Source organism: Achromobacter deleyi (genome assembly GCF_902859705.1).
Lineage (GTDB): Bacteria > Pseudomonadota > Gammaproteobacteria > Burkholderiales > Burkholderiaceae_B > Achromobacter > Achromobacter deleyi.
Genome location: NZ_CADIJO010000001.1, coordinates 459,290 through 516,960, shown reverse-complemented (window position 1 = coordinate 516,960; position 57,671 = coordinate 459,290). Strand labels below are relative to the sequence as shown.

General features: G+C 66.4%; 48 protein-coding genes and 1 other RNA gene (1 of these 49 cut by a window edge). 23 read left to right on the top strand and 26 right to left on the bottom strand.

From position 1 onward, the window contains the following. From rpsA to gyrA, 8 genes are all read right to left on the bottom strand, one after another. Positions 1 to 233, bottom strand: partial view of a 30S ribosomal protein S1 gene (gene rpsA / locus HV798_RS02220; RefSeq protein WP_025140166.1) — the beginning only. The gene continues 1,480 nt to the left of window position 1, outside the view; only the first 233 of its 1,713 coding nucleotides appear in the window; it begins with the start codon at positions 231 to 233; the stop codon falls past the left edge of the window. Between the two features lie 185 nt (positions 234 to 418). Next, the gene (cmk, locus tag HV798_RS02215) at positions 419 to 1,108 is read right to left on the bottom strand and encodes a (d)CMP kinase (protein ID WP_175195368.1); all 690 of its coding nucleotides are present in this window, start codon (positions 1,106 to 1,108) and stop codon (positions 419 to 421) included. A 30-nt stretch (positions 1,109 to 1,138) separates the two neighbouring features. Then, the gene (gene aroA / locus HV798_RS02210) at positions 1,139 to 2,461 is read right to left on the bottom strand and encodes a 3-phosphoshikimate 1-carboxyvinyltransferase (RefSeq protein WP_175195370.1); all 1,323 of its coding nucleotides are present in this window, start codon (positions 2,459 to 2,461) and stop codon (positions 1,139 to 1,141) included. Positions 2,462 to 2,466: 5 nt separating this feature from the next. Continuing rightward, a complete protein-coding gene (locus HV798_RS02205) occupies positions 2,467 to 3,369 on the bottom strand; it encodes a prephenate dehydrogenase (protein WP_175195372.1) in 903 nt (300 codons plus the stop codon). Continuing rightward, positions 3,366 to 4,487, bottom strand: a complete 1,122-nt coding sequence (hisC, locus tag HV798_RS02200) for a histidinol-phosphate transaminase (protein WP_175195374.1) — start codon at positions 4,485 to 4,487, stop codon at positions 3,366 to 3,368. Before hisC ends, HV798_RS02205 begins: the two co-directional genes overlap by 4 nt. 7 nt (positions 4,488 to 4,494) lie before the next feature. Further along, complete coding sequence (pheA, locus tag HV798_RS02195; protein ID WP_175195376.1) at positions 4,495 to 5,580, bottom strand: prephenate dehydratase; 1,086 nt, start codon at positions 5,578 to 5,580, stop codon at positions 4,495 to 4,497. Continuing rightward, positions 5,573 to 6,703 carry a 3-phosphoserine/phosphohydroxythreonine transaminase gene (serC, locus tag HV798_RS02190; RefSeq protein WP_175195378.1) on the bottom strand — a complete coding sequence of 377 codons (1,131 nt, stop codon included), beginning with the start codon at positions 6,701 to 6,703 and terminating at the stop codon, positions 5,573 to 5,575. Before serC ends, pheA begins: the two co-directional genes overlap by 8 nt. Continuing rightward, positions 6,703 to 9,366 (bottom strand): DNA gyrase subunit A, encoded by a 2,664-nt coding sequence (gene gyrA / locus HV798_RS02185; protein ID WP_175195379.1) that lies wholly within the window; start codon positions 9,364 to 9,366, stop codon positions 6,703 to 6,705. Before gyrA ends, serC begins: the two co-directional genes overlap by 1 nt. A gap of 413 nt (positions 9,367 to 9,779) precedes the next feature. Between gyrA and ompA the strand changes: the two genes are divergently transcribed. The 5 genes from ompA (at position 9,780) to ssrA (ending at position 13,918) form a co-directional block, all read left to right on the top strand. Beyond that, positions 9,780 to 10,373, top strand: coding sequence for an outer membrane protein OmpA (ompA, locus tag HV798_RS02180; protein ID WP_025140158.1), 594 nt, complete (start codon positions 9,780 to 9,782; stop codon positions 10,371 to 10,373). 154 nt (positions 10,374 to 10,527) lie between these two features. Continuing rightward, positions 10,528 to 11,256, top strand: coding sequence for a bifunctional 2-polyprenyl-6-hydroxyphenol methylase/3-demethylubiquinol 3-O-methyltransferase UbiG (gene ubiG, locus HV798_RS02175; protein ID WP_025140157.1), 729 nt, complete (start codon positions 10,528 to 10,530; stop codon positions 11,254 to 11,256). Further along, positions 11,253 to 11,927: an HAD-IA family hydrolase gene (locus HV798_RS02170; protein ID WP_175195382.1), complete on the top strand. Its 675-nt coding sequence runs from the start codon at positions 11,253 to 11,255 to the stop codon at positions 11,925 to 11,927. The genes ubiG and HV798_RS02170 overlap by 4 nt, the downstream gene beginning before the upstream one ends. A 331-nt stretch (positions 11,928 to 12,258) precedes the next feature. Continuing rightward, the gene (locus HV798_RS02165; RefSeq protein WP_175195384.1) at positions 12,259 to 13,437 is read left to right on the top strand and encodes an MFS transporter; all 1,179 of its coding nucleotides are present in this window, start codon (positions 12,259 to 12,261) and stop codon (positions 13,435 to 13,437) included. Positions 13,438 to 13,527: 90 nt separating this feature from the next. Then, positions 13,528 to 13,918: a transfer-messenger RNA gene (gene ssrA, locus HV798_RS02160) on the top strand. 60 nt (positions 13,919 to 13,978) lie between these two features. On the opposite strand, the gene HV798_RS02155 is transcribed toward ssrA, so the two are convergent. Next, positions 13,979 to 14,872 carry a cation diffusion facilitator family transporter gene (locus HV798_RS02155; protein WP_175195386.1) on the bottom strand — a complete coding sequence of 298 codons (894 nt, stop codon included), beginning with the start codon at positions 14,870 to 14,872 and terminating at the stop codon, positions 13,979 to 13,981. Between the two features lie 446 nt (positions 14,873 to 15,318). Here HV798_RS02155 and wecB point away from each other — a divergent pair, with 446 nt between their 5' ends. Genes wecB through HV798_RS02100 form a run of 11 tightly spaced genes read left to right on the top strand, consistent with a single transcriptional unit; the run spans position 15,319 to position 30,510 of the window. Beyond that, positions 15,319 to 16,479 carry a non-hydrolyzing UDP-N-acetylglucosamine 2-epimerase gene (wecB, locus tag HV798_RS02150; RefSeq protein ID WP_175195387.1) on the top strand — a complete coding sequence of 387 codons (1,161 nt, stop codon included), beginning with the start codon at positions 15,319 to 15,321 and terminating at the stop codon, positions 16,477 to 16,479. Positions 16,480 to 16,514: 35 nt separating this feature from the next. Further along, positions 16,515 to 18,728, top strand: a complete 2,214-nt coding sequence (locus HV798_RS02145; RefSeq protein ID WP_175195397.1) for a cellulose biosynthesis cyclic di-GMP-binding regulatory protein BcsB — start codon at positions 16,515 to 16,517, stop codon at positions 18,726 to 18,728. 18 nt (positions 18,729 to 18,746) lie between these two features. After that, the gene (locus tag HV798_RS02140) at positions 18,747 to 20,459 is read left to right on the top strand and encodes a glycosyl transferase family protein (protein ID WP_175195399.1); all 1,713 of its coding nucleotides are present in this window, start codon (positions 18,747 to 18,749) and stop codon (positions 20,457 to 20,459) included. Then, positions 20,456 to 23,197, top strand: a complete 2,742-nt coding sequence (locus HV798_RS02135) for an NfrA family protein (RefSeq protein WP_175216325.1) — start codon at positions 20,456 to 20,458, stop codon at positions 23,195 to 23,197. Before HV798_RS02140 ends, HV798_RS02135 begins: the two co-directional genes overlap by 4 nt. Positions 23,198 to 23,229: 32 nt before the next feature. After that, entirely contained in the window at positions 23,230 to 24,231 is a 1,002-nt protein-coding gene (locus HV798_RS02130) for an alginate O-acetyltransferase AlgX-related protein (protein ID WP_175195910.1), read from the top strand. Between the two features lie 4 nt (positions 24,232 to 24,235). Then, entirely contained in the window at positions 24,236 to 25,339 is a 1,104-nt protein-coding gene (locus tag HV798_RS02125) for an alginate O-acetyltransferase AlgX-related protein (protein WP_175195908.1), read from the top strand. A gap of 6 nt (positions 25,340 to 25,345) precedes the next feature. Beyond that, positions 25,346 to 26,926 (top strand): MBOAT family O-acyltransferase, encoded by a 1,581-nt coding sequence (locus HV798_RS02120; protein WP_175195906.1) that lies wholly within the window; start codon positions 25,346 to 25,348, stop codon positions 26,924 to 26,926. Between the two features lie 25 nt (positions 26,927 to 26,951). Next, positions 26,952 to 27,191 (top strand): acyl carrier protein, encoded by a 240-nt coding sequence (locus tag HV798_RS02115; protein ID WP_025140146.1) that lies wholly within the window; start codon positions 26,952 to 26,954, stop codon positions 27,189 to 27,191. 20 nt (positions 27,192 to 27,211) lie between these two features. Next, positions 27,212 to 28,687, top strand: coding sequence for an AMP-binding protein (locus tag HV798_RS02110; RefSeq protein WP_175195904.1), 1,476 nt, complete (start codon positions 27,212 to 27,214; stop codon positions 28,685 to 28,687). Next, complete coding sequence (locus HV798_RS02105; RefSeq protein WP_175195902.1) at positions 28,684 to 29,370, top strand: alginate O-acetyltransferase AlgF; 687 nt, start codon at positions 28,684 to 28,686, stop codon at positions 29,368 to 29,370. Before HV798_RS02110 ends, HV798_RS02105 begins: the two co-directional genes overlap by 4 nt. Positions 29,371 to 29,379: 9 nt before the next feature. After that, positions 29,380 to 30,510: an acyl-CoA dehydrogenase family protein gene (locus HV798_RS02100; protein WP_025140143.1), complete on the top strand. Its 1,131-nt coding sequence runs from the start codon at positions 29,380 to 29,382 to the stop codon at positions 30,508 to 30,510. Positions 30,511 to 30,529: 19 nt separating this feature from the next. Here HV798_RS02100 and HV798_RS02095 read toward each other — a convergent pair whose 3' ends face one another. From HV798_RS02095 to HV798_RS02080, 4 genes are all read right to left on the bottom strand, one after another. Then, positions 30,530 to 31,492 (bottom strand): DUF4434 domain-containing protein, encoded by a 963-nt coding sequence (locus tag HV798_RS02095; RefSeq protein WP_246288543.1) that lies wholly within the window; start codon positions 31,490 to 31,492, stop codon positions 30,530 to 30,532. Between the two features lie 46 nt (positions 31,493 to 31,538). Continuing rightward, entirely contained in the window at positions 31,539 to 31,952 is a 414-nt protein-coding gene (locus tag HV798_RS02090; protein WP_175195900.1) for a YidB family protein, read from the bottom strand. 111 nt (positions 31,953 to 32,063) lie between these two features. Next, on the bottom strand, positions 32,064 to 33,263 hold the full coding sequence (locus tag HV798_RS02085; RefSeq protein WP_175195898.1) for a lytic murein transglycosylase: 1,200 nt from the start codon (positions 33,261 to 33,263) through the stop codon (positions 32,064 to 32,066). Positions 33,264 to 33,318: 55 nt separating this feature from the next. Further along, positions 33,319 to 34,155 (bottom strand): ferritin-like domain-containing protein, encoded by an 837-nt coding sequence (locus HV798_RS02080; RefSeq protein WP_175195896.1) that lies wholly within the window; start codon positions 34,153 to 34,155, stop codon positions 33,319 to 33,321. 87 nt (positions 34,156 to 34,242) lie between these two features. Here HV798_RS02080 and HV798_RS02075 point away from each other — a divergent pair, with 87 nt between their 5' ends. Continuing rightward, on the top strand, positions 34,243 to 35,388 hold the full coding sequence (locus tag HV798_RS02075; RefSeq protein WP_175195894.1) for a GNAT family N-acetyltransferase: 1,146 nt from the start codon (positions 34,243 to 34,245) through the stop codon (positions 35,386 to 35,388). 19 nt (positions 35,389 to 35,407) lie between these two features. Here the strand turns inward: HV798_RS02075 and HV798_RS02070 are convergent, their stop codons facing one another. After that, on the bottom strand, positions 35,408 to 35,878 hold the full coding sequence (locus tag HV798_RS02070) for a cyanophycin metabolism-associated DUF1854 family protein (RefSeq protein WP_175195892.1): 471 nt from the start codon (positions 35,876 to 35,878) through the stop codon (positions 35,408 to 35,410). 21 nt (positions 35,879 to 35,899) lie between these two features. After that, positions 35,900 to 38,185, bottom strand: coding sequence for a cyanophycin metabolism-associated ABC transporter (locus tag HV798_RS02065; RefSeq protein WP_175195890.1), 2,286 nt, complete (start codon positions 38,183 to 38,185; stop codon positions 35,900 to 35,902). 259 nt (positions 38,186 to 38,444) lie between these two features. On the opposite strand from HV798_RS02065, the gene cphA (HV798_RS02060) reads away from it, so the two are divergent. The 5 genes from cphA (HV798_RS02060) to HV798_RS02040 all read left to right on the top strand — a co-directional run bounded on the left by cphA (HV798_RS02060) (position 38,445) and on the right by HV798_RS02040 (position 45,127). After that, positions 38,445 to 41,060 (top strand): cyanophycin synthetase, encoded by a 2,616-nt coding sequence (gene cphA / locus HV798_RS02060; RefSeq protein WP_175195888.1) that lies wholly within the window; start codon positions 38,445 to 38,447, stop codon positions 41,058 to 41,060. A gap of 62 nt (positions 41,061 to 41,122) precedes the next feature. Beyond that, on the top strand, positions 41,123 to 43,693 hold the full coding sequence (gene cphA, locus HV798_RS02055) for a cyanophycin synthetase (RefSeq protein ID WP_175195886.1): 2,571 nt from the start codon (positions 41,123 to 41,125) through the stop codon (positions 43,691 to 43,693). 623 nt (positions 43,694 to 44,316) lie between these two features. Next, positions 44,317 to 44,517, top strand: a complete 201-nt coding sequence (locus HV798_RS02050) for a CsbD family protein (protein ID WP_025140133.1) — start codon at positions 44,317 to 44,319, stop codon at positions 44,515 to 44,517. A 27-nt stretch (positions 44,518 to 44,544) separates the two neighbouring features. Beyond that, entirely contained in the window at positions 44,545 to 44,709 is a 165-nt protein-coding gene (locus HV798_RS02045) for a DUF1328 domain-containing protein (RefSeq protein WP_006389411.1), read from the top strand. Between the two features lie 79 nt (positions 44,710 to 44,788). After that, entirely contained in the window at positions 44,789 to 45,127 is a 339-nt protein-coding gene (locus HV798_RS02040) for a BON domain-containing protein (RefSeq protein ID WP_024068163.1), read from the top strand. 78 nt (positions 45,128 to 45,205) lie between these two features. On the opposite strand, the gene HV798_RS02035 is transcribed toward HV798_RS02040, so the two are convergent. The 10 genes from HV798_RS02035 to HV798_RS01990 form a co-directional block, all read right to left on the bottom strand. Beyond that, complete coding sequence (locus tag HV798_RS02035; protein WP_175195883.1) at positions 45,206 to 46,078, bottom strand: PhzF family phenazine biosynthesis protein; 873 nt, start codon at positions 46,076 to 46,078, stop codon at positions 45,206 to 45,208. Positions 46,079 to 46,139: 61 nt separating this feature from the next. Continuing rightward, entirely contained in the window at positions 46,140 to 47,537 is a 1,398-nt protein-coding gene (locus HV798_RS02030; protein WP_175195882.1) for a 4Fe-4S binding protein, read from the bottom strand. A 41-nt stretch (positions 47,538 to 47,578) separates the two neighbouring features. Continuing rightward, complete coding sequence (locus tag HV798_RS02025; protein ID WP_175195880.1) at positions 47,579 to 48,427, bottom strand: FTR1 family iron permease; 849 nt, start codon at positions 48,425 to 48,427, stop codon at positions 47,579 to 47,581. A 14-nt stretch (positions 48,428 to 48,441) separates the two neighbouring features. Further along, a complete protein-coding gene (locus HV798_RS02020; RefSeq protein ID WP_042885617.1) occupies positions 48,442 to 48,801 on the bottom strand; it encodes a cupredoxin domain-containing protein in 360 nt (119 codons plus the stop codon). Next, positions 48,798 to 49,334 carry an iron transporter gene (locus HV798_RS02015; protein WP_025140128.1) on the bottom strand — a complete coding sequence of 179 codons (537 nt, stop codon included), beginning with the start codon at positions 49,332 to 49,334 and terminating at the stop codon, positions 48,798 to 48,800. Before HV798_RS02015 ends, HV798_RS02020 begins: the two co-directional genes overlap by 4 nt. Positions 49,335 to 49,558: 224 nt before the next feature. Continuing rightward, positions 49,559 to 50,125: a polyhydroxyalkanoate synthesis repressor PhaR gene (phaR, locus tag HV798_RS02010; RefSeq protein ID WP_025140127.1), complete on the bottom strand. Its 567-nt coding sequence runs from the start codon at positions 50,123 to 50,125 to the stop codon at positions 49,559 to 49,561. A 119-nt stretch (positions 50,126 to 50,244) separates the two neighbouring features. Next, positions 50,245 to 50,982: an acetoacetyl-CoA reductase gene (gene phbB, locus HV798_RS02005; protein ID WP_175195878.1), complete on the bottom strand. Its 738-nt coding sequence runs from the start codon at positions 50,980 to 50,982 to the stop codon at positions 50,245 to 50,247. A 76-nt stretch (positions 50,983 to 51,058) separates the two neighbouring features. Beyond that, positions 51,059 to 52,696, bottom strand: a complete 1,638-nt coding sequence (locus HV798_RS02000; protein WP_175195876.1) for a PHA/PHB synthase family protein — start codon at positions 52,694 to 52,696, stop codon at positions 51,059 to 51,061. Positions 52,697 to 52,819: 123 nt separating this feature from the next. Continuing rightward, positions 52,820 to 53,584 (bottom strand): peptidoglycan editing factor PgeF, encoded by a 765-nt coding sequence (gene pgeF, locus HV798_RS01995; protein ID WP_175195874.1) that lies wholly within the window; start codon positions 53,582 to 53,584, stop codon positions 52,820 to 52,822. Next, on the bottom strand, positions 53,572 to 54,579 hold the full coding sequence (locus HV798_RS01990; protein ID WP_175195872.1) for an RluA family pseudouridine synthase: 1,008 nt from the start codon (positions 54,577 to 54,579) through the stop codon (positions 53,572 to 53,574). The genes pgeF and HV798_RS01990 overlap by 13 nt, the downstream gene beginning before the upstream one ends. A 107-nt stretch (positions 54,580 to 54,686) precedes the next feature. Here HV798_RS01990 and HV798_RS01985 point away from each other — a divergent pair, with 107 nt between their 5' ends. Further along, entirely contained in the window at positions 54,687 to 55,475 is a 789-nt protein-coding gene (locus tag HV798_RS01985) for an outer membrane protein assembly factor BamD (protein ID WP_025140122.1), read from the top strand. Positions 55,476 to 55,524: 49 nt separating this feature from the next. Here the strand turns inward: HV798_RS01985 and yoaA are convergent, their stop codons facing one another. Continuing rightward, the gene (gene yoaA, locus HV798_RS01980) at positions 55,525 to 57,609 is read right to left on the bottom strand and encodes a DNA repair helicase YoaA (RefSeq protein ID WP_175195870.1); all 2,085 of its coding nucleotides are present in this window, start codon (positions 57,607 to 57,609) and stop codon (positions 55,525 to 55,527) included. Between the last annotated feature and the right edge of the window lie 62 nt (positions 57,610 to 57,671).

Here is a 57,671-nt window from a genome sequence, read left to right as displayed (position 1 = left end):
GAGACGAAATCGCCGGGTTGCACTTCGAGCTCGCCCTGGTCATTCAGGAACTCTTCCAGGGGGATCAGCGCTTCGGACTTCAGGCCGGCGTTGACGACGACGAAATTGTGGTCGACGCGCACGACTTCGGCGCTGATGACCTCGCCGGACTTCATGTCCTGGCTCTTGAGGCTTTGTGCGAAAAGGTCGGCGAAGCTTTCGCCGCCGGCGGCGGTAGTGGAAACGGAAGACATGGGGTTGAAATCCATTGGGCCGAAATGGCCGTTAAGAACACACCGCAGCGGATTGCCCGCCACAGTGGAGTCAAAATACCTGCCTGCCGGTTTGCCCTTGCGGGGTGTCCCGTGGGGGTGTCGCCTGGCTAGCGCAGGGCCTATAACAAAAACAAAAAACGACGTGCTTGCTCTACGAGTTTGCGCTACGGATTTGCTGCGGACTGCCAGAAATCCAGGATCGCCTGCACGGTTTGCGCAATCGTCAGGTTCGACGAATCCAGTACCTGTGCATCGGCCGCGGGGGCCAATGGCGCCGTGGCGCGCTGGGTATCTCTTGCGTCCCGCTCGCGCATGTCTCGTAGGAGGTCATCAAGATTAGCAGAAATTCCCTTTTCGATCAACTGCTTACGCCGCCTCTCGGCCCGAGCGACCACATCGGCCACCAGGAACACTTTCAGGGACGCATCCGGGAACACCACCGTACCCATGTCGCGGCCATCGGCAACCAGGCCGGGAGGCAGGCGAAAGGCCCGCTGGCGTTCGAGCAGCGCCTGCCGCACGCCGGGAAACGCCGCCACGCGGGAAGCAAAATTGCCGACCGCTTCGCGCCGGATCTCGTGGCCGACGTCGGCCCCCTCGAGATAGACGTGCGGGCCGTCGAAACGCACATCCAGCGTTTCGGCCACCCGCGCCACGGCGGGCTCGTCGGCGGCATCCACGCCACGGTTGATGGCGGCCAGGGCGGTCAGCCGGTACAGCGCCCCGCTATCGAGCACCGCCCAGCCCAGCGCCTTGGCGACGCGGTGGGCGACGGTGCCCTTGCCCGACGCGGTGGGGCCATCGATGGTGATGACGGGAGCGAGAGAAGTCACGCTTGAATCTGTCAGAGTCATGGAAAAGGAAAGGGCCGCGGCCCGTGAACGCTACGCCGACACCAGGCCCGCGTAGACATCAAAGTAACCCGGGAACGTCTTGCTGACACACCCCGGATCGAGGATGCGCACCACCGCCGGACCGAACGCGGCCAGCGAAAAGCACATCGCCATGCGGTGATCGTCCCAGGTGCCGATATGCGCATCGCGCCAGGCGCCTTCGGCGGGCGGGGTGACGCGCAGCCAATCCGGCCCCGATTCCACTTGCGCGCCCAGCTTTTCCAGCTCGGTCTGCATGGCGTGGATGCGGTCGGTTTCCTTGACGCGCCAGCTGCCGATATTGCGCAGGCGGCAAGGACCGTCGGCGTACAGGGCCAGCGCGGCCGCGGTCATGGCGGCATCGGGAATCAGGTTGAAGTCGGTATCGAAGGCCTTCAGGCGGCCGCCTTCGGCCACGCGCACGCCGGTGACCTCGATCCAGTTGTCGCCATAGGTGACGCTGGCGCCCATGGCGGCCAGCGTATCGGCGAATTTGACGTCGCCCTGGATGCTGTCGGCGCCCACACCGGTTACCCGCAGCGGGCCGCCGCCAATCGCGCCCAAGGCCAGGAAATACGAGGCCGTGGACGCATCGCCCTCGACCGCGATGCGGCCGGGGCTGCGGTAGCTGGCGCCGGCCTCGATGGTGAAGCGGCTCCAGCCGTCGCGGCGCACGGTGACGCCAAAGCGCGCCATCAGGTTCAGGGTGATCTCGATGTACGGCTTGGAGATCAGCTCACCGACCACCTCGATGACGACCGGCTGGCCGCTCTGCCCCGCCTGCAGGGGCGCGGCCAGCAGCAAGGCAGTCAGGAACTGGCTCGACACCGATCCCTGCACCTGGGTGATGGCGGGCGCGGTGATCTGGCCACGGCCGATGTGCAAAGGCGGATACCCCGGCTGGCCCAGATAGTCGATGCGGGCGCCCAGGGCGGCCAGTGCGTCGACCAGGTCGCCGATGGGACGTTCGTGCATGCGCGGCACGCCCGACAGGCGGTAGTCGCCGCCCATCAAGGCCAGCGCGGCCGTCAGCGGCCGGATGGCGGTGCCGGCGTTGCCCATGAACAGGTCGGCGGCGCCCACCGGAAAGCGGCGCACGCCCTGCACGGTGACCTGGCCATTTTCCAGGTCGGACACCGCCACGCCCAGCTGGCGCAGCGCAGCCAGCATCACGCGCGTATCGTCGGAATCGAGCAGCCCCGTGATCGTGGTGGCGCCGTCGGCAATGGCCGCCAGCAGCAGCACCCGGTTGGAAATGCTCTTGGAACCCGGCAAGGCCATCACGCCCTGCGCGCGACGCACGCGCGGCAGATCCAGGAAAGGCAAAGCGCCCATGTCAGCTACTCCTTGCGCCAATGGCGACGCGCCTGCGCCGCGGTATCGAGCAGCGCCAGCAAGGCCGCGCCATCACCGCCGTCGATCGCGCGCTCGGCGCGATCCAGCACGGCGCGCACGGCCGCGATCTCGGTCAGCATGGCGCCGCGGTTGGACAGAAAAATATCGCGCCACATCTCGGGCGAACCGGCGGCGATGCGGGTGAAATCGCGAAAGCCGCTGCCGGCCAGCGCCAGGCGGGTCGCGGCGTCATCGGCGGTAGCGACCTGCTCCATGTAGACGGCCGACAGCAGATGCGGCAAATGGCTGACCGAGGCCAGCACACGGTCGTGCGCCTCGGCATCCATGTCGATGACGCGGGCGCCGCAGGCCTGCCAGGCGGCGCGCACGAGTGCGACAGCCGCGGCGCTGTTTTCAGGCTGCGGGGTCAGGATGACGCAACGGCCACGATACAGCGCCGCGTCGGCGGCTTCCGGGCCGGTGCGTTCGGCGCCCGCTATCGGGTGGCCCGGCACGAACTGGCCGATGCGCTCGCCCAGCGCCGCACGCGCGGCGTCGACGACTTCGGCCTTGGTGCTGCCGCCATCGGTCAGCACCACGTGGTCCGGCAAATGCGGCAGCATGCGCGCTAGCACATCGCGCAGGCCACCCACGGGAGTAGCCAGGAAAACCAGATCGGCGCGTTCCGCGGCGTCTTCGGCGCTGACGGCTTCGTCGATCAGGCCCAGCTCGACGGCGCGTGCCAGGGATTGCGCATTGCGCCCTACCCCCAGCACCCGGCCCACCTGCCCCGCCTGGCGCAACGCCGCGGCGAACGATCCGCCGATCAGGCCCACGCCCACCACCGCCAGCACAGGAATCAGGGGGCCAGCGGCCCCCTGATCTGGCGTAGAGGAAGCGCCGTTCATTCGGACAGGATGGCGGTCAGCGCGTCGATGAAGCGGGCGTTCTCTTGCGGCAGGCCGATAGACACGCGCAGCCATTCAGGCAGGCCGTCGCCGGCCACCGGACGCACGATGACGCCGCGCTTGAGCAGCGCCAGGTTGATGCGCGGGGCATCGCCCACGTGCACCAGGACAAAGTTGCCATAGCTGGGCACGTAGCGCAGCTTGAGCTGGTCGAACGCCGCGCACAGCTGCGCCTTGCCGGCCTTGTTCGAAGCGTAGGCCTCTTCCAGGTAGGCGGCATCGCCCAGTGCGGCCACCGCGGCGGCCTGCGCCAGGGTGTTGACGTTGAACGGCTGGCGCACGCGGTTGAGCAGGTCGGTCAGGGCCGGCTGCGCCACCGCGAAGCCCACCCGCAGGCCCGCCAGGCCGTAGGCCTTGGAGAACGTGCGCGACACGATCAGGTTGGGATAGCGGCGCACCAGCGCGGTGCTGTCGAAACGGTGTTCAGGATCGAGGTATTCGTTGTAGGCCTCGTCCAGCACCACCGTGACGCGATCGCCATGCGCGGCATGCACGCGTTCCAGGAAATCAGCCACCTTGTCGCCCGGCACGAAGGTGCCGGTGGGGTTGTTCGGGTTGGCGATGAACAACAGGCGCGTGTCGTCGGCAATGGCCTCGAACATGGCGTCCAGGTCATGGCCGTAGTCTTGCGCCGGCACCACGATGTGGCGCGCGCCGCGGGCCTGCGTGGCCAGGCGGTAGACCGCGAACGAATACTGCGCGTACACCGCCGAGGCGCCCGGCTCCAGCAGCGCCAGCGCCGCGATTTCCAGGATGTCGTTGGAGCCGTTGCCCAGCGTGATCCAGTTCATCGGCACGTCGTAGCGCGCGGCCAGCGCGGCCTTCAGGTCAAAGCCGTTGGGATCCGGGTAACGCGCCAGCGATTCGGCGGCAGCCAGCATGGCCGCGCGCGCCGACTGGGGCATGCCCAGCGGGTTTTCGTTGGACGCCAGCTTGACGATGCCGGCCGGATCCAGCCCGAACTCGCGGGCCAGTTCTTCGATGGGCTTGCCCGCCTGGTAGGGCGCGATGGCGCTGACGTGGGCAGGAGCGGCGAGGGGCTTGGTGGTGTTGGTCATGGCAGACTCACGGCGCCGGGTAGGAACCCAGCACTTTCAGGTAGGCAACCTGCGCCCGCAGGGTATCCAGGGCGAGCGCGACATTCGGATCATTGCGATGTCCCAGGACATCGACGTAGAAATAGTATTCCCACTCGCCGGTGCGCGCCGGCCGCGACTCGAAGCGCGTCATGGAAACGCCATTGGCAGCCAAGGGCGCCAGCATTTCATAGACCGCGCCCGCGCGGTTGGGGACAGCCAGGATCAGGCTGGTCTTGTCCTTGCCGCTGACCAGGGGCTCGATGTTGCCGATGGCCAGGAAACGCGTGCGGTTGTGCGGGTCGTCCTGGATGCCGGCGCTGACGACCTGCAGGTTCCAGGCCGGCGCGGCGACTTCGCCGGCAATCGCGGCGATGGTCGGGTCGGACGCGGACAGGCGCGCGGCTTCGGAATTGCTGGCCGCGGCCACGCGATCCAGGTCGGGATAGTTGCGCGTCAGCCAGCCCTGGCACTGCGCCAGCGCCTGCGGGTGCGCGGAAATCGTCTTGATGCCGTCCATGTTGCCCGACTGCGACATCAGGCAGTGGCGGATCACCAGCGAGCGTTCGCCCAGGATCCGCAGCGGCGTATTGAGCAGCAGGTCCAGGCTGCGGTTGACCGCACCCTCGGTGGAATTCTCGACCGGCACCATGCCGACGTCGGCCTGCCCGGCCTCGACCGCGCGAAAGACCTCGTCGAACGACACGCACGGCAGTTTCTGCACGGCATGGCCGAAATGCTCAAGCGCCGCCTGCTCGGAAAACGAGCCCTGCGGCCCCAGGTAGGCAACCGTCATGCCGCGCTCGAGGCCGCGACAGGCCGAGATGATTTCCGTCCAGACGGACGCCACGCCCGCGGCCGGAAACGGGCCGGGATTCAGTTGCTGCAGGCGCCGGATGACTTCGGCTTCGCGCTCGGGGCGCAGCACCGGGCCATCGGCATGCGCCGCGTGCTTGGCTTCGCCGACTTCCTGCGCGGCGCGGGCGCGCTGCGACAGCAGGTCCAGAATTTGTGCATCGAGCGCATCGATGCGGTCACGCAAGGGGCGCAGCTTGCGCTGCAGATCGTCATCCATAGCGGCGCTCGAATTCCTTCAGGTACTCAACCAGCGCGGCCACGCCGGCCAGCGGCACCGCGTTGTAGATCGACGCACGCATGCCGCCCACGCTCTTGTGGCCCTTGAGCTGGGTCAGGCCGGCCGCGTCGGCGCCTTGCAGGAAGGCGTCGTTGAGCGACTCGTCGCGCAGCACGAACGGCACGTTCATGCGCGAACGCACGGGCGCGTGGATGGGATTGCGGTAGAACTGGGTGCTGTCCAGGTAGCCGTACAGCAGGTCGGCCTTGGCGCGATTGGCGGCTTCCATGCCGGCCACGCCGCCATTGGCCTTGACCCACTTGAACACCAATCCGGCGATATAGATGGCGAAGGTGGGCGGCGTGTTGTAGCGCGAGTGGTCCGCGGCCACGTTGGCGTAGTCGAACGCCGACGGGCAGATCGGCAGCGCGTGGCCGATCAGGTCGCGGCGGGCGATGACCATGGTGACGCCGGCCGGGCCCGCGTTCTTCTGGGCGCCCGCGTACATCATGCCGCAGCGGCTGACATCCATGGGACGCGACAGGAAATGCGACGAGGCATCGACGACCAGCGGCACGTCGGGCGCGCCCAGGGCGGCCGTATCGGGCCAGTCCATGAACTCGACGCCACCGATGGTTTCGTTGCTGCACAGGTGCAGGTAGGCCGATTCGGGGCGCACCTTCCAGGTATCGACCGGGGGCACCCAGGTGAACGGCGCCTGTTCGCGACCGTCCAGCTGGGTCGCCTGGGCGCTGGTGGCGGCGACGTGCGTGTCGCCATAGCGCCCGGCTTCCTTGTAGGAACGCGACGACCAATGGCCCGTCACGACGAAGTCGGCTGCCGGCGCGCCGCGCCGGCCCATGAGGTTCATGGGGACGATGGCGTTCTCGCCGGACCCCCCGCCCTGCATGAACATCACGGCGTAGTCGGGCGACAGGCCGAGCAGTTCACGCAGGTCGTTCTCGGCTTCATCGCAGATCTGCACGAAGTGCTTGCCGCGATGGCTCATTTCCATCACGGACATGCCGCTGCCGTGCCAGTCCAGCATTTCCGCAGCGGCTTGCTGCAGTACCACCTCGGGCAAGGCCGAGGGGCCAGCCGAGAAGTTCCAGGGGCGGGCCATTATTGCTCCGTAGGTTCCGTCGTATCTGCTGCGCCGGCGTCGTCGCCTTCGCCACCCGCTTCCAGGCCGTCTTCCAGGTCTTCGCCGTCGTCGTCCGCATCGCTTTCGACGACACGGCGCACGCCGGACAGCGAGCTGCCGTCGTCGACGTTGATGAGCGTGACGCCCTGCGTGGCACGGCCCATTTCGCGGATTTCCGCGACGCGGGTACGCACCAGCACGCCGCCGGTGGTGATCAGCATGATTTCATCCGAAGGCATGACCAGCACGGCGCCAACGACCTTGCCGTTGCGCGAGCTGGTCTGGATGGCGATCATGCCCTTGGTGCCACGGCCATGGCGCGTGTATTCGCCGATCGGGGTGCGCTTGCCGTAACCATTTTCGGTGGCGGTCAGCACGGTCTGGGTTTCGTCGCCCGCGACCAGCAGCGCAATCACGTTCTGCGTGTCTTCGAGCATCATGCCGCGCACGCCGCGGGCATTGCGGCCCATCGGACGCACGTCGTTTTCGTCGAAGCGCACGGCCTTGCCGGCGTCCGAGAACAGCATGACGTCGTGCTTGCCGTCGGTGAGGTCGGCGCCGATCAGGTAGTCGCCGTCGTCGAGGTCGACCGCGATGATGCCGGCCTTGCGCGGGTTGGAGAAGTCGGACAGCGGGGTCTTCTTGACCGTGCCGCGCGAGGTCGCCATGAAGACGTAGTGATCTTCGCTGAATTCCTTGACCGGCAGCACCACCGTGATCTTCTCGCCGTCAGCCAGCGGGAACATGTTGACGATGGGCTTGCCGCGCGAGTTGCGCGTGCCCTGCGGCACTTCCCACACCTTCAGCCAGTAAACGCGGCCGCGGTTCGAGAAGCAGAGCAGGAAGTCATGCGTGTTGGCGATGAACAACTGGTCGATCCAGTCGTTTTCCTTCATCGCGGTGGCCTGCTTGCCGCGGCCGCCGCGCTTTTGCGAACGGTATTCGGACAGCGGCTGGCTCTTGATGTAGCCGCCGTGCGACAGGGTCACGACCATGTCGGTGGGCGTGATCAGGTCTTCGGTGTCCAGCTCGGTCGCGTTCAGCTCGATGTCCGAGCGGCGCGAGTCCTTGGCGCCGGTCGAGAACTCGGCCTTGATGGCCTGCAGCTCTTCGCCGATGATCGTCGTGATGCGCTCGGGACGGGCCAGGATATCCAGCAGGTCGGCGATGGTGGACATGACGTCCTTGTATTCGCCGACGATCTTGTCCTGTTCCAGGCCGGTCAGGCGCTGCAGGCGCATGTTCAGGATTTCCTGCGCCTGCGTGTCGCTCAGGCGGTACATGCCGTCGCCTTGCAGGCCGAATTCCACGCCCAGGTCGTCGGGGCGGAAGGCCGCGCGGCCGCCCGGCGTATCGCCGTCGGCGCGCGAGAGCATTTCGCGCACCAGCGACGAATCCCACGACTTGGCCATCAGTTCCTGGCGCGCGACGGGAGGCGTCGGCGCGGCCTTGATGATGGCGATGAAATCGTCGATGTTTGCCAGCGCGACGGCCAGGCCTTCCAGCACGTGGCCGCGTTCGCGGGCCTTGCGCAGCTGGAACACCGTGCGGCGCGTGACCACTTCGCGGCGATGCTGCAGGAAGTAGTCGATCATCTGCTTCAGGTTGAGCAGGCGGGGCTGGCCGTCGACCAGCGCCACCAGGTTCATCCCGAAGGTGTCCTGCAGCTGCGTGTTCTTGTAGAGGTTGTTCAGGACAACCTCGGGCACCTCGCCGCGCTTGAGCTCGATGACCAGGCGCATGCCGTCCTTGTCCGATTCGTCGCGGATGTCGGAGATGCCTTCGATCTTCTTGTCGTTGACCAGCTCGGCAATGCGTTCCTGCAGCGTCTTCTTGTTGACCTGGTAGGGAATCGCGTCGACCACGATGGCCTGGCGATTGCCCTTTTCCATGTCTTCGAAGTGGGTCTTGGCGCGCATGATGACGCGGCCACGGCCCGTCCGGTAGCCTTCGCGCACGCCGGACATGCCGTAGATGATGCCGCCCGTGGGGAAATCGGGCGCCGGGATGATCTCCATGAGTTCATCGACCGTGCAAGCCGGATTGCGCAGGCAGTAAAGGCAGCCGTCGACCACTTCCTGGAGGTTGTGCGGCGGGATGTTCGTGGCCATGCCCACGGCGATGCCCGAGCTGCCGTTGACCAGCAGGTTGGGCAGGCGCGAAGGCAGCAGCAGCGGTTCTTGCTCGCTGCCGTCGTAGTTGGGGCCGAAGTCCACCGTCTCCTGGTCGATGTCGGCCAGCAGTTCGTGGGCGATCTTGGCCAGGCGGATTTCGGTGTAACGCATCGCGGCGGCGTTGTCGCCGTCGATGGAACCGAAGTTGCCCTGGCCGTCGACCAGCATGTAGCGCATGGAGAAATCCTGCGCCATGCGGACGATGGTGTCATAGACGGACTGGTCGCCGTGGGGGTGGTACTTACCGATGACGTCCCCGACGATACGCGCCGACTTCTTGTAGGCGCGGTTCCAGTCGTTGTTCAACTCGTGCATCGCGTAGAGCACGCGCCGGTGGACAGGCTTGAGCCCGTCCCGCACATCCGGTAGCGCCCGCCCGACGATCACGCTCATCGCGTAATCGAGGTAACTGCGGCGCATCTCTTCTTCCAGCGAAACCGGAAGCGTCTCCTTGGCAAAGGAATCCATATATATAACGACAGAATCGTGTAAGGAGGAACCCGGGCCGGGTAAACAGGAAATTCTATCATTCGATTCGGATCGCGGCCCGAAGGGCGCCGCCCGTGGCCCCGCGCGGGCCTTGGACCGGATGTCGGCGGCGGGCGGCGCCGGCGCGTCCGCCAACGCCCAGGCGCCCTGTTGCCAAAAACCAACAGGCCAAACGGATGGAGCGCCGAAATCGCCATATCCAGCGTCAATGCGCCTCTCCAGGGAAGCCAAAGCCCCCCAAATGCCTTAAGATTGTTTCCAGCACGCAGGAAACCCAGTAGCTATTCCTTTGAACCAGCTCTTGGCGTTGCTATACTGGCCCCGTTTTCCTGATATGCGGCGGGGGTTCGCTGCGAGTCACTTATCCAGCTTCAAGCTCAACGAGGAGAAACATGAACAAACCCTCCAAATTCGCTCTGGCGCTCGCCTTCGCTGCCGTCACGGCCTCGGGTGTAGCCTCGGCCCAGTCCTATCCGCAGACGGTGGACAACTGGCGCAATCCGTTCGGTAACGTTTGGAAGAACGGTACGAACGAACTGTGCTGGCGCGATGCGTTCTGGACCCCGGCCACCGGTATCCCCGGCTGCGACGGCGTTCCGGTTGCACAAGCGAAGGCGAAGCCGGCCCCGATGGCGGCCAAGGTCGTCTTCAACGCCGACACGTTCTTCGACTTCGACAAGTCGACGCTGAAGCCCGAAGGCCGTCAGCTGCTGGACCAAGTCGCCCAGCAAGCACGTGGCATCGACCTCGAAACCATCATTGCTGTGGGCCACACCGACTCGATCGGTACGGACGCCTACAACCAGAAGCTGTCCGAGCGCCGCGCCGCTTCGGTCAAGGCTTACCTGGTCAGCAAGGGCATCGACCCCAACCGTATCTATACGGAAGGCAAGGGTAAGAAGAACCCGGTCGCTTCCAACAAGACGAAGGAAGGCCGCGCCCAGAACCGTCGCGTTGAAATCGAAATCGTGGGTAGCCGCAAGTAATTGCCGGACTAGCTACAATAAGGGGCCTCGCATAGCGAGGCCCTTTTTTTCGCCCGGCTTGCACCAAAACCGTGCAGACGTCCCGGCACTCGCGGCGCTGCCCGGCGCTGCACCCCCCTCTATATATAGAGAGCCGCCTTATGCTGGACCGCCCATGACCACCCATACCTCCGACACCGCCCAAGCCACCATCAACGCCGACCAGGCTGAACTGGACAAGTTCGGCGCCCTGGCCAGCCGCTGGTGGGACCCCGAAAGCGAGTTCAAGCCCCTGCACGCCATCAACCCGCTGCGCCTGGAATGGATCCAGGAATCGGTGGGCAGCCTGAGCGGCAAGAAGGTGCTGGACGTCGGCTGCGGCGGCGGCATCCTGTCGGAGGCAATGGCGCGGGCCGGCGCAGACGTCACCGGCATCGACCTGGCCGACAAGTCCCTGAAGGTGGCGCGCCTGCATGGCCTGGAATCCGGCGTGAAGGTCGACTACCGCAAGGTGCCGGTCGAGCAGCTGGCCGCCGAGCAAGCCGGCCAGTTCGATGTGGTGACCTGCATGGAAATGCTGGAACACGTGCCGGATCCGGCATCCATCGTGCGCGCCTGCTCGGCACTGACCAAACCGGGCGGCTGGGTGTTCTTTTCGACGCTCAACCGCAACGCCAAGGCGTTCCTGTTCGCGATCGTGGGCGCCGAGTACGTGCTGCGCCTGTTGCCGCGCGGCACCCATACCTACGACATGTTCATCAAGCCCAGCGAGCTGGCCGCGGCCGCCCGCGGCGCCGGCCTGGAACCGGTCGGCATGCGCGGCATGGAATACAACCCGATCACGCAGATCTATTCGCTGACGTCCGACACCTCGGTCAACTACCTGATGGCTACCCGCAAATGAGCGCCCTGATCCTGTTCGACTTCGACGGCACGCTGGCCGACACCGCCCCCGACCTGGCCGCCGCCGCCAACCAGCAGCGCACGCGCCGCGGCCTGGATCCCCTGCCCTATGAAGCCCTGCGGCCGGTGGCCTCGCAGGGGGCGCGCGGCCTGCTTCGCGTGGCGCTCGGCCTGAAGGCCGGCGACCCTGATTACGAGCCGACCCGCCTGCAATTCCTGGAAGACTACGCCGCCAGCTCGACCGTACACAGCAAGCTGTTCCCCGGCATCCAGGCGCTGCTGGACGACATCCGCCAGCGCGGCCTGTCCTGGGGCATCGTCACCAACAAAGTCACCTACCTGACGCTGCCGATCGTCGAATTCCTGGATCTGACCCGCGACAGCGCCGTCCTGGTCTGCGGCGACACCACCGCCCATGCCAAGCCGCATCCGCTGCCGCTGCAACATGCGGCGCGCGAGGCGGGCTTTTCGGTGGATCGCTGCGTCTACGTGGGCGACGACCTGCGCGACATCCAGGCCGCCCATGCAGCCGGCATGCCAGCGGTGGCAGCCGCTTATGGCTATGTCGGCGAGGACGAAAACCTGTCCACCTGGGAAGCCGAGGCCTGCGCCGATACGCCGGCTGACCTGTGGGCGGCGATCCAGCCGCTGCTGCCGCGCGACGTGCGCTGACCGCCGGCCTTGGCGGCGTGACAACGGTTCGGTCGAATTAGTTGATTTGACCGAACAATTTATCCGAGCACCGTGGCTTTATCCGCCATTGCTGTTGAATTAAAGTAGAGTCCATACCGGCATTCGGGTGCTTCCCGATTGCCTTTCCCGGCAGATGCCGGCGCCGTGCGGCAACGCCCGCACAGCAGATCCACGCCACGCACCGACGGCTTGCAGCCCTCGTGCAATTGCGCACCGACCTGTCACCGGTGCGCAACCCAGACCTTTTTTGAACGCCCATCCCGCACTATCCGCGCGTTGCCGACGGCATCGCGCGCACCAGGAATTGCCTATGCTTTTGCCCATCCTGTTACTTTCAGCCGCCGGCTTCACCATTCTGACGACGGAATTCCTGATCGTCGGCCTCTTGCCCAGCCTGGCCCGCGACCTGGGTGTCACCGTGTCCCAGGCCGGCCTGCTGGTCACCCTGTTCGCCTTTACCGTGGCGGCCACCGGCCCGCTGCTGACCGCATTGATGGCCAATATCGAACGCAAGCGCCTGTTCATCGGCGTGCTGGTGCTGTTTGGCCTGTCCAACGCGCTGGCAGCAGTGGCCCCCAATATCTGGGTCATGGCGATCGCCCGCTTCGTCCCCGCGCTGGCGCTGCCCGTGTTCTGGTCGCTGGCCAGCGCCACCGCCGTGGAACTCGTGGGACCGGCCCGCGCCGGCCGCGCCATCTCGATGGTGGCGTTCGGCATCGTGGCGGCCACGGTGTTCGGCATCCCCATTGGCGTATTGATCTCGGACGCCTTCGGCTGGCGCGCCGCCTTCTGGGTGCTGTCCGTGGTGGCATTTGCCAAGGCGCTGCTGCTGTTGCTGGCCTTCCCCAGCACCCGCATTCGCGCTGAAAGCGTCAAGCTGGTCACGCAGCTGCGCATCTTGCGCAACCCGATCGTCGTCGGCCACGTGCTGCTGTCGCTGCTGGTGTTCACCGGGATGTTCACGGCCTACACCTATCTGGCGGACATGCTGGAACGCCTGGCTGGCTTCAATGGCCAGGTCGTTGGCTGGACGATGATGGCGTTTGGCGCGGTGGGCCTGATCGGCAACACGCTGGGCGGCCGCCTGGTCGACCGCAGCCCGCTGGGCGCCACCGCGCTGTTTTCGGCGCTGATGGCCGCGGGCCTGGCCTTCGTCGGCCCCGTGATGCAGTCACATGGCCTGCTGGCCGTGGCGCTGACGACCTGGGGCATTGCCCAGGCGGCCCTGTTCATCGTCTGCCACGTGCGCCTGATGAAGTCCGCCCCCGAAGCGCCCGCCTTTGCCGCATCGCTCAATATTTCGGGCGCCAACATCGGGATCGGCCTGGGCGCGGTGGTCGGCGGCCGCGTGATCGACCAGTACGGCCTGGCGTCGCTGGGCTGGGCGGCCGCCGCGATCGTGGCGCTGTCGGTGGCCCTGGCGTTTCTGCTGATGGCAGCCTCGCGCCCGCGCGCGGCCGGCAAGGCGGCTTGCGCCAACGTGGCCTAGGCACCGATTGCAACCTTGCGCAGCCCGCCCTGCCTGGCGGGCTGCGCAAAGGCAGCAGGCTATTGCGTTTACCAGTACAATAGACTTCTTGGGGCCGATCCGGATTCGACGTGGGTCGCGAAACAACTCAGGGCATGCCGAGCACCAGTTCGCTCGTTAAACCACTGGAAACACTACAAACGCCAACGACGAGCGTTTCGCTCTCGCCGCTTAAGCGGTGAGCCGCTGCACTGATCTGTCCTTGGGTCAGGTGGAGGAAGGCAACTTCCTAGGGGGGGTAACCCTCGAACCACAGCAGCGACATTCACAAGGAATCGGTCTGCGCTGGGGTCACACGGCTCAGATTTAAATTACGTGAATCGCTTTGGTCCGGCCTGTCGGTTGGCTAAGTCCAAGGTTAAAACTAAATAAATCGACTACGCATGTAGAACTGATTGCAGAGGGCTTGCGGACGGGGGTTCAATTCCCCCCGGCTCCACCAAATACTGCGATGTCGCCAAAATGGCCAACCTTACCGGTTGGCCATTTTTTTGCGCTGCGCTCAGTGAATGTGTTCCTGCTCGGAACGGTCGGTACGTTCCATCTGCAGCGTGGTGTGGTGCAGGTCGAAGCCTTCCTGCAGGCGCTGCTCGATGTCCAGCCGGACACTTTCGCCATCGGCCCCCTGGCGCAGCACCACGTGCCCGGTCAGAAGCGGCTGCTTCTGCGTGATCGCCCACAGGTGGATGTCGTGCACGCCCGCCACGCCCGGGGTTTGAACGATGGTGTCGCGCACGGCGCTCAGGCTCATGCCGGGCGGCACGCCTTCGAGCAGCAGATTGATGCATTCGCGCAACAGCACCCAGGTTCTCGGGAAGACCATGAAACCGATGGCCACGGCCAGCGCGGAATCGACCCAACGCCAGCCCGTCAGCCAGATGATGACCGCGCCCGCAATGACGGCCACGGAGCCCAGCATGTCGGCCCAGACCTCCAGATAGGCCCCCTTCACGTTCAAGCTTTCATCCTTGGCGCCCGCCAGGAGACGCATCGACACCAGGTTGATCACCAGCCCGGCGATCGCCACGGCCAGCATGCCGCCCGATTGAATGTCGGGAGGTGCATCCAAACGGCGATACGCCTCGTACAGGATGTAGAAGGCCACACCCAGCAGTACCAATGCGTTGACGGCGGCAGCCAGGATCTCGAAGCGGGCGTAGCCGTAGGTGCGCATCAGGTCCGCCGCCTTGCGGCCCGCCCGGATTGCGATCAGGGCCAGCAGCAAGGCGATGGCGTCGGTCATCATGTGCATGGCGTCAGAGATGAGCGCCAGGCTGCCTGTCCACAGGCCGCCGACGACCTCTACGACCATGAAGGTGCTGGTGAGCCCGAATGCAATCCACAGGCGGGATTCGGGCAGTGCGCGTATTTCGCCGTGCTGGTGGCTGTCGCTCATGCTTGTCCTTGCTGGCGCCGCGGCGGTTGCCGGGCCTGAGGTGTATGAGAAAGCCTGAAGTAGCTATAGCGTCAAGAGGCAATGCAACCGCGGTTCCCTGTGTTGGGATTATTCAAAAATGAATGATTATTTCCGGCTGTTCCCGAGCGGCAAAAACCCCGGGCTATTAATCCCGAACATTATCGGCAAGGTTTATCACTGGCCTATTAGTAACCAAAAGAAACTTCGTCGGATATACCGTGATACCACATTGGCAGGGGATTGAAAGTTGATGCGGCCCTAATTTATGCGCCTAGCAAGAGAGCGCCTTTCATCTGTCCCCCGCCAATTTCGCAAACTGTTGCCAGCCATTCGGAAGGTCGGGAAATACTCCGTCACATATTACCAATGCTTTCAAGACATAATAAACGCAAGAAAATGCCACCGGCTTGGGCCGCTCAACAGCGATGAAGATACTTTCCTTATTCGGAACGCGTCCTGAAGCCATCAAGATGGCGCCCCTGGTGACCGCGCTGCAGCGCGAGCCCTCGATAGAAAGTGTGGTCTGCGTGACCGGCCAGCATCGCCAGATGCTGGACCAGGTGCTGGCGCTTTTCGATCTGCATGCGCAGCACGACCTGGACATCATGGTGCCCAACCAGACCTTGAACGGCCTGTACGCGCGCCTGATTGGCCGCGTGGACGAGGTGCTGGAAAAGGAACAGCCGGATTACGTGCTGGTGCATGGCGACACCAGCACCGCTTCAGCGTGTGCGCTGGCCGCGTTTCATCGCCGCATCCGGATCGGCCACGTCGAAGCGGGCCTGCGCACCGGCAATCTGGCGATGCCCTTCCCCGAAGAAATGAACCGCCGCGTGGTCGACGCGATTGGCGACCTGCTGTTCGCGCCCACCGCGGAATCGCGCGGCAACCTGCTGCGCGAAAACCTGGCCGGCCGCATCACAGTGACGGGCAATACGGTCATTGATGCGCTGGCGATGACCTGCGCCAAGCTGGCTCCCGATGGCGAGCTGGCGCGCGGACTGCAGGCCCGCTATGACTGGCTCGACCCCAAGCGCCGGCTGATGCTGGTGACCGGCCACCGCCGCGAGAGCTTCGGCGGCGGCTTCAAGAACATCTGTGCCGCGCTGGCCGAACTGGCCCGCCGCGAAGACCTGCAGATCGTCTATCCCGTGCACCTGAACCCGCAGGTGCGCAATGTGGTCATGACGGACCTGGCCGGACTGGACCGCGTGCACCTGATCGATCCGCTGGATTACTTGGATTTTGTCTGGTTCATGCAACGCGCGCACGTCATCCTGACCGATTCTGGCGGGGTGCAGGAAGAGGCCCCCTACCTGGGCAAGCCGGTGCTGGTGATGCGCGAAGTCACCGAGCGCCCCGAGGCCGTTCAGGCCGGCACGGTTGCCCTGGTGGGTACCGACACGCAGCGCATCGTCACCGAGGTCAACCGGCTGCTGGACGACCCCGCCCTGCACGCCTCTTTTTCGCGCCGCATCAACCCCTATGGCGACGGCCACGCCAGCCAGCGCATCGTCGACGCGCTGTGCGGCCGCCCCGTTGCCGAATTCGATCCGTACGGATCCCACGCCGGCACGCCGGCCTGATGCCTTCTGCCCCGTATTCCCCGCCCGGAGCCCCCATGTCAAAGCCCACTCCCTTTCCCGCCGCCCTGACGCTTTGCCGCGCGCTGATGGCCGCCGGCCTGCTGCTGCCGCTGGGCGCGATGGCCAGCCCTGCCGGAGACGCCCTGCGCCAACTGCAAGGCGACGACTGGGTGACGCGCAACACCACGCTGGCCGATCTGGGGATCGGCGAGCCGGTGGTACTGAGCAACAGCGACGCGCGCCAGGAATTCTATGTGCCGGTGCCGCGCGGCGTGCCGATCACCGATGCCACCCTGAATTTCGACGCCAAGTACACCAAGGGCGAGCCAGGCCGCACCAGCCTGGTGCTGTGGGCCGATGGCGTGCCGCTGAATGCCCAGCGCATCGCCGACGGCGACGGCACGGTGACGCGCGGTTTCGCGGTGGATCCGCGCAGCCGCGAAAGCGGCTTCCTGCGGGTAGGCGTGGACTGGCAATCGGAAATCGCGCTGCGCCACTGTGAAAGCAATCGCGCCACCGCCAACGCGCTGACGATCTCGCCGCAGACGCGGCTGACCTACCGCTACGACGCCTCGGCCATCGGCAACCTGGATGACGCCTGGGGCACCCTGCCCGGCAAGCCGACCCTGATCGTGGCCGGCGCCAAGCTGGACCAGCAGGCCTTCGACAGCGCCTGGCGCATCGGCGTGGCGCTGGAGCGCGCGGGCAAGCGCGTCGCGGTGCGGGCCTTTCCGGCCGTCGGCGACGAGATCGACACGCGCGGCCTGCAGGCCCCCGAGGGCCTGTCGCATGTGCCCGCGTTCGCCGCGCTGACGGGCAACGAAAAGCACAAGCTGGCCAATGCCGCCGAGATCGGCGCGCTGCTGGTCATGGGCGCGCCGGCCGTGGCGGGCGACGTCGTGATTGCCGATGCCGGGCTGCGCGCCAAGCTGAACGAGGCGCTGGACGCGCTGCAATCGCAGTTTGCCTCCGATGCGGATGCGGCCGAGGCCTTCAAGACCTGGCGTGCGCGCCGTGCGCCGCTGGCCGCGGCCGACCTGCAATCCAAGGAAATCCGTCTGGCCGCCATGGGCCGCCAGGCCGTGATCGCCGTCGCCGCGGATGCCGGCGCCCAGGGCGCGGGCGCCTTCGACACGGCCTGGCGCCGCATCCTGGTCACGCGCCAGGTGCAGGTCAAGGCCGCGATGCCGCCCGAAACCTTCAAGGACGGCGGCCTGCGCCTGACGGCGCTGGGCGGCTCGCCCAACAGCTTCAACGTCGTCGCGAGCGGCGACTGGAACACCACCTTCCCGCTGGCCGCGGTGTCGTCCGATGGCCGCATGCCCGGCGAACTGGTCATGGACGTGTCGGCCGCGCCTGGCGCATCGTCGACGCGGCCGGTGGCGTCGGTGTTCTGGAACGGCATTCTGCTGGCGGCCAAACAGCTGGACGCCAACGGCAAGCCCGAACGCCTGACGGCGCGCGTGCCCGGCTACGCGCTGGGCGTCACCAACGCGGTACGCGTGACCTTCCAGCGCCAGCCGGTGTCGGTCGATTGCAACGAGATTCCGCAGGGTTACCCGGTGAACGTGCTGCCGACCAGCTACGTGAAGCCCGACCGGGCCGAACCGGACGGCACCTTCGTGGGGCTGTTGCCGCTGCTTGCCGGCAGCCCGCAGGTGATCGTGCCCGACAGCTACCTGGCTGACGCGCCCGACAACCTCAAGCGCCTGATCGGCATTGCTTCGGCCAGCGGCGTGTCGACCACCCGCGCCGAACTCACCGTGGCGGCCGGCGGCCAGACGGTCAAGCCCGCCCGCCCGTTCCTGGCGATGGAAGTGGCCGTGGATGGCGCCAAGCCGATGGTCACGGTCACCGACCGCAAGCAGTTGCGGGTGGACGGCAAGAACGCGACCTGGCTGGACATTTCCGGACTGGATCACCTGAGCACGGCCGAGGTCATCAGCGCCAGCGGCCAGGACGGCGTGCTGTGGCACACCCTGGGCCAGCGCGCCGGCATGCTGGACGCGCCGTTCGTGCTGAACCGCGGCAACGTGGCGATCATCGGCGCGGCGGGCCCGGTGGCCTGGATCGACAGCGCCAACCCGGATGCCAGCCATCCGCCCGGCGCCGGTGAAAGCGCGTTCTTCGAATGGCGCCGCTACATTTCCTGGAGCGTGCCGGCGATCAGCATCAGCCTGCTGGTATTGCTGCTGATCCTGATCTTCGCGATGCGCGCCAGCCGCAGAAGGAACAAGGACAGCAAGTAATCCAGGACGCGCCAGCCCATGTCTTCGCTTTACTGGCCCTATCTCATCGCCGATTACTACCGCGGCCTGGAGATCGTGACCGCCATCGTTGGCGTGATCATCCTGCTTTCGAGCCTGGATGATCTGTTCATCGACGCGTGGTACTGGGTGCGCGAGACCTGGCGCTCGCTGACCATCAAGCGGCGCTTTGCGCCGCTGGCGGCATCACAGCTGCGCGAGAAGGAAGAACAGCCGCTGGCGATCATGGTGCCGGCCTGGCTCGAGTACGACGTGATCGCGTCGATGCTCGAGACCATGGTGTCGACGCTGGAATACAAGAACTACATGATCTTCGCCGGCACCTACCAGAACGACGAGCGCACGATCAAGGAAGTCGAGCGGATGCGTCGGCGCTACCGCCAGTTGATCCGGGTGGAAGTGCCGCACGACGGCCCCACCTGCAAGGCGGACTGCCTGAACTGGATCGTGCAGGCGATCTTCGCGCAGGATGCCAAGCAGCCGGTGCCGTTTGCCGGCGTGATCCTGCACGACAGCGAAGACGTGCTGCACCCGCTGGAGCTCAAGTATTACAACTACCTCTTGCCGCGCATCGACTTCATCCAGCTTCCGGTGACCTCGCTGGAACGCCACTGGTACGAACTGGTGGCCGGCACCTACATGGACGAATTCGCCGAATGGCACACCAAGGACCTGGTGGTGCGCGAAAGCCTGTCCAAGATGGTGCCGTCGGCCGGCGTGGGCACCTGCTTTTCGCGCCGCGCGCTGGTCGAGCTGGCCAACGAGACCAATAACCAGCCATTCAATACCGACACGCTGACGGAAGACTACGACATCGGCGCACGGCTGGCCCAGCGCGGCATGCGCCAGATCTTCGGCAAGTTCGGCGTCGAATACGTGACCCGCCGACGCGCCTGGTTCGGCCTGGGCAAGGAAAAGATTTCCAGCGTGCACATGCCGCTGGGCGTGCGCGAATACTTCCCCAACACCTTTCGCACCGCCTACCGGCAGAAGGCCCGCTGGACGCTGGGCATCGGCTTGCAAGGGTGGCAACAGGTCGGCTGGACCGGATCGCTGGCCACCAAGTATCTGCTGTTCCGCGACCGCAAGGGCCTGGTGACCTCGTTCATCGCGATCCTGGCGTACCTGCTGCTGGCCAACTTCTTCGTTTTCTACCTGGCGGACCTGTTCGGCTGGTGGAAGGTGTATTACCCGTCGTACTTCAAGCCCGGCGGCTGGCTGGTGACGCTGATGTGGATCAACGCAGTGGCGCTGCTGCTGCGGGTGGTGCAGCGGGCCTATTTCGTGGGCCGCATGTATGGCTGGGAACACGCACTGCTGTCGATTCCGCGGATGATCGTGGGCAACTTCATCAATGCCATGGCCGCCGCGCGCGCCTGGAAGCTGTTCATCGGCCACCTGATCACGGGCAAGCGGCTGGCCTGGGACAAGACCATGCACGACTTCCCGTCCACCGACCAATTGGCCCAGCAGCGCCAGCGCCTGGGAGAACTGTTGCTGTCGTGGCAGGCGATCGACGAAGATAAACTATCGCGCGCACTGGAAATCCAGGCGCGTGACAAGCGGCCGCTGGGCGAGATCCTGATGGAACAAGGCTGGTTGGACGAAGGCACCCTGAAAGAAGCCATTCATTTCCAGCAAGGCGGCCAGGCCGACGCCACGGCGGCGGCAGCCGCGCCGGCACATACCGACGAAAAACCCGCGACTCCATGAAGCCATTGACCCGATCGTTTTTGCTGTCCGCCGCGCTGGCTTGCGCCGGGAACGCCGGGCCGGCCCAGGCCCAATCCGCGCCCCGCGCCGCCGAGGCCCCGCTGGAAGGCGCCGCCTACCAGTTCGCCGACGAAGGCTACAAGAGCTATGACGCCGGCAATTACGCGCTGGCGCAGCAACAGGCGGAATCCGCCATCGCGCTGCGCCCGGACGTCGAGCGGCTGCGCCTGCTGCTGATCTATTCACTGCAAAAGCAAGGCAAGCTGCAAGAAGCCGACAAGGCGGCGGCGGATGCGATCAAGAGCGGGCTGGACACGCCCGGGCTGCGCCAGGCGCGCGCCAACCTGCGGCCCCGCGCCGCCCAGCCGGCGGGCGCGGCAGCCGGCGGCGCGCCGGGCACCACGGCGGCCTACCGCCGCGGCTTTCCGATCGCCACGCGCGCCTATACCGACTACAACCGCGGCGATTTCCCCGCTGCGCAGCGCGGCGCCGAGCAGGCCTTCCGCATCGACCCCAAGCAAGGGGCGTGGGCCATGCTGTGGCTGGACGCGCTGGAAGCCCAGGGCAAGTACGCCGAGGCCGAAGCCGCCGCGGACAAGGCCATCGCGCTGGGCGCGCCCAACAAGAATGACCTGACCGCACGCCGCACGACTATGCAGCGGCGCCTGGCGATCAAACCCGCCGAACAGGGTTACCAGGCGCTGATTGCCAACCGCCCCGGCGACGCGGTGCCGCTGGCGCGCGAAGCGGTGGCGCTGGCCCCGGACACCGCCAGCCACCGCCTGCTGCTGATGACGGCGCTGATGCTGGACAACCAATTGGCCGCCGCCGAAGACGCGGCGACCGATGCCCTGAAGCAGGACGACGAGAATACCGTCGCCCTGGTGATGCGCGCCTACCTGCGCCAGCGCCAGGGCAAGACGGACCTGGCCAACGCCGACTTCGACGCGGCGCTCAAGCAGGACTGGCTGGATGAAGACCAGCGCCGCAATGTGCGCCTGATTGCCGCCGACGCCTCGCTGGCCGGCGGCGACACGGCGCGCGCGCTGGCCTTGGTGCAGCCCCTGGGCGCCAAGGACGAAGCCGCGACCGCCCGCATCAAGCGCGCCCGCTCCAGGCCGGCGGTGCCCGCCACGCTGACGCTGGCCAACTACCCCGCCCCGGTACAGGATTGCCGCGATACGCCCTATGGCACGTCTTGCGAGCTGCTGCCGTCCGATGCCGCTGGCAGCGGCGGCCCGGCATCGCTGGCCTACGCGGCCTATGCGCGCGAGGACTACCAGGAAGCCATCACCCAGGCCCGCAAGGCGTCCGAACAGGACCCGACCAACAAGGAATTGCAGCGCCTCTTGACCACCACGCTGGCCGCGGGCAACGCCGCGCAGTTGGCCGAGGCCGACAAGCGCATGAGCGACGCGCTGGCCGCGCAACCCGATGACCCCGCCCTGCTGATGCAGCGCGGCTACCTGCACCAGCGCATGGGCCAGCCCAAGCTGGCGCTGCAGGATTTCCAGGCGGCGCGCGCCACGGGCAAGGCCCCGCCGACGGTGATTCTGGACGAGGGCTATGCGCTGTCCGGAGTGGGCGACAAGCGCGGCGCGGTCGACAAGCTGAAAGAAGCCATCGACGAAGCCGACGCCGGGCGCCTGGAACTCACGCCCCAACAGCGCTTTGACACCCGCAGCGGCATCGCCGGCCTGTCGCGTGAATGGGGCGGTTATGTGTCCGCCGGCTATCGCGGCGCGCGGCCCGCCTCGTCGGGGCTGGGCGGCGCGGCCATCACCGTGCCGGGCGACGCGATCTTCAGCACCACGGAAATCTTCTGGCGGCCGTCGGACTTCCTGAACTCGTCGACGCAGACCTTCGAGCTGTACGGCCGCTTGTCGAACACGCTGTACAACAAGGGCGGCAAGACGGCCAGCCAGACGGTGTCGGACCCTTGCACCGGCGGATCCATCAACGTCGACGAAACCCGCAACCAGGGCATCTCCGGCATCCCCACCACCGTAGGTTCGCTGGGCATGCGCTTCACGCCGTCGACCGAAGTCGGACTGACCTTCGGCCTGGAACGCCAGTTCAACCTGGGCACCGCCACGCGCCAAGGCACGTTCAGCCCCAAACCCGACGACCTGCGCTGCAGCCTGAACCGCAGCAACCAGACGGCCCACTACAAGACGGACGCCGGCAGCGGCGGCTGGCTGGCCTACGTGACCTACGGCATGTACGAAGGCACGACGCTGCGCATCGACCGCCCCAACTGGTTCACCATGGAAGGCTATGTGCAGGCCGGCTATTCGTGGCAGGACATGTCGGCCCGTCTGTGGAAGCGCAACAACACCACCGGCGCCGATACCGACCAGACCTCGGGCAAGCTCAAGCGCGACCAGGCCTTCGGCGCCGGTGAATTGCGCGTGGGCCGCAGCTACCGGGTCGACCCGATCAGCGAGCGCCTGGTGTTCTTCCCCTACGCCGTGGTGGCCGCCGACTGGCTCTGGAACAAGAACCGCCTGAGCGGCCTGGATATCGACGGCACCGATTCGTACAACCAGTTGGGCGACGGCTCGTCCTGGTCGATGGGCGCCGGCCCGGGTTTCAACATCCGCTACTGGTTCCGCGAAGACCACTACAACGCACCGCGTTCGTACCTGGACTTGACCACCCAATACCGCTTCAATATCGGCGGCGGCCAGGCCGACCGGGCCAAGGGTCTGTTCATCAACCTGACCCTGTCCTACTGAGCCGCCCCCCTTTTTTCAGGAGTCCGCCTGGCATGACTACCGTTACCCTTCATCCGTCCCGGCCCGCGCGCCGGCTGGTTTCGGCGCTGTGCGGCGCGCTGCTGGCGCTGGCCGCAGCCGGCGCCCAGGCGCAGCAAGCCTCGTCCATCGTCATCCAGGGCAAGGACAACTGGCTGTTTCCCGGTTGGGGCAGCCTGACGCAGGTCGATACCCGCGGCATCGACGCCTCGACGCAATTGGTACGCGAGACCCGCGACGCGCTGGCCGCCAAGGGCATCCAGCTGGAAGTGCTGGTGCTGCCGGACAAGACCCTGTTCTACCAGGACAAGCTGCCGGACGGCACGACGCTGAGCGCCGAGGTCAAGAAGCGCTACCAGACCATCCAGGACAAGCTGAAAGCCGCGGGCGTGTCCTCGTTCGACGACGAAGCCGTGCTGCGCCGCGTGAAGGACGGCGGCCAGGACGTGTTCTATCGCACTGATCAGCACTGGACCCAGCCGGCCGCCGACGCCACCGCCGAAGCGCTGGCCCAGCGCATCAAGCAGGACGTCAAGACACTGGCGGGCAAGCCGGGCACCGGCATGCCGCTGGGCAGCGTGGTCAACGAGCGCCGCTACGGCGACCTGGCCGAGCTGTTCCTCACGCCCGACCAGCGCAAGCAGGCCGGCCGCGAGACCTTCACGGTGCGCCGCCAGGCCGACAACCAGAGCCTGATCGATGATGCGCCAGCGCCGGTGCACGTCACCGGCCACAGCATGGTGCAGCCGTACTTCGGCTTCCCGCAGAAGCTGTCCAACGTGCTGGACCGCCCGGTTTCCGTGAACTGGAAGCCCGGCAACGTCGGCCAGTGGATCATGCTGCTGGAATACCTGGAGTCGCCCGCGTTCAAGCAGAACAAGCCGCAGGTGCTGGTGTGGCAGATGTTCGAGCCCACCTTCGCGCAAGGGCCTGACGCCAAGGGGCTGTGGGACAACGCATCCATCATGACCACCGACACCTGGCGCAGCCGCATGAAGGCGGCGGTGGGGCAGTAACGCCGTGGCGCAAGCGGACAAGGCGACGCCGCCCCCGGCTGCCGGACACCGGCTGCACGCCATCGTCTTTGGCGTGCTGCTGGCGCTGGGCCTGGGCTGGGGCGCATGGTGCCTGGTTCAGGCCAGGCTGACCACGGCCGACGTCGCACCGTCGGCCTGGATGAACGGCACTGCGGGCACGGCGTTGAACAAGTCATTGCGCCTGCCTGCGCAGGCCACGGTGGACACCTGGAATTCCTCGGTGCGCTACCGCGTGCTGGGGGAACTGGGCGACCAGGTGGCCATGGGTTGCCCAGAATGGCTGTTCTATCGCGACGGCCTGCGCCCGCAGCCTGGCGTGCATGTGTTCGACCAGCGCCTGCGCCTGATGCGGCATTGGGTCGATGAACTGCGCCGCCAGCAGGTGCAGGTGCTGGTGGTGGCGGTGCCCGACAAGTCGCGCATCGAGGCCGACCATCTTTGCGGCCAGACCGTGTCGCTGCCGATGCAGGGCACACTGGATGCCTGGCAGGACGCCCTGCGCGCCCAGAACGTGCCCTTCGTCGACTTGCGCCAGGCGCTGCAAGCCGCGCAGGCGCCGCGCTTTTTCCGCACCGACGTCCATATGAACGCGACCGGTGCCCAGGCCGCGGCCCGTCAAGTGGCCGAGGCGGCCCTGCCCTTGTTGAAGGGGCCAGGCACGCAGGCCTTCAATGAAGAAAAGCCGGGGCCGCTGCAACCCCGCATGGGCGACCTGATCGTCCTGGCCGGGCTGGAACACGCTCGGCCGGGCTGGCGCCCTGAACTGGACCTGGCCGCGCCGCAGAAGATCGAACCGGTGCGCGGCGGGGGCCTGCTGGACGAGACGCCGCCCGTCGAAGTGCTGCTGGCGGGCAGCTCGAACGGCCGCCGCAGCAATTTCGCCGAACGCTTGGGGATGGGGCTGGGCCGCGAGGTCTGGAACCTGAGCCTGGACGGCGGGCAGTTTTCCGGGGCCCTGCTGGTGGCGCTCAAACAGCGCGAACAATGGCCCAAGAGCTTGAAACTGGTGATCTGGGAGTTTTCGGAAATGGCGCTGTCGCTGCCGCTGACCGACGACGAGAAATCCGTGCTGGCCCGACTGCCCTGACCCGAGATGCTATTCAATTCCTACCTGTTCCTGCTGATCTTCCTGCCCGTGACGCTGGCCGTGTACTACGGCGCCGGGCGGCTGAACCTGCGGCTGGCGGCCTTGTGGCTGTGCCTGACGTCTTTCGTGTTCTATGGCTGGTGGAATCCGCAGTTCGTGGTGCTGCTGGCCGGGTCCATTGCTTTCAATTACCTGGTCAGCCTGCTGATCCTGCACACCGCGTCCCGGCCGCGGCTGCAAGGGCTGATCGTGGGCCTGGGCGTGGGCGCCGACCTGGCGCTGCTGTTTCACTACAAGTATTTCGCCACGCTCTTGAATTTCCTGAACGACCTGGGCATGACCAGCTCGAGCATGGATTCGATCATCCTGCCGCTGGGGATCTCGTTTTTCACGTTCACCCAGATCGGCTACCTGCTGGACTGCCGCGCCGGCGTCGTGAAAGAACGCAGCCTGCTCAGCTACGTGCTGTTCGTGACGTTCTTTCCGCACCTGATCGCCGGCCCGATCCTGCATCACAAAGAGATGATGCCGCAGTTCGCGCAGCCGGAAAACTACCGCTTCAAGGCCGAGAACCTGTCGGTGGGCGGCATGCTTTTTGTCATCGGCCTGGCCAAGAAAGTGCTGCTGGCCGACGGCATTGCGCCCTATGCCGATGCCGGCTTCGCCGCCCCAGGCGACCTGCAGTTCTGGGGCTCGTGGGGCGCCAGCCTTTGCTACGCGCTGCAGCTCTATTTCGACTTTTCCGGCTATTCGGACATGGCGCTGGGGCTGGCCAAGATGTTCGGCATCCGTTTCCCGCTGAACTTCAATTCGCCCTACAAGGCGGGCAGCATCATTGAGTTCTGGGCCCGTTGGCACATGACGCTGACGCGCTACCTGACCGCCTATCTGTACTACCCGGTAGCCATGGCCGTATCCAAGTGGCGCACCAACCGCAACCTGCCCGTGGGCGCCGAGGGCGTCAGCACGCTGGGCGGTTTTGTCGGCAGCATCGTCAGCCCCACCCTGTTCACGATGGCGCTGGCCGGCGTATGGCACGGGGCCGGCTTCCAGTTCCTGGTGTTCGGCCTGCTGCACGCCATGTACCTGTCGGTGAACCATGCCTGGCGGATTTTCGTGGTGGGCAGAAAGCCCGCCGCGGCGCGCAACCTCAACATGTTCAAGCGCGCCGCCTGCGTGCTGCTGACCTTCGTGGCCGTGCTGGTGGCGCAGGCGTTCTTCCGGGCCCATGGCGTGGGCGATGCGATGCTGCTGATGCAGGGCATGATCGGCCTGCGCGGCATGGAAACACTGGACCTGGCTACGCACGTCAGCGGCCTGGCCTGGGGCGATGCCTGGCGCGTGCTGGTCGGCCATCACATGCAACTGATCTATGCTGTGGTGCTGCTGGGCATTGCCTGGTTCACGCCGAACGCCCACCAGATCCTGGGCCGCTATTCGCCGGCGCTGTTCAAGCCCCAGGAAGCGCCCTCGCCCTGGATGCGCTGGCGCCCCAACCTGGCCTGGCTGACGGTCATGCTGGTCCTGCTCTTTTTCTGCCTGGTCAACCTGCACAAGGAAACCCGGTTCCTCTATTTCCAATTCTGACCGCGGCGCGGTCGCGGAGCACGCTATGGACATCAACGAGATCGAAGCCAAGGTGGCCGACCTGATCGAAGGCATCATCCTCACCAAGGTCGACCCCGACACCCTGCTGATCGAATCCGGCCTGATCGACTCGCTGTCGGCGGTGGATGTGGCCCTGGCCGTCGAACGCCAGTTCGGCTGCAAGATCCCGCCGACCGAGATCGACGTGCACCTGGAATCGGTGCACACGCTGGCGACCTTCATCGCGGAGCATCCGCGCGCCTGACACCCCGGGAGGGCTGGACGATGCGTTTCGATTTCAACGCCTTTGATTTCGTGGACACCGCAGTCGGCACCGATGCCGTAGCGGTGGTGGATGCCCAGGGCGCCCTGAGCTGGGGCCAGTTGCTGGCGGCCACGCAGGCCTGGGAACAGGCGGCGCGGCTGGCGGGCGTCACGGCGGGCGTGCCGCTGGTGATCTCCGGCCACAAAGAGGCAGCCTTCCTGGTCGCGATCCTGGGCTGCCTGCGGCTGAAGGTGCCGTTCGTGCCGGTCGACGTGATCAACCCGCCCGAGCGCATCGCCCGTATCGGCGAGCTGGTGCGGGCCGGGTTGCGCTATGACGCGCAGGCCGGCGAATTCGTCGCCGGCAGCGCCGCCCCGGCGCCGCTGGACGAGGCCGGGCTGGCCTACATCATGTTCACCTCCGGCAGCACCGGCGACCCCAAGGGCGTGCAGATCGGCCGCGAAAGCGTGTCGCTGTTCGCCGGCTGGATTCGCGACTGCCTGAACCTGGGGCCGGCCCCCGCGTTCATGGACCAGATGCTGTTCAGCTTCGACTTCTCGCTGTTCAACTGGGTCGGCGCGCTGGAACTGGGCGGCACTTGCGTGCTGTGCCCGCGCGAGACCATCGCGCAGCGCGACACCTTCGTGGGGTACCTGGCCCACACCGGCATCAACGTCTGGGCCTCCACGCCGTCGTTCGTGCGCCAGCAACTGTTCAACCCCGACTTCGACCGCGCCCACCTGCCGCAACTGCACGCCTTCGTGTTCGGCGCCGAATCGCTGACGCCGACCCTGGCCGAAGAACTCTGGCAGCGCTTTCCCGACGTCCGCATCATCAATTCGTACGGGCCGACCGAGGCGACCTGCTCGACCACCTGGGTCGAGATCGACGCGGAACTGCGCGCCCGCGCGCCCAATCCCTTCCCTATCGGCCGCGCCAAGCCCTATGCCGACGTCTTCATCGAGAACGGTGAGATCAGCATTGCCGGCGACCATGTCATGCGCGGCTACCTGAACCGGCCCGACCTGAACGCCCAGCGCATGTTCACCCGCAACGGCAAGCGCGGCTACCGCAGCGGCGACCTGGGCGAAATCGACGCCGCCGGCCTGGTGACTTTTCGGGGCCGGATCGACGACCAGATCAAGATGCACGGCTACCGCATCGAGCTGGCCGAGATCGACGCCGCCATCGCCGCCCTGCCCGGCGCGCGCGCTGGCGCCACCGTTGCGTTGCGCCGGCCCGATGGCGCTATCATCCGATTGATCGGGTTCGTCGAGCCCGCCGAGGCCGGCCCGGGCGGCCTGCAACCGCTGCCCGCGGCATTGCAGGACTGGAAAGCCGCCCTGGGCCGCCGGCTGCCGCCCTACATGATTCCGTCTGAACTGGTGGCCTGCCACCGTTTCCCGACGACCAGCACCGACAAGGCGGACCGCAAGCAGCTTGAACGCTTGTACCTGGAGGCCCGCCTGAGCAAGAAACCGGAGTCCCAAGCATGACCCGTCGTATTCGTTTCCCCGCCCTGGCGCTGGCATCGGCGCTGGGTTTGGCCGCCATTGGCGGCGCAGCGCATGCCGAGGGCGTGTTCGCCCAGTTGTACGCCGCTCGCCCGCCCGCCGGCTCCTCGTTCGTGCGGGTGGTCAATCCCGAGGTCGGGCCGTTCCGTGTGCAGGTCGCCAATGGCCCGTCGCAGGAAATCGGCCCCACCAAGCCGGCCAGCACCTACGCCATCGTCAAGGGCAACCAGGCATTCAACGTGCTGGTCGACGGCAAGCCGGTGGCCAGCCTGCAAGTCGCGCCCGACACCTTCAGCACGCTGGTGGTGCACCGCGACGGCGTCAAGGTCACCTATGCCCTGGTGGACGACAGCAACGGCGCGCAGGACGCGCTCAAGGCCGAACTGCGTTTCTACAACCTGGCAGCCGACTGCCCCGCCGCCGCGCTGGCGGTCAGCCCGACCGGCCCCACGCTGTTCCAGGACGTCAAACCCGGCGCGTCGGCGGCCCGCGCCATCAACCCGGTCAAGGCATCCCTGGCAGCCGGCTGCGGCACGGTGCTGTCACCGTCCGTACCGCTGCCCGCCTTGCAGCCCGGCGACCACTACAGTCTGTTCCTCACCGGCGGCGCCACCGCCCCCACCTTGAGCGGCCAAGTCAGCGCCACGGACCCCTATAGCAAGTAAGGAGGCCGTATGCGCCGCGTATTCAGGGATGACCACGAGCTTTTCCGCGACCAGGTCCGGCGCTTTGTCGCCGAAGAGATCGCGCCCCACTATGCCGATTGGGAAAAGGCCGGCATCGTGCCGCGCTCACTGTGGCTGCGCGCGGGCGAAGAAGGCCTGCTCAATTGCGCCCTGCCCGACCCCTACGGTTTGGGCGGCGACTTCGGCCATGCGGCCGTCGTCATAGAAGAACTGGCGCGCGCCAACTACCTGGGGGTGGGCTTTTCGATCCACTCCGACATGGTGTCGCCCTACCTGGAAGCCTTCGGCACCACCGCCCAGAAAGAGCGCTGGCTGCCCGCCATGACCCGCGGCGAAGTGATCGGCGCCATCGCGCTGACCGAGCCCGGTGCAGGCAGCGACCTCAAGGCCGTCCGCACGCGGGCCCGCCGCGATGGCGACCACTACGTGCTGAACGGCCAGAAGACCTTCATCACCAATGGCGTCAACGCCGGCTTGTCCATCGTGCTGGCCAGCACCGACCCCGACCTGGGCGCGCGCGGCCTGTCGCTGTTCTGCGTCGAAGAGAACCTGCCCGGCTTCACCAAGGGCCCGGCGCTCAGCAAGATCGGCCAGCACTGCCAGGACACCTGCGAGCTGTACTTCGACGACGTGCGCCTGCCGGCCGACTGCCTGCTGGGCCAGGAAAACGCCGCCTTCGAATACATGACGCAGGAACTGGCACGCGAACGCCTGGCGATCGCGCTGCGCGCCGGCGCCTCGCTCGAAGGCATGCTGGACGAAACGGCCGAATACACCCGCAACCGCAAGGTCTTCGGACGGCGCGTCTTCGACTACCAGAATTCGCGCTTCAAGCTGGCCGGCGCGCGTGCGCAAAGCACCATGCTGCGGGTCTTCCTGGACGACTGCCTGGCCCGCCACATGGCCGGCGAGCTCGACCCCACCACGGCCGCCATCGCCAAGCTCAATGCCACCGAAATGCAGGGCGCGGTGCTGGACGACTTGCTGCAGCTGTATGGCGGCTATGGCTACATGGCGGAATACGGCATCGGCCGTGCGTGGGTGGATGCGCGCGCGTTGCGCATCTTTGGCGGCACCAGCGAGATCATGCGGGAAATCATCGGCCGCAGCTTCCTCTGAGCACCCGGCGGCGGCCGCGTCAGACGCGCGCCGCCATCCAGGCGCGCATCAGCGCGCGCGCCTCGGGCGTATCGCCGATGACCCAGGGGTCCACCGTAAAGGCCACCACGCGCTTGGCGCCGTAGCCGCGCGCCACCTGCCACTGCTGCTTGACCCGGTCGAAATCGGCCGAGCGCGCCTTGAAGGTGGTGCCGTCAGTGCTGCCGGATGGCAGTTCCTCGAACAGTTCCATGACCAGGTCGAACGACGCCCGGCGCTTGAGCAGCATGTCGTGCAGGGGTTCCAGCGACTGGTAATTCGCCAACCCCGCCACGCCCACGCCGTCCTGGATCATCGGATGGATGGCCACGTGGTCCAGCACCCGAGACCACAGCTGGGTCAATGAGCCATCCCCGCCCAGGCGGCTGAAATAGGTGGAGATGGTCGGCACGCGATAGCTGGTGGCCTGCGCGGCGCGCGCAAAGGCGTCCAGCCATGGCACCAGCAGCGCCTGGCGCTGCGGGCGCGACCAGTTGTACTGCTCCAGTTCGTAAGGCAGATACCAGCCGCGGAAATTGCGGCGCTTGGACCACGCCGCCCTTTGCATGTAAGCCACGCCGCGGTCGCGCGTGTGGTCCAGGTAGGCGGCCAGCGCGGCGTCGTCGGGCGAGGCCAGCATGTTCCACCAGCGCTGGTCGTAGGGCAGGCCCACATGCACGCCCAGGCCGCTGTGTTCGGCTTCGTCGAAGATCGCGTCCAGCATGGCCTTGGGCGCCATCCAGTCATCCGGCCGACCGCCTTCCAGGCCGGTCCATTGCAGGAAGATCTCGCGGCAGCCCAGCCGGCGGTAGGCGGCGATGCGGCGGCGCCAATCGTCGGCGGTCAGGTCCAGGTGGCTCAGCCAGAGCTGCAGGAAGGTCGCGTTCAGCGAGATGGGCGGCGCGCAGGCCGCCAAGGGCGCAAGCGCGCCAAGCGCCAGCGCCTGCAACAGGCGCCGGCGCAACAGGGACCGGGGCAGCGGGCGCGTCAGGAGCGTGTCTCCTGGCGCATCAGCCGCGGTTGCCGAACAGACCGGACAGCGAGGCCAGCAGGTCGGTGGGATTGAAGCCCTGGCCCGGCTGGACCGCGCCGTCGGGCGTGGCCTTGTCGACCAGCTGCGGCAGCAGTGCGGACAGGGAACCCAGCACCGAGCCGGTGTCCTGGCCCGTCTTGGCCGCCAGTTCGTTCACCACGCCCGGGTCCAGCACGCGGCCAAGCTGATCGGCGCTGACGGGCAGGTTCTGCCCCTTGCCGATCCACGAGGCGACGATTTCGCCCAGGCCGCCCTGCTGGAAGCTGGCGATCAGGCCGGACAGGCCGCCGGGGTATTTGTTCAGTTGTTCGATCAGGGCCGGCAGCAACGAGGCCGAGCCCCCTTGCTGACCGCCGCCGGCCATCGAGGCCAAGGTATCCAAGAGACTCATCGCCGTACTCCAGAAAAGTCGGAAATCCAGTATAGGCCCAGGCCCGCGAAAATCTCGTCCTTGCCGCGGCCTGGATACCGATCTTTGCAAAACTTGTATTGGGCGGCCTGCTCAGCCCCCGTTGCGCAAGGCGTTCAGCGCCTTCTGGCCGGCCCGGCCGTCCGCCGGCAGGCCCAGTTGGCGCTGCGCCGCCTGCAGCGCTTCGCGGGTACGGGCGCCGATCATGCCATCGGGTTCGCCCAGTTCATAGCCGCGAGCAATCAAGAGGCGTTGCAGTTCGCGCCGCTCGGCCCGCGACAGGCCGGGATCGTCGGTCGGCCAGGCCTGGACCAACGGCCCGCCCCCGCGCAGGCGGTCGGACAAGTGAGCGATGGCCAGCGCGTAACTCTCGGCCGCGTTGTAGGAATACAGCGCGTCGAAATTGCGGGTCACCAGGAAAGCCGGGCCCCTGGGGCCGGCCGGCAGCAGCAGTCCGACCGGCGTGTCGCCCGGCGGCAGCGGACGGCCGTCGGCGCGGGTCACGCCCTGGGCGACCCACGATGACAGCGCACGCTTGTTCTTGCGCCCGGCCCCGGCCGTGTTCAGGCCCGCAGGCAGCTTGACCTCGTAGCCCCAGTCCAGGCTGCTGTTCCAGCCGGCGCGCTTGAGGAAGTTGGCGGTGGACGCCAGCGCATCCGGCACGCTGTCGATCAGGTCGCGGCGGCCATCGCCGTCGAAGTCCACGGCCAGCCGCAGGTAGGTCGAGGGCATGAATTGCGTCTGGCCGAACGCGCCCGCCCAGGAACCGGTCAGCTTTTCCGGTGCGATGTGCTCGTCCTGCAGGATCTTGAGCGCGGCGTAGAACTCGCCGCGAAAGTAGGCCTGGCGCCGGCCGAAGCACGACAGCGTGGACAGGGACGTGAGCAGCGGCCGTCCGCCCAGCGTGCGGCCATAGTTGCTTTCGACGCCCCAGACCGCCGCGATGGTGGCCGGGTCCACGCCGAAACGGGCCGATGCCCGATCCAGTTCCGTGCGCCAGCGCTCGATGCCGGCCCGGCCGTCGGCCACGCGCTCGTCGTCGACCAGCGCCGCCATATAGTCCCAGATCGGCGTCTTGAATTCGGGCTGCGCATCCAACAGGCCGATCACCGCCATGTCCGGGACCAGGCCCGCGGTATGCGTATCGAATGTGGCGCCGGACACGCCCGCCTTGGCGGCGGGGGCGCGCAACTGCGCCAGGCACGAGGCAAAGGCATCGGCGGCCTGGGCGCTTTCGATGGGCAGGGTGACCGCGGCGACGGTCAGGGCAACGGCGGGGAAAAGCGTTTTCATCAGCAGGGAAAGGCTCCGGGGAATTGGGCGGTGTCGATCGCGATGGGCGGGCCGCTCAGCCAGCCTGCAACGCAGCCAGTTCGGCTTCGTCGAAGCCGGCGGCCCGGCGCGCGGCCAGGTTGAACGGGCCGCGCAGGCGTGGCGCGTCGTAGCGGGCGGCCAGCTCGGCATAGCAGGCCACCGGTTCTTTGCCTTGTTCGGCGCAAAGGCGCTTGTACCAGTCGTTGCCGATGGCGACATGGCCGATTTCGTCGCGCAGGATGATGTCGACGATGGCCGCGCTTGGCGCATCGCCTGCGCCCGCCAGCTTGTTGCGGATCAGCGGCGAAGCATCGAGGCCGCGCGCTTCCAGCGTGCGCGGCACCAGCGCCAGGCGCGCGAGCAGGTCGGCGCGCGTGCGCTCGGCCATGTCCCACAAGCCGTTGTGGGCGGGGAAGTCGCCATAGGCGTAGCCCAGGCTGGCCAGCCGCTGGTTCAACAGGTCGAAATGGTAGGCCTCTTCGGTGGCCACGCGCAGCCAGTCGCGGTAGAACGCGTCGGGCATGCCGGCAAAGCGCCACAGGATGTCCAGCGCCAGGTTCACCGCGTTGAACTCGATGTGCGCCAGCGCATGCAGCAACGCGGCGCGGCCTTCCAGGGTGGCCATGGAGCGCTGCGGCACCTGGGCCGGCGGCACCAGCTCGGGCACGGCGGGCCGGCCGGGCAAGGCGGCGGGCGCCACGTACTGCCGCGCGGGGTCCAGTGGTGCGTCGGCGGCGATGGCGCGCACCCGCGCCAGCTTGTCCGCCCATTCGGTGGCGGCCAGCGCCTGCAACGCCTGGGCGCGCAGGCACGCCGCGCCTGGCTCGTACGGACCCGTCCCGTCCGGCGGAAGGATCGAATGGCTGTCCATGAGGGTTCCCGATACCGGGGCGGCTCGCAGCCGCCCGAAAAACAATGACAATGCGCCATGCGCTGACGAAGACTTTATCATTCGCCCATGGATTCACCGCTACGCCTGACCATCGAGACCGACCTGTCCCGCATCGACGCTCGTCAATGGGACGCCCTGGCCGGCGACCAGCCCTTTCTGCGCCATGCATTCCTGTGCGCCCTGCACGACACCGGCTGCGCCGCGCCGGACACCGGCTGGGCGCCGCATTTCCTGGCGCTGTGGCGCGATGGCCAATTGGCTGGCGCCGTGCCGCTCTACCTGAAATCGCATTCACGCGGCGAGTACGTCTTCGACTACGCCTGGGCCGACGCCTTCCAGCGCCACGGCCTGCGCTACTACCCCAAGCTGCTGTCCGCCATTCCGTTCACGCCCGTCACGGGTCCGCGCCTGTTGGCGGCCAATGACGAGGACCGCGACACGCTGGTGCGCGGCCTGGTGGCGTTCGCAGAAGAAGTGCGAGTGTCGTCGCTGCATCTGCTGTTTCCCACCGCGACCGATCTGCGCGCCCTGCGCGAGGCTGGTTTCATGGTCCGCGAAAGCGTGCAGTTTCACTGGACCAATGCGGGCTATGCCGATTTCGACGCCTTCCTGGCCACGATGAGCCACGACAAGCGCAAGAAGATCCGCCAGGACCGCAAGAAAGTCGCCCAGGCCGGACTGGAATTTCGCTGGCGGCACGGCGCGCAGATCCGCCCTGAAGACCTGGATTTCTTCTATCAGTGCTATTGCCACACCTACTTCAACCACGGCAATCCGCCCTACCTGAACCGTGAATTCTTCCAGCGCGCCTATCGCGAGCAGCCCGACGCCTTCGTGCTGGTGCTGGCCGAACGCGACGGCCAGCCGGTGGCCGCGGCGCTGAACCTGGTCGGCGGCGACGTGCTGTACGGACGGTATTGGGGCGCGACGGAATACGTGCCGGGGCTGCATTTCGAGACCTGCTACCTGCAGGCCATCGCCTACTGCATCGTCCATGGCCTGACCCGCTTTGAAGGCGGCGCGCAAGGCGAACACAAGATGGCGCGCGGCCTGTTGCCCACGCCGACGTGGTCGGCGCACTGGGTCGCCGACCCGCGCTTTTCGGCCGCGATCCAGCAATTCCTGGATGAGGAAACCGCGGCGGTGGACGACTACCTGGGTGAACTGGAAGCGCACACGCCGTTCAAGCGGCCGGCTGCGGACGGCGCCTGAACGAACGCGGCACGCGCAATCAGAGAAAGCGGTCCAGCAGCTTGCGGCTGTGCTTGTCCAGCGACGGCACGTCGCGCACCAGATAGAAGATGCCGTGGCTGTCGGCGATCAGCAGCGTGTGCTGGCTCAATCGGCGGATGTCTTCTTCGCCGCGCAGCGTGAACGTGGTGGGCCCGCGGTCGGTTTCCACCTTCCAGGTGCTGGGGGTGGCATAGGTGGACACGCTGGCCAGCTTGCGGATTTCGGGCATGAACTCGCGGCCCGCGAGTTCTTCTTCGATCAGCGCGCGCTCGGCGGGCGGCACATCGGTGAGGCGCTCGATCCAGACCAGTTCGTGGCCGTCGCCGGTCACCAGCGACAGGCCGCGGTCGGCCTCGCTGATCGGAAAGGCGCGCACCGGGATGACGCCCTCGTGCGAGACGCCATCGGCGCCCTGGTACACCAAACGCCCGAACGCATTGCGTTGCAGCTGAAAAACGGGAAGCGTCATGACGGTTATCTCGATTCCGTGTCAGGCCACGGCGGCCATGTCGTCGCTACCAGAGGCCTGCGCATCGGCTTCGGCCTGACGCGCCTGCGCCTGGTAGAGGCGGTAGTAGGCGCCTTCGCGCGCCATCAGTTCCTCGTGCGGGCCTTGCTCGACGATCTGGCCGCGGTCCAGCACCACCAGCCGGTCGGCCTTGCGCAACGTGCTCAGGCGGTGGGCGATGGCAATCGTGGTACGGCCGCGCACCAGGTTGTCCAGCGCCTTCTGGATTTCCTTTTCGGTGGTGGTGTCGACCGACGAGGTCGCTTCGTCCAGGATGAGGATGCGCGGATCGATCAGCAACGCGCGGGCGATCGAGATACGCTGGCGCTCGCCGCCCGACAGCGCCTGGCCGCGTTCACCCACCAGCGAATCGTAGCCATGCGGCAGGCGCAGGATGAACTCGTGGGCGTGCGCGGCGCGGGCGGCAGCGACGATTTCGTCGCGCGTTGCGTCGGGCTTGCCGTAAGCGATGTTCTCGGCGATGGTGCCAAAGAACAGGAAAGGCTCTTGCAGTACCAGGCCGATATTGCGGCGGTAGTCGGACACGCGCACCGAGCGGATGTCCGCGCCGTCCACCAGGATGGCGCCCTCGGACACGTCGTAGAAGCGGCAGATCAGGTTGATCAGCGTGCTCTTGCCCGAGCCGCTATGCCCCACCAGCCCGATCATTTCACCCGGGGCGATGGTCAGGTCCAGGCCGCGGATGACCTGGCGGTTGCCGTAGCGAAAGCCCACGTCGCGCAATTCGATGCGGCCATTGATGTGCGGCAGCTTGGCGGGGTTCTGCGGTTCCGGCACGCTGGACACGTGGTCCAGGATGTCGAAGATGCGCTTGGCGCCGGCGGCGGCCTTCTGGGTCACCGACACGATGCGGCTCATGGAATCCAGGCGTGTATAGAAGCGCCCGATATACGCCAGGAATGCCGCCAGCACGCCCACCGTGATCTGCTTTTGCGACACCTGCCAGATGCCGAATATCCAGACGACCAGCAGGCCGACTTCGGTCAGAAGCGTCACGGTCGGGGAAAACAGCGACCAGGTGGTGTTGACGCGATCGTTGACTTCCAGGTTGCGGTTGTTGGCTTCGCGGAAACGCGCCACTTCGCGCTTTTCCTGGGCAAAGGCCTTGACCACGCGAATACCGGGAATGGTGTCGGCCAGCACGTTGGTGATCTCGGACCAGATGCGGTCGACCTTCTCGAAGCCGTGGCGCAGGCGGTCGCGCACCGCGTGGATCATCCAGATGATGAACGGCAGCGGCACCAGCGTGACCAGCGCCAGCCACGGATTGATCGAGAACAGGATCACCGCGGTCATGACAATCATCAGGATGTCATTGGCGAAATCCAGCAGGTGCAGCGACAGGAACACGCAGATGCGGTCGGTTTCGCTGCCGATGCGGGAAATCAGGTCGCCCGTGCGCTTGCCGCCGAAGTACTCCAGCGACAGCTGCTGCAGATGCTCGTAAGTGGTGGTGCGCAGGTCGGCGCCGATGCGCTCGCTGACCCAGGCCAGGATGTAGGTGCGGGCCCAGCCCAGCCCCCACGCCAGGAAGGCGGACCCCAGCAGCCCGCCCAGGTACAGGCGAACCTTGCCGTAGTCGATGGGCGCGCCGTTCTGGAACGGGATCAGCACGTCGTCCATCAGCGGCATGGTCAGGTAGGGCGGCACCAGCGTGGCCGCGGTGCCCAGCAGCGTCAGCAGGAAACCGGCCAGCAGCGGCAGGCGGTACGGGCGGGCAAAGCGCCACAGGCGCAGCAGCGCCCAGGTGGACGACGGCGCGGCCTGTTCCTGGTTGCAGGTCGGGCATTCGTCCTGCCCGGCCGGAATGGCGTTGTTGCAGATGGTGCACTGGCGCTCGGCGGCCTCGTCCGACGGCTGGCCGGACAGGCGGATGGCCTGCTGCGCCTCGAACTGGCCCAACAAGCGCAGCGCCGCCGGGTTGCGGGCCAGCGTGAAACGCCAGATGCCCAGGCGCGCGGTATCGTCGTGCAGCTCGAGCACGGCGGCGCCGGCATGGTCGGAAAGATTCAGGGACAGTTGGGGACCGAAAGGCCAGGATTCCCAGCCGGTATCGGCGGGATTGCGGGCGATCAGGCGGCGGTCGGTCAGGACAAGCAGGCCGGGCTGGAACTTCAGGCGCTGGTCCAGGTCTATTTCAACCGAGGCCAGCAAGGTTTCGCCCTCCGCCAGTTCAGCGCGGATTTCGTCCCGCCAACGGGCAGGAAAGGCATCGGCTAGGCCGGAAAGCAGGTGTGGTTTTTTCATTAGAACGCATACCGGGCCAGGACTCTGCCCTACAAGGCGGCGACCGTTCCCAACACCAGGCTGAAAACGTGTCCCTTCCTTACAACACAACGAGTTCACGCCTTTGAAGGCGTCGTATAGTATCAGCCGATTTTTCTAATTAGGAATATCTGGGATCCCCCACTCGTTGGCATTATTCTTAAGGCGCAACCCCAATAAATTCGCGGTCTTGCATAGGGGCGTCCGCGCGTGCCAACCTGCTTCTCAAGTAAATTAAAACATGAAAAAGAAAGACATTGAATTTCTCGATGTCGTGGCTTTGCGCGGCCCGAACATTTGGACGTACCGTCCGGTCCTTGAAGCGTGGGTGGATATCGGCGAACTGGAGGACTACCCCTCCAACACGATCCCCGGCTTCTACGAGCGCCTGACCGAATGGCTGCCGACCCTGATCGAGCACCGCTGCAGCCCGGGTGTACGGGGCGGTTTTCTGGCCCGCCTGAAAGAAGGCACCTGGCCCGGCCACATTCTTGAACATGTCACGCTCGAGCTGCAGAACCTGGCCGGCTTGCGCGGCGGTTTCGGCAAGGCCCGTGAAACCTCCACCCGCGGCGTCTACAAAGTCGTCGTGCGCGCCTGGCAGGAACAGGTCACCCGCACCGCCCTGAATGAAGCGCGCGACCTGGTCATGGCCGCCATCGAAGACCGCCCGTTCGACGTCGATGCCACCGTGACCCGCCTGCGCCGCCTGGTCGACCGCCATTGCCTGGGCCCCAGCACCGCCTGCATCGTCGATGCCGCCGATGACCGCGACATTCCCTACATCCGCCTGTTCGAGGGCAACCTCGTGCAATTCGGCTATGGCGCGCGCCAACGCCGCATCTGGACGGCCGAAACCGACCGCACCAGCGCCATCGCCGAAGGCATCTCGCGCGACAAGGACCTGACCAAGGAACTGCTCTCGACCTGCGGCGTGCCCGTCCCTGAAGGCCGTCTGGTCGACAGCGAAGACGACGCCTGGTCGGCCGCCGAAGACATCGGCCTGCCCGTCGTGGTCAAGCCTTATGACGGCAACCACGGCCGTGGCGTGTTCACCAACCTGACCACTCGCGAAGACGTCGTGTCCGCCTACCGCGTGGCGGTGGACGAAGGCAGCGGCGTCATCGTCGAACGCTTCGTGCTGGGCAACGAGCACCGCCTGCTGGTGGTGGGCAACCGCATGGTGGCCGCCGCCGCCGGCGAGCCGGCCTGGGTCACCGGCGACGGCAAGTCCACCCTGACCGACCTGATCGACACCCAGATCAATACCGACCCGCGCCGCGGTCGCACCGAGAATCATCCGCTGAATCCGGTGCGCCTGGATTCGGCCGCGCGGCTTGAAATTGCCCGCCAGGGCCTGACCGAAGACAGCGTGCCGGCCGACGGCCAGCGCGTGCTGGTGCAGCGCAGCGGCAACGTCGCCTTCGACGTGACCGATCGCGTGCACCCCAGCATCGCCGCCACCGTCACCCTGGCCGCCCGCATCGTGGGCCTGGACATCGCCGGGGTCGACCTGGTCGCCGAAGACATCTCGCGCCCGCTGGACGAACAGCGCGGCGCCATCGTCGAAGTCAACGCCGGCCCCGGCCTGCTGATGCACCTGAAGCCGGCCGACGGCACGCCGCGCCCGGTGGGCCGCGCCATCGTCGACCACCTGTTCCCGGAAGGCGACGCGGGCCGTATCCCCATCGTCGGCGTCACCGGCACCAACGGCAAGACCGTCGTGGCGCGCCTGGTGGCTCGCCTGCTGCACCTGTCGGGCAAGCGCACCGGCCTGGCCTGCAGCGAAGGCCTCTATCTTGACCGCCGCCTGGTGCAAAAGGGCGACCGCGCCGATTTCGCCTCGGGCACGCGCCTCTTGATGAACCGCAACGTGGATGCCGCCGTCATCGAAAACGACAGCGGCGTGATCCTCGGCCAGGGCCTGGCCTACGACCGCTGCCAGGTCGGCGTGGTCACCAACATCGACGACGCCGATCACCTGGGCGACTTCGACATCAACGAAACGGAACGCATGTTCAATGTGTTCCGCACGCAGGTCGACGTAGTGCTGCCCACCGGCACCGCCGTGCTCAACGCGCGTGATCCGCGCGTGGTCGAAATGGCCGAGCTGTGCGACGGCGCCGTGATCTTCTTCGGCATCGACCCCGCCCTGCCCGCCATCGCCGCCCACCTGCAGCAGGACGGCCGCGCGGTGTACGTGCGCGACGGCGCCATCGTGCTGGCGCAAGGCGCCCGCGAAGAACGCCTGGCCGCAGTCGCCGCCATTCCCCTGACCCATGGCGGCCGCGTGGCCTTCCAGGTCGAAAACGTGCTGGCGGCGGTGGGCACCGCCTGGGCGCTGGATATCCCCGTGGAACTCATCCGCGCGGGCATCGAGACCTTCGACATCGACCAGGCCGATGCGCCCTGGCAATTCACCCTGTTCGAGCGCAACGGCAGCACCGTGGTGGTGGACGACGTGCACAACGCGTCCGCCCTGCGTCCGCTGATCGCGGCCATCGACCAGTTCCCGTCGACCACCCGCGCCGCCGTCTATTCGGCCGGCGCCGACCGCCGCGACGCGGACCTGATCGAACAGGGCCGCCTGCTGGGCGATGCCTTCGACCGCGTGGTGCTCTACGACGACGCCACGGTCGCCAGCAAGCGCCCGGCCGGCCAGGCGCGCGCATTGCTGCGCCAGGGCCTGGAACAAGGCAGCCGCGTCAAGCAGATCCTGGACGAACCCGACCACGGCCGGGCCATCGAAAGCCAGCTGGACGGCATCGCCGCGGGCGACTTCGTCCTGCTGCAATCCGACGAGGCGTTCTCCGGCCCCACCATCGATCTCGTGCGTCGCTGGATCCAGCAACACTGACATCACTGTGCGCGCCCCGGCCCCGGCCGCGGGTGCGCGTAAGCTAGACAGGAATACCTGCCATGGAAGTTTCCCGTATCCGAGCACTGCGCGGCCCCAATCTGTGGAGCAAGAACACCGCGATCGAGGCCATCGTTTCCTGCGCCGACGCCGAATGCTCCATCGATAACCTGCCCGACTTCGAAGCGCGCCTGCGCGCCCGGCTGCCGCAGACCGGCCTGCTGCGCCCCGAAGGCCATCAAGGCGCCGTGTCGATTGCCCACGTGCTGCAGATCGTCGCGCTGACGATGCAGGCCTACGCCGGCTGCCCCGTCACGTTCGGCCGCACCTCGTCCACCATCGAACCCGGCGTGTTCCAGGTCGTGGTGGAATACAGCGAAGAAGAAGTCGGCCTGCTGGCGATGGACCTGGCGCAAGCGCTGGTGCATGCCGCGCTGGACGACACCCCGTTCGACCTGGCCGACGCCTTGAAGCGCCTGCGCGAACTGGACGAAGACGTGCGCCTGGGGCCCAGCACCGGCTCCATCGTCAACGCCGCCACCGCCCGCAACATTCCCTATCGCCGCCTGACCCAGGGCAGCATGGTGCAGTTCGGCTGGGGCAGCAAGCAACGCCGCATCCAGGCCGCCGAAACCGACCTGACCAGCGCCATTTCAGAATCGATCGCGCAAGACAAAGACCTGACCAAGATGCTGCTGGACGCCGCCGGCGTGCCAGTGCCGCTGGGCCGCTCGGTCACTACCGCCGAAGATGCCTGGGCCGCAGCCCAGGAACTGGGCGGGCCTGTGGTGGTCAAGCCGCGCGACGGCAGTCAGGGCCGCGGCGTTGCTGTCAACATCGAAACGCGTGAACGCGTGATCCAGGCCTTCGAGGTCGCCGAGGAAATCAGCTCCGAGGTCATCGTCGAACGCTACATCCCCGGCCACGACTTCCGCCTGCTGGTGGTGGGCGGCGCGCTGGTGGCGGCCTCGCGCCGCGATCCGCCCCAGGTCACGGGCGATGGCGTGCAGACCATCCGCCAACTGGTGGACCAGGTCAACGCCGACCCCTTGCGCGGCGACGGCCATGCGACCTCGCTCACCAAGATCCGCTTTGACGACATCGCGCTGGCCACGCTGAAAAAACAGGGCTTCGACGCCGACTCGGTGCCGCCCCCCGGCACCCTGATCTTCCTGCGCAATAACGCCAACCTCAGCACCGGCGGCTCGGCCACCGATGTCACCGACGAAGTGCATCCGGAAATGGCGGCGCGCGCGGTATCCGCGGCACGCATGATCGGCCTGGACATCTGCGGCGTCGACGTCGTGGCGGAAAGCGTGCACTACCCGCTCGAAGAGCAGCACGGCGGCGTGGTCGAAGTGAACGCGGCCCCCGGCCTGCGCATGCACCTGAATCCCTCGTTCGGCAAGGGCCGCGCGGTGGGCGAAGCCATCATCGCCAACATGTACGCGGACGGCGACGACGGCCGCATTCCGGTGGTGGCCGTGGCCGGCACCAACGGCAAGACCACCACCGTGCGCCTGACCGCGCACATCCTGGGCGTGGCCGGCAACCGCGTCGGCATGACCAATTCCGACGGCGTCTACGTCGACAACCTGCGTATCGACACCGGCGACTGCAGCGGCCCGCGCAGCGCCCGCAGCGTGCTGATGCACCCGGACGTCGACGCCGCCGTGTTCGAAACGGCGCGCGGCGGCATCCTGCGCGAAGGCCTGGCGTTCGACCGCTGCAACGTGTCCATCGTCACCAACATCGGCATGGGCGACCACCTGGGGCTGGGCTACATCAGCACCGTCGAAGACCTGGCCGTGGTCAAGCGCGTGATCGTGCAGCACGTGCATCCCAGCGGCACGGCCGTGCTGAACGCCGCCGATCCCATCGTGGCCGACATGGCCGCCAGCTGCCCCGGGTCGATCACCTACTTCGCCGAAGACCGCAACCACCCCATCATGGCGACGCACCGCGCCCAGGGCCTGCGCGTGGTCTACCGTGATGGCGATGCCATCGTGGCGGCGCAAGGCAGCGAGGAAACCCGCTTCCCGCTGGCCGAGATTCCGCTGACCCGCAACGGCACCATCACGTTCCAGGTCGAGAACACCATGGCCTCGGTTGCGGCCGCCTGGGCGCTGAACCTGGACTGGGACATCATTCGCCGTGGCCTGGCCACCTTCGTCAACGACGCGCAGACCGCTCCTGGCCGCTTCAACGTGTTCGACTATCGCGGCGCCACCGTGATCGCCGACTACGGCCACAATCCCGACGCCATCCTGGCGCTGGTGCGCGCGGTCGATGCCATGCCGGCGAAACGCCGCTCGGTGGTGATCAGTGGCGCTGGCGACCGCCGCGACGAAGACATCCGCATGCAGACCGAGATCCTGGGCGCCGCCTTCGACGACGTGCTGCTCTACCAGGACCAATGCCAACGCGGCCGCGAGGACGGCGAGGTGCTGGCCCTGTTGCAGCAGGGCCTGGTCGGCGCCAGCCGTACCCGCCACATCGAAGAGATCCACGGTGAGTTCCTGGCGATCGACACGGCGCTGGCCCGTCTGGGCGCGGGCGACCTGTGCCTGATCCTGGTGGACCAGGTCGAAGAGGCGCTGGACCACATCGCCCGCCGCATCAAGGAAGCCTGACCGGCAGCCGTGCGCCGCCGGCAATGGCGGCGCAAGCAGACCAACGGGGCGCCCATGGGCGCCCCGTTCTCTTTGGCGTGGCTGTGCGCCGGACCGCCGCGCGACAGATACCGCGCTAGCTGACGGCCCGGATGGAGGGCGCCTCGGCCTGATACCGGTCCGTGACGTGCGTGCACCCCAGCGCCGCCATCGCGGTCAGCGCCAATAAGACCGCGCGGCAGAATCGTTGCGTCATGCGTGTGCCCTCCAGAGTGGGATGCCGACGCTTGCGAAGCCGAGGCCCACGCAAGCTGCTGCACCGACTATACCGACGCGTCGCCATTGCTGCCAGCCATCGCGAAAAACGCCTCAAAATCGCGTATGTCCCGTTACTTGCCCCCCTCAAAACAGGACAAGACGTTGCTCAACTGTAACTCCCTCTCTGCGCACGGCCTGCCCAAATCCCGTCACGGGACGCGCGATTTGCCCCGTCCCCGGCCGTTACATTTACCCACAGCGTCCTTTGACAGCCCGCAAGACGGCCCTGTACCTTGAACCCAAGCTGATCAGTGTCCAACTCACCCGCGACTGCCAGGTTTATCGGCCATAAGCCCACGCAGCCGCCACTACGAAGAGAGGTCACCATGAATAACGACATCATCGCTGGCAAGTGGAAGCAGCTGTCCGGAAAGGCCAAGGCGGCCTGGGGTGAACTCACCGACGACGAGTTGACCCGTACGGAAGGCAACGCCGAGCGCCTCGCTGGCCTGATCCAGGAGCGCTACGGCAAGACCAAGGAACAGGCCGAGAAGGACGTGCGCGATTTCTTCGATCGCAATCGTTGATTTCCAAGCCACCCAGGAGAAGCTGACATGCTGCACTACGCCGTTGTTTTCTTCGTGATTGCGATCATCGCGGCCGTCCTGGGCTTCGGCGGCATCGCCGCCGGCGCCGCAGGGATCGCCAAGATCCTGTTCTTCGTCTTCCTGGTTCTGGCGCTGCTGTCCATTCTGGGCGGCGCATTCAGAAAGAAATAGAACAATCGCACCCAAAGATTTTTCGCTAGCCGTTGCGTACAACCGAACGCGCTGAAACCCCTACACAAGGAGCATAACTATGGAATTCCGCAAGCTGATCGCCGCCGCCGCACTGGGCACGGGCGCTGTCTTCACTTCCATGGCCTTTGCCGCCAATGACGGCAAGCCCAAGCAATCCGTGGGCGAATACGCGTCCGACGCGACCGTGACCACCAAGGTCAAGGCCGCCTTCGTGGCCGACAAGCAGTTGAGCGCCCTGGACATCGCCGTGGAAACCACCGATGGCGTGGCCAAGCTGACCGGCACGGTCGGCACCGCTGCCGAAGCCGATCACGCCGCCACCGTGGCCCGCGGGGTCGAAGGGGTTAAGCAGGTGATGAACAACATCAAGGTCGACCCGGCCAAGAACAAGAAGTAAACGCCGTCACCTCGAGGTGATCTCCGCGGCGCCTGCGTGCAAACGCAGGCGCCGCGTTGTTTTTGATGCGCGCAGCACTCAGACGTTGACGGTGCCGCGACCGATTTCCAGTGCACGCCCGCCGACCTGGATGCGTCCATCGGCCTGCACGTCCAGCAGCAGTCGGCACGGCCGGCCCATCTGATCGCCCTGCTCGACCAGGATGCTGGCCGGCAAGACGCGGCCTTGATGGCGCAGCCAGCCACCAAGGTTGGCGCAGGCCGAACCCGTGCCCGCATCTTCGTCCACGCCCCCGCCCGCCTTCGCAAAGAAATAGCGCGCCACCACCAGGTCGCGATCATCCTGGCGACGGCCTTCGTCGAACGCGAACAGGTAGCAGGTCTTGCGGCCCAGGCTGCTGGCCTGCCAGCGGTGCAGTTGGGTGGCATCGGGACGCGCGCGGCGCACGGCCTCGACGCTCTTGAGCGGCACCAGCAACTGATCGGCGCCGGTATCCACCCAGATCGGTTCGCCCAGCAGGTCATCGGGCTGCAATCCCATCAGGGCGGCAATGTCGGCGGCCGGCAGTTCGGGCGGCGCCGTGCGCACGCCGTCGGGGCACGGCGCAGTGAAGGTCCAGGCATCGCCGCGAGCCGTCACCGGCACGATGCCGGCCTTGAATTCCAGCGTCAGGGCATCGCCGGACTTGAGCAGATCGCGCAGCACCTGCGACGTGCCGATGGTGGGGTGGCCTGCGAACTTCATCTCGTAGCCGGGCGTGAAGATGCGCACCCGCGCATCGGCATGATCCGACGGCAGGATGAACGTGGTTTCAGACAGGTTGAATTGCGCCGCCAGGTTCAGCATGGTGGCGTCGTCCATGCCGCGCGCGTCTTCGAAGACGCAGAGTTGATTGCCGCTGAACGTGCTGGAGGCGAAGACGTTGATGAGACGAAACGCGTAGGTGGCCATGATCGGATAAAGCGAGGGAAGCCGCCCAGGCGGCGAAGGCCCTCACTTTATCGCATCGCGCTTACCAGATCGCGAAGAACAGCACCCAGGCCCAACAGAACGGCGCCAGGCCCGCCAGCAACACCAGCCAGGCCAATGCCTTCTTGAAGCGGCTGGCCGGACGCTGGTTCAACAGCCGCGCAAACAGGCGCAGGGTCCACAGCACCGCCAACGTCAGCAGCGTGAAGCGCACCGGTGCGGCCCAGGCGGCGCGCACGCCTTCATGCTTGAGCAGGTTGACCGTAGTGGCCGACAGGCCCAGGAACACGCCGATGCCGGCCGAAGGAATCAGCGCCTGGGCCAGCTTGTGCAGACCGGGGCGGAACCAGCCGCCGGCCGACGGCGTGGCCGAGGGCGCCGCAGGCACCAGGCGGTCGGCGATCCAGAGCGACAGGAAGCTGGCGCCGCCGACGATCACCGTGGCGCCGACCACGAACATCAGGATGCCCGCGCCATCGAGCCACGAGAAGCTGTCGTTCACTTCCGGATAGTGCGTCAGGATGAACCACGGCGCGTTGTCCATCAGCGGCCACAGGATGTCGTGTTCGACCAGCCAGGTGGCAGCCCATTGCTTGGCGGCCACATACCAGGGGCTGGCGCTCCAGAGGAACGCGCCCATGGCGATGCCCATCAGGCCAAAGCACAGCAAGGCAGTCTGCCAGGCATCGCCCTCGGCGACGTTGACGATTTCTTCTTCGGGCGAACGCGGCGTCAGCGCAATGGCGCCGCGATAGTCGCTGCAGCGGCCGCACATGTGGCAGTCGCCGGCGCCCTTCATGTGCCGCAAGGGCACCAGCGGCGCACAGTTGATGGGTTCGATCCGGATGACCGGATGACGCCACTTTTCTTCGTCGACCTTGAAGTGCCACGGCGCCAGCTTGGCCAGCACATTGAAGACGCCGTTGACCGGACAGAGGTACTTGCACCAGACGCGCTTGCTGCGACCGTAGCGCCAGCCGACGATCATGGCGGCCACCGTCGACCCGCCCAGCACCGCCAGCACCGCGAGCGGATACTGGTACACGCTCACAAGCTGGCCGTAGACGGTGGTGAGCGCGAAGGCCACGAACGGCCAGCCGCCCCACCGCATCCATTTCGGGATGGCACGCCCCTGGCCGCGTTCGCTGGCCCATTCGGTGAGCATGCCCTCCGGACAGAACCAACCGCACCAGGCCCGCCCCAGGATCGGCATCGAGATCAGCACGAACGGCCACCAGACACCCCAGAAGGCGAACTGCGCGACGATGGTGAGATTGTTGAACACCGATGCCGAATTGCCTGGCAAAGGCATGACGGCCGGGACGATCAGGAGGAAAGCGTATATCGCAACAATGCCCCACTGCAGCTTGCGTAGCAGTGGGGCATGGTCTCGAAGAAAGCCGGCGATACGGGAGGTTGCCCTCCCGAGTGCTGCTGCCATGGTTAAACCTTCATTAATTCAGTCCGGCAAAGGCGTCGGAATCAGGACGGTGCGCGGGCGGCGACGACCGGGGCCGGCTTGCCGCCCACCCAGCGCAGCAGCGCCCACACCACGATCCAGTACGCAACCCACAACAATACCGAAATCAAGGCCGGCAAGGCGCGGTACCCGGCAAAATCAGCCAGAATCTTGCCCACACCGGTGCTGTCGCTGAGCAACCAGGAACTATCCCAGACCGGGTCGATGATGGTCGGCAGCACATCCAGCGAAATCAGGTGATCCAGGCCGCCCACCAGCAGCGAACCGGCCAGCAGCAACAGCAGGATTTCGGTCACGCGGAAAAACCGGCGCCAGGTGATGAGCTTGCCGCCCAGCTGCAACAGCCAGAACGTCAGCAGCGCGACGATGAAGCCGGCCACGCCGGCCAGGGCCAGCATGAACATGCTGTTGCCGTCTTCGCCCGCGGCCACCGTGCCGTACAGGAACACCACGGTTTCACTGCCTTCACGCGCAACCGCAATGGCCACCAGGATGAACAGGCCCCACCAGTTGTCGCTGGCAACGGATGAGCGCGCACCGCTTTCAAGTTCGCCTTTGAGCGTGCGGCCGTGCTTTTTCATCCACACGACCATCTGCACCACCAGCGCGCACGCGGCCAACGACATCACGGCCTGGAACCATTCCTGCCCTTCGTCGCTGAGCCAGGACGACACGCCCAGCAGCACCAGCGCAAGCGCAACCGCCAGCGCCAGGCCGGCGGCCACGCCGCCCCACAGATACTTCAGTCCGCGCGCGCCTTCGGGCGTCGAGCGCAGCCAGGTGTACAGAATGCCCACCACCAGCATGGCTTCGACGCTTTCGCGCCAGACGATAAAGAGGACCTGTTCCATGTAATGCTGCCTGCCTATTCCTTGGCCTTGACGACCAGGGTGCCTTTCACCGACTGGTGAAAGTCATCGAAGAAGGGATACTCGCCGGGGCGCGAGATGGTGATGACCACGAAGGACTTCACGCCAGGGCCCAGCACTTTTTCCTTGCGCAGCGGAATGCTTTCGAATTCCACCGGCTCGTTGCTCTCGTTGATGAGCTCGATCTTGAAACGGCCCGCCGGGACTTCCAGCCGCGCGGGCTCGAAGGTGCCGTCGGGCTTGAACGTCAGGGTGAAGGTGGGCAGTTCGTCCGCCTGGGCGGGCGCCATGCCCGCCAAGCCGGCCACGCTGATCAACAGCGCGGCAACCACGCGTAGCAGGCGGCGCACGATCAGTAACCGCCCTTCTTGCCGGTGCCGGCATAGACGAATTCATAATCCAGTTCGATCGGCTCGAACCAGTCGCCCACACCGGTTTCCTTGTCGATGTGACGGCCGAAGTGGCTCATCTTGTTGGCCGTCGGCGGCAAGATCGTGTACTTCAGCTTGTACTTGCCCGGGCCTTCGAGCTTGATGTTTTCGCCGTAGTGCGGGCCGTCGTTGGCGACCATGGGCATGAAGGTGCCCTTTTGCACGTTCTGGCTGCCGACCTTCTGGATTTCGTAGTTCACGACCAGGTAGGGCACCCATTCGCCTTCCGGGAAACCGGTCTTGTTGCCGGCGGTGGCGTGGATGTCGGCCTCGAGGTGCACGTCGGAATCCTTGGCGGGACGCATCATCCCGGGCGGGTCCATTTCGATCGGCTGCAGATAGACCGCGCCGATTTCCATGCCGCCCTTCTCTACCGGCTTGCCGATGGGGTATTCAGCCGCTTGGGCGACGGACACGCTCAAACCGACAATGGCCAGCGCCAAGGCTTTCTTGATCATGGGGTATTCCTCGATACACGAATGAAACGGCGGTTCTGAAAAATATAAACAAGAACCGTTTGCATTAATGTAACGAAAAAAACTGACAAGCTCCTGAACTCAACAGCTGGAAAAGAGTCCGATTGTTGCGTCTCATCAAGCAAAAGAAAAGCCGGCGGGCCACTGCCACGCCGGCGTATCCAAGGCCGGGTCCGCGGCATTGCCGGGACCGGGCGCCCTGCCTTTTACTTGCGTCCGCCGCCTTGCGTACCGCCCGGGGTGAACGGGAAGGTCGAGAACATGGCGCGGGTCTGGTCTTGCATCTGGTCCTGCATCTGCACGAACAGGTTTTTGCTCTGGTCGATGTAGTTGTTCATCATGTTCTGCAGCATCGGGGTCTGCACGTTCATGAACTGGGTCCAGGCTTCGGGACCGAACTGGCTGCCGTACAGGCCCTTGGATTGTTCGGCCATGCGTTGCTGGATTTCCATGAAGGCCTGGATGTTCTTTTCCAGGTACGAACCCATGATGCCCTGCATGGCGTGGCCGTAGAAACGGATGATCTGCGACAGCATGTTCGACGAGAACATGGGCATGCCGCCGCTTTCTTCTTCCAGGATGATCTGCAGGAGAATGCTGCGCGTGAGGTCTTCGGCGCTCTTGGCGTCGACGACCTGGAATTCCTCATTGGCCAGAACCAGCTGCTTGACATCGGCCAGGGTGATGTAGGTGCTGGTCCGGGTGTCGTATAGACGACGGTTGGGGTACTTTTTAATCAGGCGCAGGCTGGCGCCGGTTTGTGCTTGCGTCATGTTTGTCCCCGGATCGGGCGATCTCTAAGACTTCGAATAGGTTGGAGTGTAATGCCGCAAGCCTTCTCCCCGAAGCTGCGCGGCGCGGAAGGGCCGCCCGCCGGGCGGCCCGTAGTGCGTCAGCCCATGTGCAGGCCGCCATTGAGCGAGAAATCCGCTCCGGTGGAAAAGCCGGATTCATCCGAAGCCAGCCACGACGTCATGGACGCGATTTCCTCGGGGGTACCCAGGCGGCGCACCGGGATGGTGGCGACGATCTTTTCCAGCACGTCCGGGCGGATGGCGCGGACCATGTCGGTGCCGATGTAGCCGGGCGAAATGGTGTTGACCGTGACGCCCTTGCTCGCGACTTCCTGGGCCAGCGCCATGGTGAAGCCATGGATGCCGGCCTTGGCCGTGGAGTAGTTGGTCTGGCCGAACTGGCCCTTCTGCCCGTTCACCGAGCTGATGTTGATGATGCGCCCCCATTGGCGCTCGACCATGCCGTCGATGACCTGCTTGGTCACGTTGAACAGGCTGTTCAGATTGGTGTCGATGACCGCGCGCCAATCGTCGGCGGTCATTTTGCGGAACAAGCCGTCGCGGGTGATGCCCGCGTTGTTGACCAGCACGTCCACCGGGCCCAATTCCGAGGTGACGCGTTCGAACGCGTCTACGGTGGACTCCCAGTCAGAGACATTGCCGACGGACGCATGGAACGTATAGCCCTGCGCCGCCTGTTCATCCAGCCATTGCTGGTAATTGCGGCTGGGGCCGCAGCCTGCCACGACGCGAAAGCCATCTTTGGCCAAGCGTTGGCAAATAGAGGTGCCGATACCGCCCATCCCGCCTGTAACGTAAGCCAGTTTTCCGCTCATTGGACTTCCTCCTGTGTGCGACGGACGCCTCGTTGATTGACTTTCTTATTGGCCTGGGCCCACCGCCTTTGCGGCTTCAGGCGGCCCTGACCTTCACATACCTGCCCGGCGCCGGCTCGATCGGCCGATACTGGGCATTGCCTGATTTTGTACGCGCCTTGACCTGCTTGCCGGAATGACCGGCCAGCCATTCGGTCCAGTCGGGCCACCAGCTGCCCGGCTTTTCCTGGGCCTGGGCCAGCCAGGCGTTGGGGTCGCCCGGCAAGGGCTGGCCCGCTTGCCCGGTATTGTCCGCTACCCAGTAACTGCGGCGCTTCTTGGCGGGAGGATTGACCACGCCCGCGATGTGGCCGGATGCGCCCAGCACGAACCGCTGCGGGCCACGCAGCACCTGCGTCGAGGCATAGGCCGAGACCCACGGCACGATGTGATCTTCGCGCGAACCGAAAATATACGCCGGCATCGTCAGGCGCGTCAGGTCCAGCGGCAGCCCGGCCGCCTGGGCCCGGCCCGGCACCTTCAGATTGTTCTCGAGGTAGGTATTGCGGAAGTACCACGAGAAGAACGGACCCGGCAGGTTGGTGCTGTCGCCATTCCAGAACAGCAGGTCGAAGGCGGGCGGCCGTTGGCCTTTCAGGTAGTTGCCGACGACGTAGTTCCAGACCAGTTCGTTGGGCCGCAGGAACGAGAAGGTGGTGGCCAGGTCGCGCCCGGGCATCAGCCCGCCGGCGCCCAGTTGGTGGTCGCGCCACAGCGCATGGGCTTCGTCGACGAAGACGTTGAGGATGCCGGTATCGTGAAAATCGAGCAGCGAGGTCAGCAGCGTGAGGGCCGCGACGGGATGCTCGCCGCGCGCTTCGGCCAGCGCCAGGGCAGAGGCCAGCATGGTGCCGCCGACGCAGAAACCCAGCGCGTTCACCTGCGGCTGCCGGGTGATGTCGCTGGCCACGCGCAGCGCCTGCAGCACCGCGTTGTCCAGGTAATCGGACCAGGTGGCGCGGTCGACGCCGTCGGTGTCGCTGGCCAGCGGGTTGCGCCAGGAAATCAGGAACACCGTGAAGCCCTGCTCGACCGCATGGCGCACGAAGGAATTGTCCGGCTGCAGGTCGAGGATGTAGAACTTGTTGATGTTCGGCGGCACGATCACCAGCGGGCGCTCGTGCACGGTGGCAGTAGCCGGCGAATACTGGATCAGCTGGAACAGCGGGTTTTCATACACCACGTCGCCCGGCGTGATCGCCACGTTGCGGCCGATCTCGAACTGGGTTTCGTCGGTCTGGGTGATGCGGCCTTTCTTGACGTCGCCGAGCAAGTTGGCCAGCCCTTCGTTCAGGGCGCGGCCGGCGCTTTCGACGATGGACTGCTGAGCATCGGGGTTCAGGGCCAGGAAATTGGACGGCGACAGCGCGTCGACCCATTGCATGATCGAAAAGCGCAGGCGGTCGCGCAGGGGTTCGCTGACCTGGGCGGCGTCGACCATGCGCGACATGGCGCGGGCGGACAGCAGATAGGTGTGCGCCATCAGCAGGTGCGAACCATTGGCAGCCCAGGCGTCGCCGGAAAAGCGGCGATCGGCCAGCGGAGCCAGCGCGCCGCGACGGGCGTCATCGCACAGGCGCTGCCACTCGCGAGAGAATTCAGCCTGGATGTCGGCCAGGACGTCCGGAGCCACGCTCACCGGAAGGGGCCCTGAGGCGGAGAGATTGGCATTCACTTCGACACCTTGTTATCGAGACTTCCCGATTGATGTTGCATGGCGGGTAAAGGGCTGTCAATGCGGGTATTCAATGAGGCCGGCAAGCCTGCCAGCCCTTTTACCAAGCCGCTTTGCGCGGGATCAAGCCGGGTCCAGCCAGGCCAGCAGCGCCATGCGTCCGGTCTCGCCATCGCGCCGGTACGAGAAGAAGCGCGCAGCGTCAGTGACGGTGCACAGGCCGCTCTGGCTGATCTCTTGTACCCCGGCGCGGCGCAGGCGGAAACCGGCCAGGCCGGCGAGGTCGGCCAGCCATTTGCCCGGCACGCCGGGCCGAGGACGAAAGTAGGACTCAGTCGCGGGGTCGTCCGCCATGAAGGCGTCGAGCACGTCGCGCCCGACCTCGAACGCCTCGGGTCCGATGCCGGGGCCGACCCACGCGCGCCAGGCCGTGGCCTGGGGCGCCTTGGCGCGCATGGCGGCCAGGGTGTTTTCCAGCACGCCGCCGGCCAGGCCGCGCCAGCCGGCGTGCGCGGTTCCCAGCACGCGGCCGTCGGCATCGGCCATGACCACCGGCAGGCAGTCGGCCGCCATCGCGACCAGCACCCGGCCCGGCTGCGTCGTGACGCTGGCGTCCAGCGTAGGCTCGGGCGGCACGTCGGCCTGGTCGGCGTCGATGACGTCGCTGCTGTGCACCTGGCGCAGCCAGAGCGGCTCGCCCGGCAGGGCCGCGCGCAGGCGGCGGCGGTTTTCGGCCACCGTGTCGGGGTGGTCGCCAGCGCGCAGGCCCAGGTTCAGGGTGTCGTGCGGGGCGACGCCCACGCCACCCGCGCGGGTGGTGCAGAAATAGTTGACGCCGGCCCAGGCGGGGCCGGTCACCACGGGCAAGCCTTGAATCACGCGTTCCATGTGATCGCTTCCTGGACCAGGGTCATGTCCGCCGGGACCGGGGCGGCGAATTGAACTTCGCCGCGGCCGCCCGGATCGTCGAAATGCAGGGCGCGGGCGTGCAGCATCTGCCGCGTGGCACCCGCGATGTTCTTGCCGCCATAGATGGTGTCGGCCAGGAGCGGATGCCCCAGGCTGGCCATGTGCACCCGGATCTGGTGCGTGCGGCCGGTTTCCAGGCGGCACACCACTTCGGTGACGCGCCCGCCGGGGTCGACCTGGCCGCGACGGGCGGGCGTGTAATGCGTGATGGCCGGCTTGGGCGCCACGGGGCGTTCGACGCTCATGCGCACCGGCACGCGCGGATCACGGCCGATCGGGCGGTCGACCTTGCCGGCCGCGGCCGCCCAGCCATGCGCCAGGGCGATGTACTCGCGGCCCATGCTGCGGGCCTGCAACTGGCGTACCAGATGGGTCTGCGCGATTTCGTTGCGCGCCACGACCATCAGGCCGGAGGTGTCTTTGTCCAGCCGGTGAACGATGCCGGCGCGCGCCACATGAGCCAGTTCGGGGTAGCGGTGCAACAGGCCGTTGAGCAGCGTGCCGCTCCAGTTGCCGGCGCCGGGATGCACCACCAGGCCGGCCGGCTTGTTGACCACGATCCAGTCGGGGCTTTCGTCGACCACCGGGAAATCGATGGCTTCGGGGGCGAACGCAAGGGTTTCGGGGGCGGGCTGGGCCCAGACGGTGATCTCGTCGCCCGGGCCGACGGTCTGGCGGACCTTGCCGGGCGTGCCATTGACGTGGACGTTGCCGGCTTCGATCCAGCCTTGCAGGCGGCTGCGGGAGTGGTCCGGCAACAGGCCGGCCAGCACCTTGTCCAGCCGGTCGGCGCGCGTGCCCGACGGCACCGTTACAAGTTGCGGCTCACCCCGGTTTTCGCCCGGATTTTCGCCAGGAAGACCCAGGAGTTCATCGTCGGAAACGAGATCTGCGCTGATGGCTGTATCAGACATGGAGACAAATCATATAATCAGCCTGCCATGCTAACACCAAGGATACGATTCTCGTGATTCACCACTCCGCAGCTCCCTTGAACCCCGCCTCCCGAAGCGGGTCGGTTTTGCGCGTGGTTATCGCGCTATTTGCCGTTATCGCCATTGCCGGTTGCGGCTCGACCAACAGCAAGTACGACAAGACCACCAACTGGAGCGCCGAACAGCTGTACGCCGACGCCAAGGCGGAAATCTCGTCCGGGGGCTGGAAAGAAGCCCGCGAGCGCCTGACCGCCATCGAAAGCCGCTACCCCTTCGGCGTCTACGCCCAGCAGGCCTTGCTTGAGCTGGCCTACGTCAACTGGAAAGACGGTGAAAACGAACAAGCCCTGGCCGCGATCGACCGCTTCCAGCAGCTCTACCCCAACCACCCCGGCACCGACTACGCCCTTTACCTGAAGGGCCTGATCAACTTCACGCCGGCCAGCGCCTTCATGAGCAGCCTGACCGGCCAGGATCCGGCCGAACGCGACCCCAAGGGCCTGCGCGCGTCCTACGACGCCTTCAACGAGCTGATCAAGCGCTACCCGGACAGCAAGTACACGCCGGATGCCGAAAAGCGCGTTGCCTGGCTGGTCAACACCATCGCCATGAACGAAGTGCACGTGGCGCGCTACTACTATGAGCGTGGCGCCTACATTGCCGCGGCCAACCGCGCGCAGACCGTCATCACCGACTTCGAAGGCGCCCCCGCCACCGAAGAAGCGCTCTACCTGATGGTGCAGTCCTACGACAAGCTCGGCATGACCGAACTGAAGAACGACTCGCAGCGCGTATTCGACAAGAACTTCCCCAACAGCTCGTTCAAGGACAAGGGCCTGAAGGCCGACAAGAGCTGGTGGAACCCGTTCAACTGATCGGCCACCGCATGGGAAAAAAAGCCCCTCGATTTCTCGAGGGGCTTTTTTATTCCTGCTTGCGGCGGTAGAAGGCCAGCACCTCTTCCAATTCGCGCGTTCGCGCGAATGGCGGCAGGCCGCGCCATAGCTGCTTGCCGTACGGTTTTTCGACCAGGCGGGCATCGCCCACCATCAGCACGCCCCAATCGGCTTCGGTACGGATCAGGCGTCCGGCGCCCTGCTTGAGCGAAATGGCGGCCTCGGGCAACTGGTATTCCGAGAACGGATTGCCGCCCTGGGCGCGGCAGGCCCGCAGGCGCGCCTCGATCACGGGGTCGTCGGGCGGCGCGAACGGCAGCTTGTCGATGGCCACCAGGGTCAGCACGTCGCCGGGCAGGTCGATCCCTTCCCAGAAGCTTGCGCTGCCCACCAGCACCGGGTGGGTCAGCTTGCAGAAGCGGTCGAGCAGGTCGCGGCGCGTGCCCTCGCCCTGCTTGAGCAGCGGCCAGTCGTGGCCGGCATCGTCGAAAGCGTCGGCCAGCAGGTTGGCGACCTTGTCCACGGCGCGCAGCGTCGTGCACAGCACCAGCGTACCGCCGGGGCTGGCCTCGAGCAGCGGCAGCAGCGTCTGGACGAAGCGGTCCAGGAACTGCGGCGACTGGGGTTCGGGCATGCCACGCGGCACGAACAGCAGCGCCTGCTGCGGGTAGTCGAAAGGCGATTCCCATTTGCCGGTGCGCGCGCGCTCCAGGCCCAGCTGGCTGGTGAAATGATGGAATTCGCCGTTCACCGACAAGGTGGCCGACGTCATGATCCAGGCCTGGCCCGGCTTGCGGTATTTGGAGAACGCCTGGGCCACCGACAGCGGCGCCGAATGCAGGCGCACGTGATGCAGGCCGTGTTCGACCCAGCGCACCGCCGGGCCGGTCCATTCGACGGCGGCGGCTGCGCCTTCCAGAATGGCGGTCGGCGTGGACAGGCCATCGCCCAGCGCAGCGGCGGGCGGCTCGGGCGCCTGGTTGTCGCGGCCCCAGCCTTCGTCGTCAAAGCCCGAGCCGCCGCGCCCGGGCGTGGCCCAGCGTTTCAGGCGCACGGAGATCTCGGCGCCGGTGCGCGCGGCGGCCACCAGGTCGGGGTGGCGCTCGGCGACGGACCCGAGCGCGTTGGTGGCGGTGTCCACCGCTTCGCGCAGCACCGCCAGCGCGGTGTCGAACTCATCGGCGTTGGGAATGGCCTCGAACGTGGCCTTGCGGCCCGGCAGGCGTTCCAGCGGCGCACAGGCCAGCCGCAGCTCGCGCGCGGCGGTTTCCAGATGGCGCGAGATGTCGCTCCATTTGGTGGCTTCGCGCGCATAGGCCAGGCCGGCGACTTCCAGCGCCCGGCCGAAATCCATGAGCTGGTGCGTGGACACGCTGCTGCCCAGAAAGCGCGTGGCGGTGTCCGGCAGTTGATGCGCTTCGTCGAAGATGACGGTGTCGGCTTCGGGCAGCAGGTCGGTGACGCCCTCTTCGCGCAGCACCAGGTCGGCCATGAAGAGCGCATGGTTGACCACCACCACGTCGGCTTCCTGGGCCTGGCGGCGGGCCTTGACCACGAAGCAGTCGCGGATGCGCGGGCATTCCTGGCCCAGGCAGTTTTCGCGGGTCGAGGTGACGCGCTGCCAGATGTCGGCGTCTTCGGGCACCTGGGCCAGGTCGCCGCGATCGCCGGTCTTGGAAATGCCGGCAAACACCTGGATCTGGCGCAGTTGCTGGATCTCGGAGCGCGACTTCAGCGCCCGGTCATCGCCCTGCAGACGATCAAGGTGATAGTGGCAGACGTAGTTGCCGCGGCCCTTGAGCAGGGCGGCCGTGACCGGCGCCGCCAGGGCAGCGCGCACGCGCGGCAGGTCGCGGGAAAAAAGCTGGTCCTGCAGCGTGCGGGTGCCGGTGGAAATCAGCACCTTGCCGCCCTGGATGAACGCGGGTACAAGATAGGCCCAGGTCTTGCCGATGCCGGTGCCGGCCTCGGCCACCAGCGTGGCGCGGTCGGAGATGGCCTGGCCGATGGCCTGGGCCAGCTCGACTTGCGACGGGCGTGGCTTGTAGCCGGGCATGGCCGACGCAAGCGGCCCGTCCTCGGCGAAGAATTCGGATATGTCCAGGTCCAGCATTGAAACAGCCTAGTGTCGAAGTCAACCGTGCCGGTCGACGGTCGGGGCGCCAGACACTGATG

Bases quoted from the DNA above. Each gene is read 5' to 3' on its own strand.
- HV798_RS02030 (WP_175195882.1), bottom strand. From the start codon at position 47,537: ATGGCAGCAGCACTCGGGAGGGCAACCTCCCGTATCGCCGGCTTTCTT.
- HV798_RS02080 (WP_175195896.1), bottom strand. From the start codon at position 34,155: ATGGACAGCCATTCGATCCTTCCGCCGGACGGGACGGGTCCGTACGAG.
- serC (WP_175195378.1), bottom strand. From the start codon at position 6,703: ATGGCCCGCCCCTGGAACTTCTCGGCTGGCCCCTCGGCCTTGCCCGAG.
- yoaA (WP_175195870.1), bottom strand. From the start codon at position 57,609: ATGCTGGACCTGGACATATCCGAATTCTTCGCCGAGGACGGGCCGCTT.
- HV798_RS02075 (WP_175195894.1), top strand. From the start codon at position 34,243: ATGGATTCACCGCTACGCCTGACCATCGAGACCGACCTGTCCCGCATC.
- HV798_RS02085 (WP_175195898.1), bottom strand. From the start codon at position 33,263: ATGAAAACGCTTTTCCCCGCCGTTGCCCTGACCGTCGCCGCGGTCACC.
- phaR (WP_025140127.1), bottom strand. From the start codon at position 50,125: ATGACGCAAGCACAAACCGGCGCCAGCCTGCGCCTGATTAAAAAGTAC.
- HV798_RS02065 (WP_175195890.1), bottom strand. From the start codon at position 38,185: ATGAAAAAACCACACCTGCTTTCCGGCCTAGCCGATGCCTTTCCTGCC.
- HV798_RS02130 (WP_175195910.1), top strand. From the start codon at position 23,230: ATGACTACCGTTACCCTTCATCCGTCCCGGCCCGCGCGCCGGCTGGTT.
- cphA (WP_175195888.1), top strand. From the start codon at position 38,445: ATGAAAAAGAAAGACATTGAATTTCTCGATGTCGTGGCTTTGCGCGGC.
- hisC (WP_175195374.1), bottom strand. From the start codon at position 4,487: ATGACCAACACCACCAAGCCCCTCGCCGCTCCTGCCCACGTCAGCGCC.
- HV798_RS02015 (WP_025140128.1), bottom strand. From the start codon at position 49,334: ATGATCAAGAAAGCCTTGGCGCTGGCCATTGTCGGTTTGAGCGTGTCC.
- HV798_RS02105 (WP_175195902.1), top strand. From the start codon at position 28,684: ATGACCCGTCGTATTCGTTTCCCCGCCCTGGCGCTGGCATCGGCGCTG.
- pheA (WP_175195376.1), bottom strand. From the start codon at position 5,580: ATGGATGACGATCTGCAGCGCAAGCTGCGCCCCTTGCGTGACCGCATC.
- HV798_RS01990 (WP_175195872.1), bottom strand. From the start codon at position 54,579: ATGTCTGATACAGCCATCAGCGCAGATCTCGTTTCCGACGATGAACTC.
- cmk (WP_175195368.1), bottom strand. From the start codon at position 1,108: ATGACTCTGACAGATTCAAGCGTGACTTCTCTCGCTCCCGTCATCACC.
- HV798_RS02135 (WP_175216325.1), top strand. From the start codon at position 20,456: ATGAAGCCATTGACCCGATCGTTTTTGCTGTCCGCCGCGCTGGCTTGC.
- HV798_RS02205 (WP_175195372.1), bottom strand. From the start codon at position 3,369: ATGAACGGCGCTTCCTCTACGCCAGATCAGGGGGCCGCTGGCCCCCTG.
- HV798_RS02115 (WP_025140146.1), top strand. From the start codon at position 26,952: ATGGACATCAACGAGATCGAAGCCAAGGTGGCCGACCTGATCGAAGGC.
- HV798_RS02145 (WP_175195397.1), top strand. From the start codon at position 16,515: ATGTCAAAGCCCACTCCCTTTCCCGCCGCCCTGACGCTTTGCCGCGCG.
- HV798_RS02100 (WP_025140143.1), top strand. From the start codon at position 29,380: ATGCGCCGCGTATTCAGGGATGACCACGAGCTTTTCCGCGACCAGGTC.
- HV798_RS02050 (WP_025140133.1), top strand. From the start codon at position 44,317: ATGAATAACGACATCATCGCTGGCAAGTGGAAGCAGCTGTCCGGAAAG.
- wecB (WP_175195387.1), top strand. From the start codon at position 15,319: ATGAAGATACTTTCCTTATTCGGAACGCGTCCTGAAGCCATCAAGATG.
- HV798_RS02070 (WP_175195892.1), bottom strand. From the start codon at position 35,878: ATGACGCTTCCCGTTTTTCAGCTGCAACGCAATGCGTTCGGGCGTTTG.
- HV798_RS02140 (WP_175195399.1), top strand. From the start codon at position 18,747: ATGTCTTCGCTTTACTGGCCCTATCTCATCGCCGATTACTACCGCGGC.
- HV798_RS02165 (WP_175195384.1), top strand. From the start codon at position 12,259: ATGCTTTTGCCCATCCTGTTACTTTCAGCCGCCGGCTTCACCATTCTG.
- ubiG (WP_025140157.1), top strand. From the start codon at position 10,528: ATGACCACCCATACCTCCGACACCGCCCAAGCCACCATCAACGCCGAC.
- HV798_RS02090 (WP_175195900.1), bottom strand. From the start codon at position 31,952: ATGAGTCTCTTGGATACCTTGGCCTCGATGGCCGGCGGCGGTCAGCAA.
- HV798_RS02040 (WP_024068163.1), top strand. From the start codon at position 44,789: ATGGAATTCCGCAAGCTGATCGCCGCCGCCGCACTGGGCACGGGCGCT.
- ompA (WP_025140158.1), top strand. From the start codon at position 9,780: ATGAACAAACCCTCCAAATTCGCTCTGGCGCTCGCCTTCGCTGCCGTC.
- HV798_RS02110 (WP_175195904.1), top strand. From the start codon at position 27,212: ATGCGTTTCGATTTCAACGCCTTTGATTTCGTGGACACCGCAGTCGGC.
- HV798_RS02025 (WP_175195880.1), bottom strand. From the start codon at position 48,427: ATGGAACAGGTCCTCTTTATCGTCTGGCGCGAAAGCGTCGAAGCCATG.
- pgeF (WP_175195874.1), bottom strand. From the start codon at position 53,584: ATGGAACGCGTGATTCAAGGCTTGCCCGTGGTGACCGGCCCCGCCTGG.
- cphA (WP_175195886.1), top strand. From the start codon at position 41,123: ATGGAAGTTTCCCGTATCCGAGCACTGCGCGGCCCCAATCTGTGGAGC.
- HV798_RS02120 (WP_175195906.1), top strand. From the start codon at position 25,346: ATGCTATTCAATTCCTACCTGTTCCTGCTGATCTTCCTGCCCGTGACG.
- HV798_RS02035 (WP_175195883.1), bottom strand. From the start codon at position 46,078: ATGGCCACCTACGCGTTTCGTCTCATCAACGTCTTCGCCTCCAGCACG.
- gyrA (WP_175195379.1), bottom strand. From the start codon at position 9,366: ATGGATTCCTTTGCCAAGGAGACGCTTCCGGTTTCGCTGGAAGAAGAG.
- phbB (WP_175195878.1), bottom strand. From the start codon at position 50,982: ATGAGCGGAAAACTGGCTTACGTTACAGGCGGGATGGGCGGTATCGGC.
- HV798_RS02045 (WP_006389411.1), top strand. From the start codon at position 44,545: ATGCTGCACTACGCCGTTGTTTTCTTCGTGATTGCGATCATCGCGGCC.
- HV798_RS02170 (WP_175195382.1), top strand. From the start codon at position 11,253: ATGAGCGCCCTGATCCTGTTCGACTTCGACGGCACGCTGGCCGACACC.
- HV798_RS02155 (WP_175195386.1), bottom strand. From the start codon at position 14,872: ATGAGCGACAGCCACCAGCACGGCGAAATACGCGCACTGCCCGAATCC.
- aroA (WP_175195370.1), bottom strand. From the start codon at position 2,461: ATGGGCGCTTTGCCTTTCCTGGATCTGCCGCGCGTGCGTCGCGCGCAG.